Source organism: Actinomadura bangladeshensis (assembly GCF_004348335.1).
Classification (GTDB): domain Bacteria; phylum Actinomycetota; class Actinomycetes; order Streptosporangiales; family Streptosporangiaceae; genus Spirillospora; species Spirillospora bangladeshensis.
Genome location: NZ_SMJW01000024.1, coordinates 1 through 47,184, shown reverse-complemented (window position 1 = coordinate 47,184; position 47,184 = coordinate 1). Strand labels below are relative to the sequence as shown.

At 72.3% G+C, this 47,184-nt stretch carries 37 protein-coding genes and 1 pseudogene; 17 read left to right on the top strand and 21 right to left on the bottom strand.

Annotated features, from left to right (window positions below):
* The first annotated feature begins 138 nt into the window (after positions 1 to 138).
* Positions 139 to 987, top strand: a complete 849-nt coding sequence (locus E1284_RS07535) for a serine/threonine-protein kinase (protein WP_165965162.1) — start codon at positions 139 to 141, stop codon at positions 985 to 987.
* Positions 988 to 1,047: 60 nt separating this feature from the next.
* On the opposite strand, the gene E1284_RS07530 is transcribed toward E1284_RS07535, so the two are convergent.
* Positions 1,048 to 1,605: an OmpA family protein gene (locus tag E1284_RS07530; RefSeq protein WP_131938269.1), complete on the bottom strand. Its 558-nt coding sequence runs from the start codon at positions 1,603 to 1,605 to the stop codon at positions 1,048 to 1,050.
* Between the two features lie 5 nt (positions 1,606 to 1,610).
* The gene (locus E1284_RS07525; protein WP_131938268.1) at positions 1,611 to 2,147 is read right to left on the bottom strand and encodes a hypothetical protein; all 537 of its coding nucleotides are present in this window, start codon (positions 2,145 to 2,147) and stop codon (positions 1,611 to 1,613) included.
* Positions 2,148 to 2,277: 130 nt separating this feature from the next.
* Between E1284_RS07525 and E1284_RS07520 the strand changes: the two genes are divergently transcribed.
* From E1284_RS07520 to E1284_RS07495, 6 genes are all read left to right on the top strand, one after another.
* The gene (locus E1284_RS07520; protein WP_131938267.1) at positions 2,278 to 2,892 is read left to right on the top strand and encodes a helix-turn-helix domain-containing protein; all 615 of its coding nucleotides are present in this window, start codon (positions 2,278 to 2,280) and stop codon (positions 2,890 to 2,892) included.
* Positions 2,893 to 3,248: 356 nt separating this feature from the next.
* Positions 3,249 to 4,079 carry a hypothetical protein gene (locus tag E1284_RS07515; protein WP_131938266.1) on the top strand — a complete coding sequence of 277 codons (831 nt, stop codon included), beginning with the start codon at positions 3,249 to 3,251 and terminating at the stop codon, positions 4,077 to 4,079.
* Positions 4,080 to 4,091: 12 nt separating this feature from the next.
* Positions 4,092 to 6,104, top strand: coding sequence for a fumarate reductase/succinate dehydrogenase flavoprotein subunit (locus E1284_RS07510; RefSeq protein ID WP_131938265.1), 2,013 nt, complete (start codon positions 4,092 to 4,094; stop codon positions 6,102 to 6,104).
* The gene (locus E1284_RS07505; protein WP_131938264.1) at positions 6,101 to 6,871 is read left to right on the top strand and encodes a succinate dehydrogenase/fumarate reductase iron-sulfur subunit; all 771 of its coding nucleotides are present in this window, start codon (positions 6,101 to 6,103) and stop codon (positions 6,869 to 6,871) included. Before E1284_RS07510 ends, E1284_RS07505 begins: the two co-directional genes overlap by 4 nt.
* Positions 6,872 to 7,198: 327 nt before the next feature.
* The gene (locus E1284_RS07500; RefSeq protein ID WP_131938263.1) at positions 7,199 to 7,885 is read left to right on the top strand and encodes a Crp/Fnr family transcriptional regulator; all 687 of its coding nucleotides are present in this window, start codon (positions 7,199 to 7,201) and stop codon (positions 7,883 to 7,885) included.
* 63 nt (positions 7,886 to 7,948) lie between these two features.
* Positions 7,949 to 8,923, top strand: a complete 975-nt coding sequence (locus tag E1284_RS07495) for a LysR family transcriptional regulator (protein WP_131938262.1) — start codon at positions 7,949 to 7,951, stop codon at positions 8,921 to 8,923.
* A gap of 72 nt (positions 8,924 to 8,995) precedes the next feature.
* Here E1284_RS07495 and E1284_RS07490 read toward each other — a convergent pair whose 3' ends face one another.
* From E1284_RS07490 to E1284_RS07470, 5 genes are all read right to left on the bottom strand, one after another.
* The gene (locus E1284_RS07490; RefSeq protein ID WP_131938261.1) at positions 8,996 to 9,739 is read right to left on the bottom strand and encodes an arginase family protein; all 744 of its coding nucleotides are present in this window, start codon (positions 9,737 to 9,739) and stop codon (positions 8,996 to 8,998) included.
* A 61-nt stretch (positions 9,740 to 9,800) separates the two neighbouring features.
* Positions 9,801 to 10,553, bottom strand: coding sequence for a succinate dehydrogenase/fumarate reductase iron-sulfur subunit (locus E1284_RS07485; RefSeq protein WP_131938260.1), 753 nt, complete (start codon positions 10,551 to 10,553; stop codon positions 9,801 to 9,803).
* A gap of 20 nt (positions 10,554 to 10,573) precedes the next feature.
* Complete coding sequence (locus E1284_RS07480; RefSeq protein WP_131938273.1) at positions 10,574 to 12,511, bottom strand: fumarate reductase/succinate dehydrogenase flavoprotein subunit; 1,938 nt, start codon at positions 12,509 to 12,511, stop codon at positions 10,574 to 10,576.
* Positions 12,512 to 12,513: 2 nt separating this feature from the next.
* Positions 12,514 to 13,203, bottom strand: coding sequence for a succinate dehydrogenase cytochrome b subunit (locus tag E1284_RS07475; RefSeq protein ID WP_131938259.1), 690 nt, complete (start codon positions 13,201 to 13,203; stop codon positions 12,514 to 12,516).
* Positions 13,204 to 13,404: 201 nt separating this feature from the next.
* Positions 13,405 to 14,667, bottom strand: a complete 1,263-nt coding sequence (locus E1284_RS07470) for a PP2C family protein-serine/threonine phosphatase (protein WP_243714321.1) — start codon at positions 14,665 to 14,667, stop codon at positions 13,405 to 13,407.
* Between the two features lie 301 nt (positions 14,668 to 14,968).
* On the opposite strand from E1284_RS07470, the gene E1284_RS07465 reads away from it, so the two are divergent.
* Entirely contained in the window at positions 14,969 to 16,720 is a 1,752-nt protein-coding gene (locus E1284_RS07465; RefSeq protein WP_131938257.1) for an ABC transporter transmembrane domain-containing protein, read from the top strand.
* A complete protein-coding gene (locus E1284_RS07460; protein ID WP_131938256.1) occupies positions 16,717 to 18,444 on the top strand; it encodes an ABC transporter ATP-binding protein in 1,728 nt (575 codons plus the stop codon). The genes E1284_RS07465 and E1284_RS07460 overlap by 4 nt, the downstream gene beginning before the upstream one ends.
* 12 nt (positions 18,445 to 18,456) lie before the next feature.
* Here the strand turns inward: E1284_RS07460 and E1284_RS07455 are convergent, their stop codons facing one another.
* Positions 18,457 to 20,538, bottom strand: coding sequence for a S9 family peptidase (locus tag E1284_RS07455; protein ID WP_131938255.1), 2,082 nt, complete (start codon positions 20,536 to 20,538; stop codon positions 18,457 to 18,459).
* A gap of 177 nt (positions 20,539 to 20,715) precedes the next feature.
* On the opposite strand from E1284_RS07455, the gene E1284_RS07450 reads away from it, so the two are divergent.
* From E1284_RS07450 to E1284_RS07440, 3 genes are all read left to right on the top strand, one after another.
* Positions 20,716 to 22,158, top strand: coding sequence for a serine/threonine-protein kinase (locus E1284_RS07450; RefSeq protein ID WP_131938254.1), 1,443 nt, complete (start codon positions 20,716 to 20,718; stop codon positions 22,156 to 22,158).
* A gap of 82 nt (positions 22,159 to 22,240) precedes the next feature.
* The gene (mshB, locus tag E1284_RS07445; RefSeq protein WP_131938253.1) at positions 22,241 to 23,146 is read left to right on the top strand and encodes an N-acetyl-1-D-myo-inositol-2-amino-2-deoxy-alpha-D-glucopyranoside deacetylase; all 906 of its coding nucleotides are present in this window, start codon (positions 22,241 to 22,243) and stop codon (positions 23,144 to 23,146) included.
* Positions 23,147 to 23,184: 38 nt separating this feature from the next.
* Positions 23,185 to 23,679, top strand: coding sequence for a DUF6113 family protein (locus E1284_RS07440; RefSeq protein ID WP_131938252.1), 495 nt, complete (start codon positions 23,185 to 23,187; stop codon positions 23,677 to 23,679).
* A 6-nt stretch (positions 23,680 to 23,685) separates the two neighbouring features.
* Here the strand turns inward: E1284_RS07440 and E1284_RS07435 are convergent, their stop codons facing one another.
* From E1284_RS07435 to rocD, 4 genes are all read right to left on the bottom strand, one after another.
* Entirely contained in the window at positions 23,686 to 25,302 is a 1,617-nt protein-coding gene (locus E1284_RS07435; protein ID WP_131938251.1) for a DHA2 family efflux MFS transporter permease subunit, read from the bottom strand.
* A complete protein-coding gene (locus E1284_RS07430) occupies positions 25,299 to 25,925 on the bottom strand; it encodes a PadR family transcriptional regulator (protein WP_131938250.1) in 627 nt (208 codons plus the stop codon). The genes E1284_RS07435 and E1284_RS07430 overlap by 4 nt, the downstream gene beginning before the upstream one ends.
* A 152-nt stretch (positions 25,926 to 26,077) precedes the next feature.
* Positions 26,078 to 27,046: an LCP family protein gene (locus E1284_RS07425; RefSeq protein WP_131938249.1), complete on the bottom strand. Its 969-nt coding sequence runs from the start codon at positions 27,044 to 27,046 to the stop codon at positions 26,078 to 26,080.
* Between the two features lie 140 nt (positions 27,047 to 27,186).
* A complete protein-coding gene (rocD, locus tag E1284_RS07420) occupies positions 27,187 to 28,353 on the bottom strand; it encodes an ornithine--oxo-acid transaminase (RefSeq protein ID WP_243714322.1) in 1,167 nt (388 codons plus the stop codon).
* Positions 28,354 to 28,559: 206 nt separating this feature from the next.
* On the opposite strand from rocD, the gene E1284_RS07415 reads away from it, so the two are divergent.
* The 4 genes from E1284_RS07415 to E1284_RS07400 all read left to right on the top strand — a co-directional run bounded on the left by E1284_RS07415 (position 28,560) and on the right by E1284_RS07400 (position 33,091).
* Positions 28,560 to 29,015 (top strand): Lrp/AsnC family transcriptional regulator, encoded by a 456-nt coding sequence (locus E1284_RS07415; RefSeq protein ID WP_131938247.1) that lies wholly within the window; start codon positions 28,560 to 28,562, stop codon positions 29,013 to 29,015.
* 27 nt (positions 29,016 to 29,042) lie between these two features.
* The gene (gene rraA / locus E1284_RS07410; protein WP_131938246.1) at positions 29,043 to 29,525 is read left to right on the top strand and encodes a ribonuclease E activity regulator RraA; all 483 of its coding nucleotides are present in this window, start codon (positions 29,043 to 29,045) and stop codon (positions 29,523 to 29,525) included.
* 122 nt (positions 29,526 to 29,647) lie between these two features.
* Positions 29,648 to 31,717, top strand: coding sequence for a M6 family metalloprotease domain-containing protein (locus tag E1284_RS07405; protein WP_243714320.1), 2,070 nt, complete (start codon positions 29,648 to 29,650; stop codon positions 31,715 to 31,717).
* 171 nt (positions 31,718 to 31,888) lie between these two features.
* Complete coding sequence (locus tag E1284_RS07400; protein ID WP_131938245.1) at positions 31,889 to 33,091, top strand: hypothetical protein; 1,203 nt, start codon at positions 31,889 to 31,891, stop codon at positions 33,089 to 33,091.
* 52 nt (positions 33,092 to 33,143) lie between these two features.
* On the opposite strand, the gene E1284_RS07395 is transcribed toward E1284_RS07400, so the two are convergent.
* From E1284_RS07395 to E1284_RS07370, 6 genes are all read right to left on the bottom strand, one after another.
* A complete protein-coding gene (locus tag E1284_RS07395) occupies positions 33,144 to 34,331 on the bottom strand; it encodes a Cmx/CmrA family chloramphenicol efflux MFS transporter (RefSeq protein ID WP_131938244.1) in 1,188 nt (395 codons plus the stop codon).
* A gap of 77 nt (positions 34,332 to 34,408) precedes the next feature.
* Positions 34,409 to 34,984: a TetR/AcrR family transcriptional regulator gene (locus E1284_RS07390; protein WP_131938243.1), complete on the bottom strand. Its 576-nt coding sequence runs from the start codon at positions 34,982 to 34,984 to the stop codon at positions 34,409 to 34,411.
* 42 nt (positions 34,985 to 35,026) lie between these two features.
* The gene (locus tag E1284_RS07385) at positions 35,027 to 40,042 is read right to left on the bottom strand and encodes a caspase, EACC1-associated type (protein WP_131938242.1); all 5,016 of its coding nucleotides are present in this window, start codon (positions 40,040 to 40,042) and stop codon (positions 35,027 to 35,029) included.
* Positions 40,032 to 41,003 (bottom strand): AAA family ATPase, encoded by a 972-nt coding sequence (locus E1284_RS07380; RefSeq protein ID WP_131938241.1) that lies wholly within the window; start codon positions 41,001 to 41,003, stop codon positions 40,032 to 40,034. The genes E1284_RS07385 and E1284_RS07380 overlap by 11 nt, the downstream gene beginning before the upstream one ends.
* Positions 41,004 to 42,689, bottom strand: a complete 1,686-nt coding sequence (locus E1284_RS07375; protein ID WP_165965161.1) for a VMAP-C domain-containing protein — start codon at positions 42,687 to 42,689, stop codon at positions 41,004 to 41,006.
* A gap of 8 nt (positions 42,690 to 42,697) precedes the next feature.
* Positions 42,698 to 43,048 (bottom strand): CU044_2847 family protein, encoded by a 351-nt coding sequence (locus E1284_RS07370; RefSeq protein WP_131938239.1) that lies wholly within the window; start codon positions 43,046 to 43,048, stop codon positions 42,698 to 42,700.
* Between the two features lie 71 nt (positions 43,049 to 43,119).
* On the opposite strand from E1284_RS07370, the gene E1284_RS07365 reads away from it, so the two are divergent.
* On the top strand, positions 43,120 to 43,464 hold the full coding sequence (locus E1284_RS07365) for an MmcQ/YjbR family DNA-binding protein (RefSeq protein WP_131938238.1): 345 nt from the start codon (positions 43,120 to 43,122) through the stop codon (positions 43,462 to 43,464).
* Here the strand turns inward: E1284_RS07365 and E1284_RS07360 are convergent.
* The 3 genes and pseudogenes from E1284_RS07360 to E1284_RS41280 all read right to left on the bottom strand — a co-directional run.
* Positions 43,461 to 44,216, bottom strand: a complete 756-nt coding sequence (locus E1284_RS07360) for a translation initiation factor IF-2 (RefSeq protein WP_131938237.1) — start codon at positions 44,214 to 44,216, stop codon at positions 43,461 to 43,463. The two genes, E1284_RS07365 and E1284_RS07360, sit on opposite strands and share 4 nt — an antisense overlap.
* A 49-nt stretch (positions 44,217 to 44,265) precedes the next feature.
* Positions 44,266 to 46,140, bottom strand: coding sequence for an endonuclease/exonuclease/phosphatase family protein (locus tag E1284_RS07355; RefSeq protein ID WP_243714319.1), 1,875 nt, complete (start codon positions 46,138 to 46,140; stop codon positions 44,266 to 44,268).
* 68 nt (positions 46,141 to 46,208) lie between these two features.
* Positions 46,209 to 47,184 (bottom strand): annotated as a pseudogene (locus E1284_RS41280) (hypothetical protein); the annotation flags it as partial.

The following is a 47,184-nucleotide window of genomic DNA, read 5'->3' as shown; positions in this document are numbered from 1 at the left end:
TGATCATTGTATGGAGGCGGGCGGGATGCGCGGGGAGCACGCGCCTCCCCTGTTGGATGCCCGGAGCGCCCGTTCTGTTGACAGAAGTCCGAGATCCGGGGCGGCCGGATCGGGTCGTCTTCCGTACGATCGGTGCCCGTGGACGCGGGGTGGGTGATCGGCGGTCGGTTCACCATGCTGGACCGGATCGGCATGGGAGGGACGAGCCGGGTCTGGCGTGCCCATGACCGCGCGGAGGGGCGGTACTGCGCGGCCAAGCTCGTCCGGCGGCGGGGTCCCACGTCGATGCTGCGGGTCGTGCGCGAACGGGCGCTGCGGCTGGCGCATCCGCACGTGGTCACGCCCTACGCGTGGTGCATGACGGACGACGACGTTCTCCTGGCGATGGACCTGGTGCGCGGTGGCTCGCTGGAGACCCTCCTCGGTGATTACGGAAGGCTCCCGCCCGCGTACGCGGCGGAGGTGCTCGATCAGCTGCTCGCCGCGTTGAGCCACATCCACGGCGCGGGGGTCGTCCACCGGGACGTGAAGCCGGCCAACCTGCTGCTGGAGCCGAGCCCGGTCGGGGCGCCGCACGTGCGGCTGGCCGACTTCGGGATCGCGCTGGGGGACGACGGGATGCGCTTCACCACGACCGGCTTCACCGTGGGCACGCCCGGATACCTGGCACCCGAGGTGCTCGACTGGAACCGCCCCGGACCGCGCCAGGACCTGTACGCGGCCGGCATGGTCGGCTGGCGGATGCTGACAGGCGCGGGCGACCCTGCGCCCCGGCAGCGCGTCGGACCCCCGCCCGCCGGGGTGCCGCCGGCGCTCTGGGCGGTCATCGCCCGGCTGTGCGCGGACGACCCCGCCCAGCGTCCCGGGAACGCCGACATGGCCCGCCATGCTCTGGCCGCATGCCGCCTGGAGCTGCGCTTCCCCGTCCGCACACTGGACGGCGAGCCCCTGCAGATCTTCGACCACCTCGGCCCCCCGCCCCGCTGACCGCGTTCGCCGTCAATCCCGAGGAGCCGTGCCGATCACCGGCGTGGGGGAGAGGCGGGGTCAGGGTTTGTCGTAGGTGATCTCTACGCGTCGGTTCTCGGCGCGGGCTTCGGGGTCGTCCTTGCCGTTCTTCTCCTCGGGGGTGAGGGGCTTGGTTTCGCCGTAGCCCCTGGCCTCAATACGCAGGGGTGTGCCCTGGAGGGCCTGGCGCAGTTCCGATTCGACCGCCTTGGCGCGCTGCTCGGACAGGGACAGGTTGTAGGCCTCGTCGCCGATGGAGTCGGAGTGCCCGGCGACCTGGACGGTGCCCTTGGCGTCGCGCAGGCGGGGAGCGAGGCCGGCGATCCGGCGGCGGGCCGCGGGGGTGAGGACGGCCTTGCCGAAGTCGAACAGGACGTCCGCCGAGAGGCGGACGGTGACCTGCTCGCCGTCGGTGTGCTCCTCCTCCAGGGCGACGACCGCCTTCGACAGGTCGATGCCGTGTACGGCTCTGCCCGTATCGATGGAGCGGACGCTCTTGGCCAGGTTCTCGTGCGGTACGCCCGGGTCGGCGCCGGCAGTGGCGGGGACGGTCAGGGCGAGCGCCAGGACCCCCGTGATGATCGCCGGTCGGCGCATGGGGCTCACCGCTCGACCGGGATGTCGCGGAACATGGGCCACGACCCGATCTGCACGTCGATGGACTTCACGCTCTCCGGTGGGGCGGCGAACGTGAAGTAGAAGGGTGTGGCCTGGTCGTTCGTCATCTTCGTGAAGATGTCGTCGGTCTCCAGCTCCCGGCCGCCGGAGTCCTGCACGACGAGGTAGCGCTTGAGGTTCACCGGGTCGATGAGCGAGGTGCCGAGGCCGCGCTCGCCGTTGAGGCCGTAGGCGTTGATACGGCGCGTGTCGGTGGCGGGGACGTGCGGGGTGAGCTGGACGGTCAGCGTCGCCAGTTCCCCCTTCGCCTTCAGGCCCATGATCGCGATGTCGACCGTGGCGCCCTTCGTCATCGGGCTGTCGAAGGTGCCCTTCACCACCGGCTTCGTCGCGTTGTCGTAGCTCGCCCGGCCGACCGAGGCCGCCGAGCCGCTGCCCGATGACCGGTCCCCGAGCATCGAGCAGCCGGACAGCCCGGCCGCGAGGAGCAGGGTCGCCGTGATGGCGGCCGCTAGGCGCATGGTCGGTCCTCCACGGTTCGTCGCATATGCAAACAGCGGTGTCCGTGGCAGCATGGCTCACGGAACCGCACCTCTGTGTGCGGACGTGAATCTATCGTTTGCATCTGTGAATCGTCAAGGGGGTGCAGAGGTGAGCGTCGCCGAGGACGCAGTCGCCCGGAACCGCGCGCTGCAGACCGAGTGGTACGGCGAGCCGCTCGGTGACCGCGTCCGCCCGCTGCTCGGCCGGCTCGGACTGTCGCAGTCCGGGCTCGCCGGCGTGCTGGGGCTGTCCGCGCCGATGCTGTCGCAGCTCATGTCCGGCCAGCGCGCCAAGATCAGCAACCCGGCCGTCCTGCACCGGCTGATGGCCGTCGAGGACCTCGTCGCCGATCCCGGGTTCGCCGCGCTGCCCGCCGCCGACGTCAAAGCGCGCCTGGAGGAGATCCGGGGCGAGACGGCGGCCACCACGTCCGGGCTCCGGATGGCCGAGTCCGGACACGGCGCCGCAGGGGACCGGACGGCCGAGGCCGGCGAGGGCGCGGCCGGGCGGACGGGGGAGCCCGCGCGCCTGGTGCAGGCGCTGCTGCGCGAGGTCGCGTCCGCCGCCGAGATCGACGCCGCCGCCGATCTCATCGCCGACCGCTTCCCCGAACTCGCCGAAGTCCTCCGCGTGTACGGGACCGGCAGGACGAGCGAGGCCGAGGCGCACTTCGCCCGGACCGTGCTCGGCAGGGTGCTCGGCGACCGCTCGGTCATTCCGTAGCGCGCTCGTCTCGATTCCGCTGCGCCATAACGAGTGGTTATGGACGGCGGACGCTGCGATGCGCCCGTGAGCGGGCTAAAGTCTGTGGTCAGACTCACATGCGGGTCTGGCTGTTATGTATGTCACAGCTCCCGGTGGGTGGCGTAGGGTCGCACCGCTGGAAGCGCACACGAGGCGTCACCGCCCGCATGCGTCAACGGCCGCTGCCGCCCGATCGCGGCCCCGGCCGGGAGGCATGGCCGGCGGCTCATGGCGCGAGCGCGCGCGATGATGCCGACGGCAGGGCGGCGGCGGCCGCATGGTGCGCGCGGACCGTGGTACGGGGACACGACGACCCGAGCTCAGGAGAGCGATCGATGAGCACTGTGGAGGCGCCGGCCAAGACGCGCGCCCAGATCAAGGAAAGAACCCTCCGCAAGGACAACTGGCGGCTGTATCCCGTCTCCATCTTCGTGTTCTTCACGATCTGGGTGGTGTACGCGACGGTCCGCGCCTTCTGGGGGGCCGCGTTCTACGTGCCGGAGTACCACTACCTGACGCCGTTCTACTCGCCGTGCCTGAACGAGATCTGCGACAGCGTCACGGTGAACGGGCACACGGGGACCGCGGCCGAGTTCGGGACGTTCCTGCCGGCGGGCACCCGCGGCTGGATCCCGTTCGCGGCGATCTCGCTGCCGTTCCTGCTGCTGTTCCGGCTGACCTGCTACTACTACCGCAAGGCGTACTACCGGTCGTTCTGGCTGTCGCCGTCCGCGTGCGCGGTCAAGGAGCCGCACGGCAAGTACACCGGCGAGCGGCGCTTCCCGCTGATCGGGCAGAACCTGCACCGCTACTTCTGGATGGCGGCGGTCGTCATCTCGCTCATCAACACCTACGACGCGATCCGCGCCTTCCACGGCAAGGACGGCGGCATCGGCGTCGGGCTCGGCACCATCATCCTGGTGGTGAACGTGGTCCTGCTGTGGATGTACACGCTGTCGTGCCACTCGTGCCGGCACATCGTCGGCGGGCGGCTGAAGAACTTCTCCAAGCACCCGTTCCGGTACCGGATGTGGGGCTGGGTGTCGCGCATCAACCAGCAGCACGGGACGTACGCGCTGATCACGCTCTGCTCACTGGTGGTGGCCGACGCCTATGTCGCGTTCGTCGCCGGCGGCGTCTTCAACGACCCTCGTATCTTCAACTGAGGCCAAGGAATCATGACTGAGATCGAGAGGCACTCGTACGACGTCGTGGTGATCGGCGCCGGCGGCGCCGGGCTGCGCGCGGCGATCGAGGCTCGCCTCCAGGGCAAGAAGACCGCGATCATCTCCAAGTCGCTGTTCGGCAAGGCCCACACGGTGATGGCCGAGGGCGGCGCCGCCGCCGCGATGGGCAACGTCAACGCCAGAGACAACTGGATGGTCCACTTCCGCGACACCATGCGCGGCGGCAAGTTCATGAACAGCTGGCGGATGGCGGAGCTGCACGCCAAGGAGGCCCCGGACCGCATCTGGGAGCTGGAGCTGTGGGGCGCGCTGTTCGACCGCACCAAGGACGGCAAGATCAGCCAGCGCAACTTCGGCGGGCACGAGTACCCGCGGCTGGCGCACGTCGGCGACCGGACCGGCCTGGAGCTGATCCGCACCGCCCAGCAGAAGATCGTCGCCCTCCAGCAGGAGGACCACGCCGAGCACGGCGACTACGAGGCCAACCTCAAGGTGTGGGCCGAGACGACGGTCACCCGGCTGCTGACGGACGCCGACGGCAAGATCTGCGGCGCGTTCGGCTACGTCCGCGAGACCGGCAGGTTCGTCGTGTTCGAGGCGCCCGCGGTGGTGCTGGCGACCGGCGGCATCGGCAAGGCGTTCAAGGTCACGTCCAACTCCTGGGAGTACACCGGGGACGGGCACGCGCTGGCGCTGCTCGCCGGCGGGACGCTGCTGAACATGGAGTTCGTGCAGTTCCACCCGACCGGGATGGTCTGGCCGCCGTCGGTCAAGGGCATCCTCGTGACCGAGTCGGTCCGCGGCGACCGCGGCGTCCTGCGGAACTCCGAGGGCAAGCGGTTCATGTTCGACTACATCCCCGAGGTCTTCAAGGACCAGTACGCCACCACCGAGGAGGAGGGCGACCGCTGGTACGACGACCCCGACAACAACAAGCGGCCCCCTGAGCTGCTGCCCCGCGACGAGGTGGCGCGCGCCATCAACTCCGAGGTCAAGGCGGGACGGGGATCGCCGCACGGCGGGGTGTTCCTCACCGTCGTCGACCGGATGCCGGGCGGCGCCGCCGAGATCGTCCGGCGGCTGCCGTCGATGTACCACCAGTTCAAGGAGCTGGCGGACGTCGACATCACCAAGGAGGCGATGGAGGTCGGCCCGACCTGCCACTACGTGATGGGCGGCGTGGAGGTCGACCCCGACACCGGCGCGGCGAAGGTCCCCGGCCTGTTCGCGGCGGGCGAGGTGTCCGGCGGCATGCACGGCTCCAACCGGCTCGGCGGCAACTCGCTGTCGGACCTGCTGGTGTTCGGGCGCCGGGCCGGGCTCGGCGCGTCCGAGTACGTGGACGCCCTGGCCGCGCGCCCCGCCGTCCCCGAGGCCGAGGTCGAGGCGGCCACGGCGGAGGCGCTCGCCCCGTTCGAGCGGGAGAGCGGCGAGAACCCGTACGAGGTCCACGCCGAACTGCAGCAGACGATGAACGCGCTGGTCGGCATCATCCGCAAGGAAGAGGAGCTGGAGCAGGCCGTCGAGGCGCTCGGCAAGCTCCGCGAGCGGGTCGCGAACGTCAGCGTCGAGCCGGTCGCGGTCCACGACGGGCGCGGCTACCACCCGGGCTGGCACCTCGCGCTGGACCTGCGGAACATGCTGCTGGTGTCGGAGGCGGTCGCGAAGGCGGCGCTGGAGCGGCAGGAGAGCCGCGGCGGCCACACCCGCGACGACTACCCGGCGATGTCGGCGGAGTGGCGGAAGGTCAACCTGGTCTGCAAGCTGGCCGGCGACCCCGCGTCCCCCCACGTCGAGCTGACCCGGCAGCCGCTCGTGCCGATGCGCGAGGACCTGCTCGAGCTGTTCGAGAACGACGAGCTGAAGAAGTACCTGACCGCCGACGAGCTGCCGAAGGGCCTGGCCGAGGAGGTCGAGACCGCGGCGGCGGAGGCCGCGGCCGGGTCCGGCGCGACCGCCGCCGGTGCCGCGGACGACGAGGACGACGAGGAGGGCGAGCGATGAGCTACGAGGCCAAGTTCAAGGTCTGGCGCGGGGACGACGGCTCCGGCGAGCTCACCGACTACACGGTCGAGGTGAACGAGGGCGAGGTCGTCCTCGACATCATCCACCGGCTGCAGGCCACGCAGGCGCCCGACCTCGCCGTCCGGTGGAACTGCAAGGCCGGCAAGTGCGGCTCGTGCTCGGCCGAGATCAACGGCATGCCGAAGCTGATGTGCATGACGCGGATGTCGACCTTCGACCCGGAGGAGACGATCACCGTCACCCCGATGCGGACCTTCCCGGTCATCCGCGACCTGGTGACGGACGTGTCGTACAACTACGAGAAGGCGCGGGAGATCCCGTCGTTCGACCCGGGCGACGCCAAGCCCGGCGAGCTGCGCATGCAGCAGGTGGACGTCGAGCGCTCGCAGGAGTTCCGCAAGTGCATCGAGTGCTACATGTGCCAGAACGTGTGCCACGTCATCCGTGACCACGACGAGAACAAGAAGGAGTACGCCGGCCCCCGCTTCCTGATGCGGATCGCGGAACTGGAGATGCACCCGGCGGACCAGGCCGACCGGCGCAACATCGCGCAGGACGACCACGGGCTCGGTTTCTGCAACATCACCAAGTGCTGCACCGAGGTCTGCCCCGAGCACATCAAGATCACCGACAACGCCCTGATCCCGATGAAGGAGCGGGTCGTGGGCCGCAGGTACGACCCGGTGGTGTGGCTCGGCAGCAAGCTCGGCATCGTGAAGAAGGGCCAGGACACCCCGTCGGCCTGACCTGTTCGGAGTCTCTCGCGAACGTCCCCCGCCGCCCCGCGCGACGGGGGGCGTTCGCGTTTCCGCCGTCCTCCGCTGCGGGAGCGGCGCTCTGGCAGGCGGCGCTCCCGAAACACGGCGGGCGGCGTGCCCCCGGACCGCCGCCCGCCGTCCCCGCCGTTCCCCGTGGACGCCGTGGTCGCCGGAAGGCCGTCCGGTCGCGCACGCCGGGACCCACCCTGACGCACGCCGGGCCGCGGCAGTAGGGATAAGTGCACACAACGCGTGATTGAACCGTGATTCCTTCCCGGGAGGCGGGCGGGCCCGGATCCCTTTAGCGTGGTGGGCATGAGCGCCCTCGAACCGGGCTCGTTCCTTGCCGATCTCACGCCGGCGGAACGCGAGGACCTGGAATCACGCGGCCGCGTCCGGGAGTTTGCGCGGGGGGACACGCTCTTCACCGAAGGGGAGGAGCCCGGCTGGGTCGCGGTGCTGCTGCACGGCCGGGTGAAGGCGTTCTCCTACCACGAGCAGGGCGGCGAGGCGCTGCTGGCGGTGCGCGGGGCGGGCGCGGTGCTCGGCGAGGTCGCCGCGATCGACGGGCTGCCCAGGTCGGCGTCGGTGCAGGCGCTCGAACCGGTGCGGGCGCTCGCGATCAGCGCGGACGAGTTCATGGCGTTCCTGCAGGCGCACGGCCGCGTCTCGATCATCATCATGCGGATGCTGTGCCAGCGCTGGCGCGACGCCGACCGCAAGCGCGTCGAGTTCGGCATGTTCGACGCCACCGGACGGGTCGCGCAGCGGCTCGTCGAGCTGGCCGAGCGGTTCGGGGTGCCGCACCGGACGGGCACGGGCGAGGAGAGCGTCCGCATCACGCTGAACCTGTCGCAGGAGGAGCTGGCCGGCTGGGTCGGCGCGTCCCGCGAGGCGGTCAGCAAGGCGCTGCGCACGCTGCGCCGGCACGGCTGGATCGAGACGGGCCGCCGCCGGCTGATCGTCCACGACCTGCAGGCACTCCGCCGCCACGCCCGCTAGCCCGGCCGCGCGCGGCGGCCCCGGGTCGTCCCGCGCGGAGGGGCGGGCCGTACTGTGTGCAGGATGCAGCTACAGCAGCTCGCCTACTTCGTGGCGGTCGCGGAGGTGCGCCACTTCACGCAGGCCGCGGAGATCCTGCGGGTGGCGCAGCCGTCGCTGTCCAAGCAGATCCGCGCGCTCGAGAACGAGCTGAACGTCTCCCTGTTCCGGCGCGCGCGCGGCAACATCACGCTGACGCCGGCGGGTGAGGCGCTGCTGCCCCTGGCCAAGCGCATCCTGGCCGACGTCGACACCGCCCGCCTCGAAGTGCAGGAACTCGCCGGGCTGAAGCGCGGGCGGGTGCGGCTCGGCGCCACGCCGTCGCTGTGCGCGGGCCTGCTGGCGGATGTCCTGCGCCGCTTCCACGACACCTACCCCGGCATCCAGCTCATCGTCGAAGAGGGAGGCTCGCGGGACCTCGTCCGCGAGCTGACGCGCGGCTCCCTGGACTTGGCCCTGGTCATCCTCCCGCTGCAGGGCGACCCGCCCCTGGACACGACCCCGATACTGCGCGAATACCTCGTGGTGGCGTCGCCGGTGGAGCAGCGGTCGCCGACGCGCCGCTCGTACCTGCGCATCGAGGACCTGCAAAACCGCCCCCTGGTGATGTTCCGTCCCGGCTACGACCTGCGCGAAGCGACCATCAGCGCCTGCCGGGCGGCCGGGTTCGAGCCCAGGTTCGCGGTGGAGGGCGGCGAGATGGACGCCGTGCTCCGCTTCGTCGAGGTGGGTCTCGGGATCGCGGTCGTCCCGAGCATGGTCCTCGCCGGACGCCCCGGCCTGCGCGGAACCCCGCTCGTCCTGGCCGACGACGAGGCGCGCCGAGGCCGTCACGGCCCGGGCCTCCTCCGCACCATCGCCCTCGCCCACCGCAAGGACGTCGAACTCACCCACGCCGCACGCGCCTTCCAGGAGACCCTGCAGGCCTTCCTCGCCGAGGCCGCCGAAGCCGGCACCCTCCCCCCGGGCGTCGAGCACCTCGTCGACCTCGACCTCTAGACAGTGCGACGACGCCGGGGGAGCCGCGCAGAGCGTCCTTGAGCGGGGCCGCATCCGCGGGGGGCGAGCGGGTCAGGCGGTCACGAGGTCGTGCAGGAGGCGGCTGCGGATGGCGGTGTCGTCGCCCTCGGGCAGGTGCCAGGGGCAGGCGATGTCCAGGGCGGCGACGCGGCCCGTCGCCATGATGCGGCGGACGGAGGCGAGCACCGAGTCGCGCGGCGGGCCGCCCGGCACCGGGAACTTCAGGCCGGGCAGGTCGCCGGAGTCGATCACGTCCACGTCGATGTGCAGGAGGAGCGGGCCGTCCGGCAGGTCCACGTCGTCCACCGGGCAGCGCCGCACGCGCGACGATGCGAGGAACTCGGCCTCGGCCGGGTCGAGGTCGCGGGCGTCGACGAGGACGGCGCGGTCCTCGGGCAGGGGGCGCAGGCCGAGGGGCTCGGCCAGCACCTCGGGGTCGGCGCCGAGGATCTGGCGCAGGGGCATGCCGCCGATGTAGCCGGAGGTGGAGCTCGCGAGGGTGTGGACGTCGCCGTGCGCGTCGAACCAGACGACGGACGCGTCCACCCCGGCGCGCTGCAGGCCCGCGAGGACGGCCTCCGAGGTCAGGCAGTCGCCGGAGACCACGGTCGGCCGCGTGCCCCCGGCGGCCTGGTCGGCGACCTCGGCGGAGACGAGCTCGAACAGGGTCGCGATCCGCCGCCACACGCCGCCGTCCGGCAGGTCGCGGGTGATCGGGATCAGCTCGTGGCCGGGCAGCGGGAAGGACGCGTCGGGCAGCCGCTCGTCCTGGTGGTACGGAACCAGTGTGATCATGCGTTCACACTAGAACGGCCCCGCCCGGTACTCCGGGCGGGGCCGAGATCGGGGGCGGCGGTCAGTGCTTCCTGCCGCCGGCGGTCGCCTTGAGGTAGTCGCTGTTCAGGCGGCCGATGAAGTCCAGCGGAATCTCCTTGGGGCAGGCGGCGGTGCACTCGCCGGTGTTGGTGCAGCCGCCGAAGCCCTCCGCGTCGTGCGTCTCCAGCATGGACACGACCCGGTCGTAGCGCTCCGGCTGGCCCTGCGGCATCAGCCCGAGGTGGCTGATCTTGGCGCCGAGGAACAGCGCGGCCGAGCCGTTCGGGCAGGCCGCGACGCAGGCGCCGCAGCCGATGCACTCGGCGGCCTCGAACGCGCGGTCGGCGTCCGGCTTCGGCACCGGGGTGGCGTGCGCCTCCGGGGCGGTGCCGGTCGGCGCCGTGATGTAGCCGCCGGCCTGGATGATCCGGTCGAACGCGGACCGGTCGACGACCAGGTCCTTCACCACCGGGAAGGCCTTGGCGCGCCACGGCTCGACGTCGATGACCTCGCCGTCCTTGAACTTGCGCATGTGGAGCTGGCACGTGGTGGTGGCGCGCTCCGGGCCGTGCGGAGTGCCGTTGATGACGAGGGAGCACATGCCGCAGATGCCCTCGCGGCAGTCGTGGTCGAACGCGACCGGCTCCTCGCCCCCGGCGATGAGCTTCTCGTTGAGGACGTCCAGCATCTCCAGGAACGAGGCGTCGGGGGAGATGTCGTCGAGCTGGTACTCGACCATCCTCCCCTTGTCCTCGGGGCCGCTCTGTCGCCAGACGCGCAGTGTGAGCTTCATGATTACCTGTCCGACCTCTGCTACTTGTACGACCGCTGCGTCGGCTTGACGTATTCGAAGTCCAGGGCCTCCTTGTGGAGGACGGGCTGCTCGCCCTCCCCGGCCCATTCCCAGGCGGCGACGTAGCCGAAGTTCTCGTCGTCGCGCTTGGCCTCGCCCTCCTCGTCCTGGCTCTCGGCCCGGAAGTGGCCGCCGCAGGACTCGGTGCGGTGCAGGGCGTCGATGACCATCAGCTCGGCGAGCTCGAAGAAGTCGGCGACGCGGCCGGCCTTCTCCAGCTGCTGGTTCAGCTCCTCGCCCTTGCCGGTCACCTTGACCCGCGTCCAGAACTCCGCGCGCAGCGCCGGGATGAGCTCCAGCGCCTTGCGCAGCCCCTGCTCGGTGCGCTCCATGCCGCAGTACTCCCACATGATGTGGCCGAGCTCGCGGTGGAAGGAGTCGACGGAGCGGTCCCCGTCGATCGACAGCAGCTTGTCGATCCGCGTCCGCACCCGCTCCTCGGCCTCGCTGATCGCCGTCTCGGCGACCGGGTCGAGCGCGTTGCGGGCGATGTAGTCGCCGATGGTGTTCGGCAGGACGAAGTAGCCGTCCGCGAGGCCCTGCATCAGCGCGGACGCGCCGAGCCGGTTCGCGCCGTGGTCGGAGAAGTTCGCCTCGCCGATCACGAACAGGCCGGGGACCGAGGACTCCAGGTCGTAGTCCACCCACAGGCCGCCCATCGTGTAGTGGACGGCGGGGTAGATGCGCATCGGCGTGTCGTACGGGTTCTCGCCGGTGATGCGCTCGTACATCTCGAAGAGGTTGCCGTACTTGGCCTCGACCTTGTCGCGGCCGAGCCGCCCGATCGCGTCCGCGAAGTCGAGGTAGACGCCGAGGCCGCCGGGGCCGACGCCGCGTCCCTCGTCGCAGACGTTCTTCGCCGCGCGGGACGCGATGTCGCGCGGGACGAGGTTGCCGAAGGACGGGTAGATGCGCTCCAGGTAGTAGTCGCGCTCGTCCTCGGGGATGTCGTACGGCCTGCGCGTGTCGCCGGCCTTCTTCGGCACCCACACCCGGCCGTCGTTGCGCAGCGACTCCGACATGAGCGTCAGCTTCGACTGGTGGTCGCCGCTGACCGGGATGCACGTCGGGTGGATCTGCGTGTAGCAGGGGTTGGCGAACAGGGCGCCGTGCCGGTGCGCGCGCCAGGACGCGGTGACGTTCGAGCCCATCGCGTTCGTGGACAGGAAGTACACGTTGCCGTAGCCGCCGGACGCGAGCACGACCGCGTCCGCCGTGTAGTGCTTGATCTCGCCGTTGATCAGGTTCCGGACGACGACGCCGCGCGCCCGGCCGTCCTCCATGATCAGGTCGAGCATCTCGTGCCGCGGGTACAGCTCGACGTTGCCGGCCTCGACCTGCCGCATCAGCGCCTGGTAGGCGCCGAGCAGCAACTGCTGGCCCGTCTGGCCGCGGGCGTAGAAGGTGCGGGAGACCTGGGTGCCGCCGAACGAGCGGTTGTCGAGCAGGCCGCCGTACTCGCGGGCGAACGGGACGCCCTGCGCGACGCACTGGTCGATGATGTTCCGGGAGATGTCGGCGAGCCGGTGGACGTTCGACTCGCGGGAGCGGAAGTCGCCGCCCTTCACCGTCTCGTAGAACAGCCGGTACACGCTGTCGCCGTCGTTGCGGTAGTTCTTCGCGGCGTTGATGCCGCCCTGCGCCGCGATCGAGTGGGCGCGGCGCGGCGAGTCCTGGAAGCAGAACTGGATGACGTGGTAGCCGGCCTCGCCGAGGGTCGCGCCGGCGGAGCCGCCGGCGAGCCCGGTGCCGATGATGATGATCTTCTTCTTGCGCTTGTTGGCCGGGTTGACCTGCTTGGCCTCGAACTTGCGCGTCGTCCAGCGGTCCTCGATGGGGCCCTTGGGCGCCTTGGTGTCGGCGATCGGCTCGCCGGACTTGTAGAAGCTGTCGGTCATGGTCAGCTCACCCATCCGAACGTGATGGAGACGGGGATCGCGATGAAGCCGAGCGTGATCAGCGCGGCGGTGGTCGCGGCGAGGGCCCGCAGGGCGTTGTGGCTGCGCGGGCTGCGCAGCCCGAGCGTCTGGAACGCGCTCCAGATGCCGTGGTTGAGGTGGACGCCGACGAGCAGGACGGCGACGACGTACCAGACGGTGATGTACCAGCGGGACGGGTCGAAGTCGGCGACCATCCGCTCGTAGGGGGTGGCGTCGGCGCCCTTGGGGTTCACGACGAAGAACGTGAGGTCCAGCAGGTGCCAGACGATGTAGACGGCGATGATGACGCCGCCGTACCGCATCGTGCGGGCGGCGTAGCCCTGCGCGTGCGACTTCTTCTTCGACTGGTACTTGACCGGGCGCGCCGCGGAGGCGCGGCGGGCGAGCGACACCGCCGACCACATGTGCAGGATCACCGAGACGCCGAGCACGACCTCCAGCAGGGTCAGGACGGTCCGGTGCGGTACCGCGGGCTCACCGATCGTGCGCAGCCAGTGGGCGTAGTGGTCGAACTCCTCCGCGCCGAGGAAGATCTTCAGGTTCCCGAGCATGTGCGTGATCAGGAACAGCACGAGGACGCCGCCGGTCACCGCCATGACGGCCTTCTTGCCGACGGTCGATCGGTAGATCGCAGGTATCGCTATAGCCACGACCTGCACGTTATGTCCGGATCTATGAATAGTTCCAAGTCATCAGCGCACTCGTGGCGATAGCCGCAGGCTATGAACGCATGCAGCGTGGGCGTTGTGGCCGTTCCGTGACGTTCCGCCTGGTGAGTGAGTTCACAGCGTGATCGGGAACCCGCCGATCACGTGATCCAGAAGACATTGACGCAGGTCAGGAGGCTGTGGTTAAGGCCCGGTGGTGACGGCGCTCTCAAGATCGTGCCCCGGCCGGCGGGACAGCAGCAGGACGGCGAGGTCGTCGGCCAGCACGTCGCCGTTGAGCCGCTCCACCTGGGTCACCATGTCGTCGATCAGCGCGCGTCCGGTGGCGCCCCGGCGGCGCGCCGCGCGGGCCAGGTCGACCAGGCCGTCGGTGCCGAGCCGGTCGGAGCCCTCGCCGACCTTCCCCTCGATCAGGCCGTCGGTGTAGAGCATCAGGCCCCAGGACTCGCCGAGGTCGATCTCGGTCGTCGGCCACTCGGCGCCCGGCAGCAGGCCGAGCGCGGGGCCGTGCGCGTACTCGGGCAGTGCCGCGACCTCGCCGTCCTCGCCGAGGGCGCCGCGGAACAGCAGCGGCGCGGGATGGCCGGCCAGGTGCATCCGGGCGGTCCGCCGGGACGGCGCGATCGTGATCATGCACAGCGTGGTGAAGATCTCCTCGCTGCGCCGCTCGTGCCCGAGCACGCTGTCGAGGGTGCCGAGCAGTTGCTCGCCGGTGTGCCCGGCGAGCACGAGCGTCCGCCACGCCATCCGCAGCTGGACGCCGAGCGCCGCCTCGTCCGGGCCGTGCCCGCACACGTCCCCGATCATCAGGTGGACGGCGCCGCCCTCGGTCTGCACGGTGTCGTAGAAGTCGCCGCCGAGCAGCGCGCGCCGCCGGCCGGGCCGGTAGCGGGTGTGGTGCTTCAGCGACGGGTCGTCGATCAGCGGGACGGGCAGCAGCCCGCGCTCCAGCCGGGCGTTCTCCCGGCCGAGGATGCGCGCCTCGACGAGCCGGCGCTCGGTCTCCTCCGACCGCTTGCGCTCGATGGCGTAGCGGACGGCGCGGGCCAGCAACGGCGCGTCGACCTCCTGCTTGACGAGGTAGTCCTCGGCGCCCGCGGCGACGGCCTGGACGCCGAGGTGCGCGTCGTCCAGCCCGGTCAGCACGACGACGGCGGCCGTCCCGGACAGGGCCAGCACCTGCCGCAGCCCGTCCAGCCGGTCGATGCCGGGGGTGGACAGGTCGACGATGATGCACTGGGTGCGCCGCGTCAACGACCGCCGGGCGGCGGCCAGGTCGGACGCGACGGCGATCTCGACGTCCATGCCGCTCTCGGCGAGCATCTTCTCGACCATGAGGACGTCGGAAGGGTCGGCGTCGATGAGGAGCAGGTCGGCCCTGTCCTCGGCCCCCGGCGTGAAGGGGCGGGTCTGATGGCTGGGCGTCTGATGGCTGAGCGTGCTCACAGGGCTTCCGGGAAGTCGGGCTGACGGCACGGGCAACGGCCGGTGGCACACCGCGTATTCCCGCGGCTGCGGGCGGGTGCGACGGACCGCGCCGGGGCAGCGGCATTGGCCTAGCCGCCAGGGTCCCGGCTCAAGGAGCGGGGGAAGCGTCGCTCCGTACGTCCCTGACCTTAGCGTGTCCTTACCTCACCGTGCACCCCCTGAGTGCGTCCTGATAGGCATTTCCGGCCAGTCCGGAACGGATCCGTGCAGGTGAAAAACCAGTCGAACTTCGGACGTTCCGCTGCATAACCTGCGTCAGGTGAAGCCGTTGCCGGAGAAAGATCCTGGCAGGCCCGACCACCGAACCCCCGCGCGCTACCTGCTCTGGCTGCTGCGCGCCCAGTGGCGCAGCATCAGCGCGGGCGCGTTCTTCGGCGTGGTCTGGATGCTCAGCCAGGCCCTCATGCCCGCCGCGATCGGCCGCGCCATCGGCGACGGCGTCGCGGCGCGGGACGAGCGCGCCCTGCTGGCGTGGTCCGGCGCCCTGCTCGGCCTCGGCGCCGTGCAGGCCGCCACCGGCGCCGTCCGGCACCGGTTCGCCGTGTTCAACTGGCTCGCCGCCGCCTACCGGACGGTCCAGATCGTCACCCGGCAGGCGACCCGGCTCGGCGGGACGCTCCCGAAGCGGCTCAGCGCGGGCGAGGTCGTGAGCATCGGCCTGTCCGACGTGTCGCACATCGGGGACGCCCTCGACATCATCTCGCGCGGGTCGGGCGCCGTCGTCGCGATCGTCGCCGTGGCCGGCATCCTGCTGGCCGCCTCGCCGCAGCTCGGCCTCATCGTGCTGGTCGGCGTGCCGCTGATCCTGGCGATCGCGGCGCCGCTGCTGCGCCCCTACCGCGACCGGGAGCTGGCGCACCGCGAGCTGGTCGGCGAGCTGAGCACGCACGCCACCGACCTGGTCGGCGGCCTGCGGGTGCTGCGCGGCATCGGCGGCGAGGCGCTGTTCTCCGGCCGCTACCGGGCCGAGTCGCAGCGGGTGCGCGCCGCCGGGGTGGCGACCGCGCGGGCCGAGACCCGGATGAACGGCGCCGAGGTGCTGCTGCCGGGGCTGCTGATCGCGCTGGTGACCTGGGTCGGCGCCCGGTTCGCCGCCGACCGGACGATCGGCGTCGGCGAGCTGGTCGCGTGCTACGGCTACGCGGTCTTCCTGATCGTCCCGCTGAAGACGCTCGGCGAGGCCGCAGGCAAGATCACCAAGGGCATGGTGGCGGCGGGCCGGGTGACCGCGCTGCTGGCGATCGACCCCGACCTGCCGGACGCCGGGACGGCCCGCCCGGCGGCGGACGCCGAGCTGGTGGACATCGCGTCCGGGCTGGTCGTGCGGCCGGGGCGGGTGACCGCGATCGCGGCGGCCGACCCGCGCGACGCGCAGGCCGTCGCCGACCGGCTCGGCCGGTACGCGGAGGGCGACGTCGATTTCGGCGGGCTCCCGCTGCGCGCGGTCGCGGACGTCCGGAAACGGATCCTCGTCGCCGTCAACGAGGACCGCCTCTTCTCCGGGCCGCTGGGCGAGTCCCTGGCACCGGACGGCGACGAGGCCGCGCTGCGGGCGGCGATCCATGCCGCCTGCGCCGAGGACATCGTCTCCTCAGTGGGACTGGACGCCCATGTCGCCGAGGCCGGACGCGAGTTCTCCGGCGGCCAGCAGCAGCGGCTCCGCCTGGCACGAGCGCTCGCCGCCGACCCGGACGTCCTCATCCTGGTAGACCCGACCAGCGCGGTGGACGCGCACACCGAGGCGCGCATCGCCGGCAGGCTCGGCCGAGCGCGCGCGGGCCGCACCACTGTGGTGTGCACGACCAGCCCGCTGATGCTCGCCCGCGCCCACCACGTCGCATTCGTCAAGGACGGACTGGTCGTCGCAGAGGGAACCCACCACGACCTTCTGGAAACCGAGCCTCGCTATGCGGCCACGGTCACCCGCGGTGAGGACCAGGGCGCGACGCCCGCTGAGAACGGCGTCCCGGAAGTCCGGGGAGAGGCCGTGGAGGGGCCGGTGAGGTCGTGAGCACCGAGATCCTGCCCGTCGCGGCGCCCGCGCAGGTGCGGGCGTACGCGCGGCGGCTCGTCCTGCGGCATCCCCGCGCACTGGCCGGGGTGCTGGCCCTGCACGCGCTGGCCGCCGTGGCGGGCCTGGTCACGCCCCGGCTGCTCGGCGCCCTCGTCGAGGACGTCCGCGACGGGCACGCCGCCATCGACACCGCCGGCCTCGCCATCGCCGGGTTCGTGATCGCGCAGGGCGTGCTGATCCGGTACGCCTACCTCGCGTCGGCGAAGCTCGGCGAGCGGGTGCTGGCCGAACTGCGCGAGGAGTTCGTCGACCGGGTGCTCGCGCTGCCGCTGTCCACGGTCGAGCGCGCCGGGACCGGCGACCTCGTCACCCGCGCGTCCCGCGACGTCGACACGCTGAGCACGTCCGTCCGGTACGCGATGCCGGAGACGCTCGTCGCGATCGTCGTCGGCGGGTTCACCCTCGGCGCGCTGCTGCTGAACGGCCCGCTCGTCGCGCTGCCCGCGCTCGTCGCCGTCCCGCTGCTGGTGGCGGTGATGCGCTGGTACCTGCCCCGCGCGCACGGCGGCTACCTGCGGGAGAACGAGGCGTGGTCGCGGATCGCCGAGGGGCTCACCGAGACCGTCCAGGGCTCGCGGACCGTCGAGGCGCTCGGCCTCGCCGAGCGCCGCCACGAGCGCGGCGACGCCGACATCGCGGCGTCCTACCGGGCCGAGCGCTACACGCTGCGGCTGCGGATGGTCCTGTTCCCCGTGGCCGAGCTGAGCTTCGTGCTGCCCGTGGTGTCGACGCTGCTCGTCGGCGGGCTGCTCTACATCCACGACATGGCGACGCTGGCGCAGGTGACTGCCGCGACCCTGTACGCGCAGCTGCTCATCGAGCCGGTCGACACGATGCTGTCCTGGCTGGACGAACTCCAGCTCGGCGGCGCGTCGCTGGCCCGGCTGCTCGGCGTCGGCAACGTCCCGCCCGACCGGGCCCCGGACGGCCGCCGGCCGTCGGGCGAGCGGCTCACGGCGCGCGGCGTCCGCTACTCCTACCGGCCGGGACGGGACGTCCTGCACGGCGTGGACCTCGATCTGCGGCCCGGTGAGCGCCTCGCGATGGTCGGGCCGAGCGGCGCGGGCAAGTCCACGCTCGGCCGCCTGCTCGCCGGGGTGGACGGCCCGCGCTCCGGCGCCGTCACCGTCGGCGGCGTCCCGCTGGTGGCGCTCCCGCTGGACGGGCTGCGCCGCGAGGTCGCCCTCGTCACGCAGGAGCACCACGTGTTCCGCGGCACGCTCCGCGAGAACCTGGTCATGGCGCGGGACGGCGCGTCCGACGAGGACGTCCGCCGGGTGCTCGCGGCCGTCGACTGGGACGGGCCCGGCCCCGACACGGTCGTCGGCTCCGGCGGCGCGACGCTGACGCCCGCGCAGGCGCAGCAGCTCGCGCTGGCCCGGCTCGTCCTCGCCGACCCGCACACGCTCGTGCTGGACGAGGCGACGTCGCTGCTCGACCCGCGCGCGGCGCGCCGCCTCGAACGCTCGCTCGCCGCCGTCCTGGACGGCCGGACCGTCGTGGCGATCGCGCACCGCCTCCACACCGCGCACGACGCCGACCGCGTGGCGGTGGTGGAGGACGGACGCATCACCGAACTGGGCACCCACGAGGAACTCCTCGCCGCCCAGGGCTCCTACGCGGCCCTGTGGACCTCCTGGCACGGCGCCCCGACCACCTGACCCGCTTCGGGGTCAGCTGGAGAGGGCGGCCTTGAGGTAGTCGACCTGGATGTGGAGGAGGTTCTCCGCCACTACCTCCTGCGGGGTCATGTGGGTCACCCCCGACAGGGGCAGGACGGTGTGCGGGCGGCCGGCGGCCAGCAGGGCCGACGACAGGCGGAGGGTGTGGGCGGCCACCACGTTGTCGTCCGCGAGCCCGTGGATGATCATCAGCGGGCGCTTCAGGCCGGCGGCCCGCTCGATCAGGGAGTTGGCCGCGTAGTTGTCCGGGTCCTCCTCGGGATGGCCCAGGTAGCGCTCGGTGTAGTGGGTGTCGTAGAGCCGCCAGTCGGTGACCGGGGCTCCCGCGATGCCCACGTGGAACACGTCCGGGCGCTCCAGGACGGCGAGGCCCGCGAGCCAGCCGCCGAACGACCAGCCGCGGATGCCGACGCGGTCGAGGTCGAACGCCGCCGGGTGCTTGCGCGCCGCCTCGATCAGCGCGGTGATCTGGTCGTCCAGGACGGGTCCGACGAAGTCGCCGTGCACGGCCCGCTCCCACGCCGGGCCGCGCGCGGGCGTGCCGCGCCCGTCGGCGATCACGACGGCGAAGCCCTGGTCGGCGAGCCACTGCGCCTCGCAGTACATGCGCTGGACGGCGAGGACGCGCTGGGCGTGCGGCCCGCCGTAGGGGTCCATGAGGACGGGCAGCCGGCCCTGGCCGGGCTCCCACCCGGTGGGCAGCAGCACGGCGGTGCGGATCTCGCGGTCGCCGGCGCGCAGCAGCTCGACCCGCGGCGTGATCACCGGCGTCTCGGCGAACGAGGCGACGGCATGCGTCCCGGCCGGCGTGCGCACCTCGGTCTCGGCGCCGGGCCGGTCCAGCCGCGCGCCCGTGACCACGGTGACGCCGCCGCAGCGGACGCCGCCGAAGACGCCCGGCCCCTCGGTCAGCCGGGTGATCTCCGCGCCGTCGCGGGAGTACAGGTGGACCTCGGTGGGCTCCTGCGAGGCGGTGAACAGGATCGACTCGCCCTCCACCCCGAGCACCGACCGGACCTGCAGGCCGGCCGGGGTGACCGGCTCGCCCGCGACGGTGATGCGCCGCGTGTCGGTGCCGCGGTCCTCGGTGGTCCAGACGAGGTCGCCGGAGTTCGTCCGGACGGGCAGGCCGGGGACGATGTCGGTCCACACCGGGTCGTGCTCGGTGTGCACGAGCGACGTCTCGCCGTTGGACGGGTCGATGCTCAGCACCCGCTGCGCCCGCTGGTCGCGGGGCTGGACGACGACGAGCAGGCCGTGCCGGTCCCAGCAGGCCGCGACGAAGTAGGGGAACATCCCGCGGTCCCAGGCGACGGTGGTGCGCCGGCCGTCCACCTTGAGCAGCACCAGCGACACCAGCGCGTTCGGCGTCCCGGCGGCCGGGTAGGCGATCTCGGACGGCGGGCGGTCCGGGTTCGCGGGGTCGGCGATGTGCCAGCGCTGCACCGGCGTCTCGTCCACGCGGGCGGCGAGCAGCGTCCCGCCGTCGGGTGACCACCAGTGGCCCCGCATCCGGTTCATCTCCTCGGCCGCGACGAACTCGGCGAGGCCGTAGGAGATCTGGTCGGACTCCGGCTGGACGAGGGCGCGGTCATCGGTGCCGTCGATCTCGATGAGCCGCAGCGTCCGGCCCGAGACATAGGCGATCCGCCGCCCGGCCGGGTCGGGGCGCGGGTCGAACACCGGCGCCTGCGCGGGCAGCTCGCGGACGAGCGCGGTGTCGAGGTCGACGACGTACAGGCGCCCGGCGAGGGTGAAGGCCGCCTGCTTCACCGCCCGGTCGGTCGCGTACCCGACGATGCCGCCCGCCTGCTCGCGGGCCCGCTCCCGCCGGGCCCGCTCCTCGGCGGGCAGGTCCTCCTCGCCGGGGACGTCCAGCGCGGCCGGGTCGGCGACGCAGCGCTCCTCGCCGGTCGCGGCGTCCAGCGTCCACAGGCAGGTGACCGGGTCGTCGCCGGCCCTCGTGCGCAGGAAGACGACGCGCGCCTCGTCCGGCGCGATCTGGAAGGCGCGCGGGACGCCGAGGCTGAACCGTCGGGTGCGGGCGCTCTGCCGCGGATAGCTGATGCTCATGGCACCCGAGTCTGCCAGGATGCCCGGGAAGTGCGGCGCACGGCGGCCTCCTGCCCTCTATGATCACGGGTCGTCGCGATGGGTGGCCGGGGAATGTCCCGTGCCCGGGTCCGCGCTCGCGTAAGCTCAAGTCTTCCCCAAGCACCTTTTTTCCTGTCGCGGGCTGAGGAGTGGTCAATGCCGGAGCTGCAGCCGGGAGATCCCCGGCGGCTTGGCTCGTACGAGATCGTCGAACGGCTCGGCGAGGGCGGCCAGGGCGTCGTCTACGCCGGCGTCGACGCCTCCGGGAACCGAGCCGCGATCAAGCTCCTGCGGGCCGACCTGGCCGGGGACACGATGGCGCGCACCCGGTTCGTCCGGGAGGCGCAGGCCGCCAAGCAGGTCGCGCGGTTCTGCACCGCGCAGGTCCTGGAGGCCGACGTCGCGGGCGACCAGCCCTACATCGCCAGCGAGTACGTGCCGGGCCCGTCGCTGTACAAGCAGGTCACCGAGGGCGGCCCGATCGGCGGGGCGGCGCTCGACCGGCTCGCGATCGGCACCGCGACCGCGCTGGTGGCGATCCACCAGGCCGGGATCGTGCACCGCGACTTCAAGCCGCACAACGTCATCATGGCGCCGGACGGGCCGCGGGTGATCGACTTCGGCATCGCGCGGGCCCTGGACACCGGGCAGACGAACGCGACGAAGGCGATCGGCACGCCGTCCTACATGGCGCCCGAGCAGGTCGCCGGCGCGACGCTCACCGAGGCCGTGGACGTGTGGGCGTGGGCGACCACGATGGTGTTCGCCGCGACCGGGCACCCGCCGTTCGGCGACGACACCGTGATGGCCGTGATCAACCGGGTGATGCACGAGCCGCCGAGGCTGGACGGCGTCCCGGCCGACCTGCACCGGCTGATCGGCGCGTGCCTGGCCAAGGAGCCGGAGCGGCGGCCGACCGCGCAGCAGATCATGATGACGCTGATCGGCAGCGGCCCGGGCGGCGCCGGGCAGACCCGCATGGACCCCTCGCAGGCCGACACGATGCTCGCCGAGGGCAGCACGCTCGCCGCGGGCGGGCTCGGCGCGGCCGGGATGATGGCGGGCTCGACCCACCCCGGCGGCCCCCCCGGCGGGACGCAGCGCGTCTCCCCGGCCGACTACACCGGGAACCTGCCGCCCGCGCGGCCCCCGTACGGCGCCGAGCGGGCCCGGTACGACGACTGGGAGCCCGAGCGCAAGTCCAAGATGCCGATCGTCGCGGCCGTCGCCGCGATCCTCGTGCTGGCGCTCGTCGTCGGCGTGTACGCGGCGACCCGCGGCGGGGACGACTCCCCGAACGCGCCGGTCTCGCCGTCGGTCACCGACTCCGGGACGGTGTCGGAGACCCCGACGAGCGAGGAGCCGGAGCAGCCGACGCCGACCCGCACCCGGACGCGGCAGACCACGCCGCCGCCGCAGCCGTCCCGGCCGACCAGCGAGGCGCCGACCAGCGAGACGCCCACGAGCGAGACGCCGACCAGCGAGGCGCCGACCAGCGAGACGCCGACCACCGGCGGCCCCGGAGCCGGCGGCGGCGATGACGGCGGCGGCACCGGAGCGGGCGGTGGCGGCGGCCCGGGGACCGGCGGAGGCGGCTGAGCCGGGCCGGCGGCGTCCGGCGGAATGCGCGGGGCAGGGCGGTCATCGCCGTCCCGCCGGGCCCTGAGTAGGCTCGTTGACTATGAAGGAGCCGCGGATCCTGTTCGTCCACGCCCATCCGGACGACGAGTCCATCGGGACCGGGGCGACCATGGCCAAGTACGCCGCCGAGGGCGCCCACGTCTGTCTCGTCACCTGCACGCTCGGCGAGGAGGGCGAGATCATCCCGGAGGAGCTGCGCCACCTCGCGTCCGACAAGGAGGACGCGCTCGGCGAGTACCGGATCGGGGAGCTCGCGGCGGCCTGCGCCGCGCTCGGCGTGCGCGACCACCGCTTCCTCGGCGGCGCCGGGCGGTGGCGCGACTCCGGCATGATGGGCGCCCCCACCAACGACGACCCGCGCTGCTTCTGGCAGGCGGACCTCGACACCGCCGCGGCCGACCTCGTCGCGGTGATCCGGGAGGTCCGGCCGCAGGTGATCGTCACCTACGACGAGCGCGGCAACTACGGGCACCCCGACCACATCCAGGCGCACCGCGTCGCGTGGCGGGCGTTCGAGCTGGCCGCCGACCCGGCCTTCGAGGACGGTGCCGAGCCGTGGCGGGCCGGGAAGTTCTACGCCTACGCGACCCCGCGCACCGTCCTCGCGCGGGCGATCGCGGTGATGCGGGAGGCGAAGCTGCCGTTCGCGCGCGTCGCGGGGCTGGACGAGCTGGGCTCCGGCGTCCCCGACGGCCAGGTCACCTCGGCCGTGGACGCCCGCGCGCACCTGCCCGCCAAGCTGGCCGCGCTGCGCGCCCACCGCACCCAGATCGTCGTCGCGCCCGACCAGGTCGGGCCGTTCTTCGCGCTGTCGAACAACCTCGGCCAGCAGGCGTTCGGCACCGAGTACTTCATCCTGCAGGCCGGTGAGCTGGGCCCGCTCGGCCCCGGCCGCCGCGAGCGCGACCTGTTCGCCGGTCTGCCGGAGGCGTCCGATCCGGCGTGACGTGGGGGGCCGCCCATCCCCCCGGTAGCCTGACTTCCGTGCATAAGGACGACGACGAGGCGCGGGTCGGCCTCGCCAAGGACGGCCTCCCGGCGGAGGGCGACGCCCCCGGTCTGACCAGGGCGGGCGAGGGCCCGCTGGACGCGTTCGTGTCCGGTGCCGCCTACGCCGCCCTCGGCCTGCTCGGCGGGGTGTTCGGCGTGGTCGGCTCGTTCGCCCAGGACTGGAGCGTCGGCCCCGTCCCGGTCGCGGCGATCGTCCTGGTGGCGCTGGTCTTCGCGATGGCCCGGCTGGCCGGGCTCGGGATGGGCGGGCGGCTCGGCGCGACGGTCCCCGCGGTGGTGTGGGGCGTCGTGGTCTTCGTCATGTCGATGCGCCGCGGCGAGGGGGACCTCGTCGTCCCCGGCACGACGGCCGGGTACCTGTTCATCATCGGCGGCATGCTCGCCGCCGTGGCGGGCGTCATGACGGTGCCGCCGGCCCGCCCGCCGGGAGACTGGCTCCTCGGCAGGGCGGGCCGTATCCGCGAGTAGTGCCGGTCAGGACGCCATCGGGGCGGGTTCCGCGTCGAGCCGGGCCGGGGCCGCGTTGCTCTTGTGGCCCTTCAGGGTGAGGCACGCGGCGGCGCTCAGCAGGATGACCGCGATCGGCAGCCACATCGTCGGCTTCATCGCGTGCACGAAGCCGTGCGAGAAGACCTGCCCGGCCAGCTCGTGGACGCGGTGCGCGACGTTCGGCGGGAGGCCCGGCGGGAGCTGCTGCTTCGCGCCGTCCTGGCCCGCGCCGACCTCCAGGCCGCTCTTGGCCGCGTCCGTGAAGCCCTGCACGAAGCCGGGGCGGATGTTCGCCGGGAGCGCGGCGGAGCGGGCCGCGGCCTCGTCCCGCAGCGCGGACGCGAGCTGGTTCTGCAGCACGGCGCCGACCGCCGCGCTGCCCAGCACCGACCCGACCTGCCGGATCGTGTTGTTGACGCCGGACGCGGCGCCGGCCAGGCGCGGCGGGACGTTGCGGGTCGCCTCGGTCGCCATCGGCGCGAACACGCCGCCGATGCCGAGCCCGGCCACGACGAGCGCCGGGATGAACGCCTTCCAGTCGGTCCCGACCTCGGCGACGAGGACGACCCAGACCATGCCGAGGCCGTAGAGGGTGAGCCCGGCCATCAGGATGAACTTGCCGCCGATCCGGTCGGACAGCCGTCCGGCGACGGGCGCGAGGAACATCGACACCACCGACGACGGCGCCATGACGAGGCCCGCCTTGAGGGCGCTGAAGCCCAGCACCGACTGCAGGTAGATCGTCATCGGCAGGAACATGCCGATCATGCCGACCGAGACGGCCGCGCCGACGAGGTTCAGGACGGTGAAGTTGCGGTCCTTGAACAGCGAGAACGGGACGAGCGGCTCACCGTCCTGCTTGGAGCGCTGCTGCACGACGAAGACGGCGAACAGCGCGAGCCCGGCGGCGATCAGACCCCAGATGCCCTCGTTCCAGTCGTACTTCTGGCCCTCGGTGAGCGCGAACGTGAGGCAGAACAGCGCGGCGGACGCCAGCAGCACCCCGACGACGTCGAACCGGTGCCGGACGGTCCGGGTGTGGCCGGGCAGGATCGGCACGGCCATCGCCAGCACCAGGATGCCGATCGGCAGGTTCACGAAGAAGATCCACCGCCAGTCGAGGCTGGTGACCAGCAGCCCGCCGACGGTCGGGCCGGCGATCGTGGACACCCCGGCCACCGCGCCCCACACGCCGAGCGCGGCGCCGCGCCGCTCCGCCGGGAACACCCCGATGATGATCGACATCGTCTGCGGCATCAGCAGCGCGGCGCCGAGCCCCTGCACCCCGCGGGCGATGATCAGCTGCGTCGGGTCCTGCGCGACGCCGCACGCCAGGCTCGACAGCGTGAACAGCGCCACCCCGGCGATGAACAGGTTCTTCTTGCCCCACAGGTCGCCCAGCCGGCCGGCGGTGATCAGCAGCACCGCCAGCACCAGGATGTAGGCGTTGACGACCCACAGCACCTCGTCCAGCGAGGCGTCCAGCTTCTCGGTCATGCTCGGGATCGCGATGTTCACGATCGTCAGGTCGAGCAGCGTCATGAAGAATCCCAGGGAGAGCGTGAGCAGGATCGCCCAGGGATTTCCGCGCCATTTGCTCATGAGTCCCCCTTGTCGTCATGGCGTGGTCGTGGCCGCGAGTGGCAGCGGATCTGCACCTCGTCGTCCTTCCAGGTGAGCCGGCCGGACTCCAGGTCGTCGACCACGCCCCGCACGAACTCCAGCTCGGCGCGCAACCGCGCGATCAGCCATTCCTGGTCGAGGAGCTTGTAGCGGTCGAGGCCCTGCTTGCGCAGCGAGTCGTGCGCCGTCTGGTGGCCGGCGAGCGCGGCCTCCAGCGCGACCGTGCGGCCGCGCAGCAGCCGGGCGACCTCGTCCTCCGGCAGGAGGTTGACGAATGCGAGCCCGGTGCCGAACAGCGGGAACTCCGCGGCGGGGTGGCGCAGCAGCTCGGCGAGCCGCATCTGCGCGGCGTCCCGCCCGGCGGCGGTCACGGCGTAGATGGTGCGCTCGGGCCGGCGGCCCTCCCGGCTCGTCTCCAGCGGTTCGATCAGCCCGGCGGCGGCGAGCCGCTCCACCGAGTGGTACAGCGACCCGTGCGTGATCTTGACGGCCTGGTCGTAGGCGTGGTCGCGGATGCGCTGCTGCATCTCGTAGGGATGCATGGGCCGGTCGCACAGCATCCGCAGCACGGTCAGCGCGAGCGGTGTGAGTGGTCGGGACATGGTGGCGTGCCTATGGTCGGCGTCGATTAGTCCACTCAGACTAATCCACGCGGACCGAGCACGTCACCCTTTATGGGGCTTCGAGCGGAGCTCGTCCTTTGAATGGTGGTGGGTGGGGGTGGAGGACGGTATGTCCCCGCAGGTCAGGAGGACTATCGGACGGCGTCCACCGAGTTGGCCGCGCCGTTGCGGGTCACGTAGTCGCCCACCCGGTCCTCCCGGACGGCGGTGAAGAGCGCCCGCACGCCATCATCGTCCAGGAGTACGACACTCTGCCCGTCGCGCTCGGCCGGCCGCGCGACCGGGGTGGTCAGGTACTCCATCAGCGACGTCTTCAGCAGCCGGTGCGCGAGCCCGCGCAGCGTGCCGGCGGTCACCGAGTCGTCCACGCTCACCGAGCGGGTCACCGCCCGGATGAACCGGTCGATCTTGAGCGGGTTGCGGGTGTCGAGGGCCTTGGCCGCGAGCGCGTGCAGGAACGCCTGCTGCCGCTTGATCCGGTCCAGGTCGCCGGCCGGCAGGTTCCAGCGCTGCCGGACGAAGTCGAGCGCCTCCGTGCCGTCCAGGTGCTGGTGCCCGGCCTTCCAGTGCCGGTCGTGCATCGGGTCGAAGGTGTCCTCGGTGATGGTGACGTCGACGCCGCCGAGCGCGTCCGTCATCTTCACGAACCCGCCGAAGTCGAGGCTGGCGTAGTGGTCGATCCGGACGTGCGTGAGCCCCTCCACCGTGCGGACCAGCAGCGACGGCCCGCCGTACGCGAAGGCCGCGTTGATCTTCGTGGTGCCGTGCCCGGGGACGGGCACCCAGCCGTCCCGCGGGATGGAGATCAGCGACACCCGGTCGCCGCGCCCCGACAGGTGCACCAGCATGATCGTGTCGGCCCGCGCGCCCATCGACGGGATGTCGGCGCGCCGGTCGGACCCGATCAGCAGCCAGTTCTCCCCGCGCCCGGAGGCCGACGGCCGCCCGGCCCCGGTGGGCAGCGCCCCCGCGACCCGCTGGACCTCCCCGTTGTACGCGCGTTGCAGCAGGTAGAGTCCGCCCGCGAGCAGCACCAGCACGCCCAACGCCAGCCCTCCGCAGCCGATGACGACCCGGCGCCGACTCCTGTTCCGCAGCATGCCGCCCACACTGCCGCCGCGGCCGTTGCGAGCCGCCGCGCCGCGCGCCCGCCGACCGAGTCTTTGACCCCTCGCGGGTTCGTGTTAACGAGCGAAACACCGCCGGGCGCCATTGACCGGCGGTGTCTCTGACTCGGGGGTCAGCCCTTCAGGGCGATCTCGAGCTGGTCCAGGGCCCAGTCGAGGTCCTCGCGCTCGATGATCAGCGGGGGCGCCAGGCGGAGGGTGGTCTCGTGGGTCTCCTTGGCCAGGACGCCGAGGTCCATGAGGCGCTCGCTGACCGGGCGGGCCTTGCCGTGCAGTTCGACGCCGGCCCACAGGCCGCGGCCGCGGACCTCGCGGACGAGGTCGCTCGGCAGGTGGCCGAGGCGCTCGTGCATGTGCGCGCCGAGGGTGCGGGAGCGCTCCTGGAACTCGCCGGTCCTGAGCATCGCGATGACCTCGCGGCCGATGGCGCAGGCGAGCGGGTTGCCGCCGAACGTCGAGCCGTGCTGGCCCGGCTTGAAGACCCCGAGGACGTCGCGGTCGGCGACGACGGCGGAGACCGGCATGATGCCGCCGCCGAGGGCCTTGCCGAGGACGTAGACGTCGGGGACGACGCCCTCGTGCTCGACGGCGAACGTGGTGCCGGTACGGCCGAGGCCCGACTGGATCTCGTCCGCGATCATCAGCGAGCCGCCCGCGGTGCACAGGTCGCGGACCGCGCGCAGGAACCCGCTCGGCGGGACGTTCACGCCGGCCTCGCCCTGGATCGGCTCGATCAGCACGCCGACCGTGGAGCCGTCCATCGCGGCCTTGAGCGCCTCGGCGTCCCCGTACGGGACGGTCCGGAAGCCGGGCGTGTAGGGGCCGTAGGAGTCGCGGGCGTCCGGATCGGTGGAGAAGCTGATGATCGTGGTGGTGCGGCCGTGGAAGTTGCCCTCGAACGTGATGATGTTCGCCTGGTCGGCCGGGACGCCCTTGACCTCGTAGCCCCACTTGCGGGCGGTCTTCAGGGCGGTCTCGACGGCCTCGGCGCCGCTGTTCATCGGCAGGACCATGTCCTTGCCGCACAGCTCGGCCAGCTCGGCGGCGAACGGGCCGAACTGGTCGTGGTCGAAGGCGCGGCTGACGAGCGTGACGCGGTCGAGCTGGCGCTTGGCGGCCTCGGTGAGGCGGGGGTTGCGGTGGCCGAAGTTGACGGCCGAGTAGGCGGCCAGCATGTCGAGGTAGCGGCGGCCGTCCACGCCGGTCAGCCACACGCCGTCCGCTTCGGCGACCACGATCGGGAGGGGATGGTAGTTGTGCGCGCTGTGGTCCTCGGACATCGCTCGCAGCTGGTCGGTTTGCGTCACGACGCTCCTTCGCGGCTCGGCCCGGCCGGTCGGGCCGGGCATGGCTGGGACACCGGACGCGCGTCCGGTGCCGAGGGGAGAGGGCCGGCCGGGTCGGGTGGCCGCCGGTCCGCTTCCCAGCGTATGTTCGGAAATGACCGTCGACCAATGACGAAAACCGACTTCGGGGGTGTTATTTGTTGCGTCTTGACGAGCTCGACCGTCGAATCGTTGCGCGGCTCCTGGAGGACGGCCGCGCCTCGTACGCGCAGATCGGCGACAAGGTCGGGCTCTCGGCCCCGGCGGTGAAGCGGCGGGTCGACCGGCTGCGCTCGGACGGCGTGATCAATGGCTTCGCCGCGGTGGTCGATCCGGCCGCGCTCGGCTGGACCACCGAGGCGTTCATCGAGATCTTCTGCACGGGCGCGACGTCCCCGGAGGAGATCTACTCCAGCGTCCGCGGCCACCCGGAGGTCGTCGCGGCGTACACGATCAGCGGCGACGCGAGCGCGCTCGTGCACGTGCGGGCCCGCGACATCCAGCATCTGGAGCAGGCCCTCGAACGGCTGCGCCGCGAGGACAACATCACCGCGACGAAGACCTCGATCGTCCTGTCGCGGCTGATCGGCCGTCCCACCGACGCGCCTTCCGGCTGACGGGTTACCGTTCAGTAGGCTGCGGTCATGGACTTCGCGACCGCTGACCTCATCGACGACTTCGGGGACGAGCTGCGCAGCTGCGAGACGCAGTTCCGCCAGTACGGCGCGCGGGCGAGGTTCGCCGGCCCGGTCTCGACCGTGCGCTGCCACCGCGACAACGGCCTGGTGAAGAAGCTCCTGAACTCCCCGGGCGAGGGCCGCGTGCTGGTCGTGGACGGCGCCGGGTCGCTGGCGTCCGCGCTGATGGGCGACATGATCGCCGCGGCGGCGGTGGCGAACGGCTGGTCCGGCGTGGTGATCAACGGCGCGGTCCGGGACGTGGCGGCGATCGGCGAGCTCGACCTCGGCGCGAAGGCGCTCGGCTCGAACCCGCGCAAGAGCGCCAAGGACGGCGCCGGCGAGGTGGACGTCCCGGTGTCGTTCGGCGGCGTGGAGTTCCGTCCGGGCGACTGGCTCTACAGCGACGAGGACGGCATCGTCGTCGCCGCGCGCCGACTCCCGCTGTGACCTGGGCGCCCCGCGCGACCTGCCAGGACATTCGACGCAAGATCGGCTAAGTCGGCCCTAGCGGGACGGAACGGGCTGTTCTTACCTACCTCTCAGCAACCCACCGGAGAGGTAGGGGAGACATGCGCGCGAAGAACATGCTGCTGGTGCCCGCGGCGGCGCTGGGACTGGTCGCGGGGCTCGCGACCGCCGTCCCGGCCGCCGCGCAGCCGAGACCGCCGATCCCGGAGCCGACCGCGAACCCGTGGCAGATGCGGCACTGGCCGCAGACCCAGCCGTGGCAGCGCGAACAGCCGTCCGCCCGCACGTTCGCGGCCGGTGCGCCGCGTCCGATCGACCCGCAGAACTACGAGCTTCCCGACACGATGACGTGGGACGACTACCGGTCCATCCCCGGCACGTCCTGGGCCGACCCGGCCCGGAAGGGATCGGTGCGGAACTTCAACGTCGCCGTGGTCCTGGTCGACTACCCGAACCAGCCGTTCGAGGTGACGCAGCCGAAGAACTCGTCCGTCTTCGGCAACCCGGTCGGGGTCGGGGACGTCCCGCGCGGCGAGGTCGCCGAGTTCTACCGGGACTTCCTCAACACGCCGCAGAAGCTGAACCACGGCCACACCCTCCACGAGTACTGGATGGAGGACTCCGGCGGCCGGTACGGGGTCGACCTGACCGGGTTCGGCGCCTACACGATGCCCGCCAAGGACCACGAGTACGGCGTGGACGGCATGCAGGGCGGCACCGGATGCCCGACCGGCGACACCTGCGGCCGCGACCTGAGAGCGGACGCCCGTGCCGCCTGGGTCTCCGACGTCGGTGAGGAGACGGCGGCCGAGTACGACTTCGTCTTCTTCCTCAGCGCCGGGCAGGACGAGAGCTCCACCTGGCAGGAGTTCGGCGAGATGAAGTTCGGCACCCCGGAGAACGTCCCGGACGAATGGGGTCCCGGCGACCCGAACCTGCCGAACTGGGTGAAGACCCGCTACATCCCGTGGACGTCGTGGCAGGCGGGCTCCACGATCTGGCCGAACGCCATCTTCGGCGTCTCCTCCACCCAGGCGGAGAGCTCCGGCATGTCGGTGTACGCCCACGAGTTCAGCCACATCCTGGGCATCGGCGACAACTACAACAACCCGTACAGCGACCCGCCGCGCCGCGCCTACAGCGGCCCCTGGGACATGCTCAGCCGCGGCACGTTCAACGGGCCGGGCGGCCCGCACAGCCGCTGGACGATCCCGGCGACGGGCGGCGGGTCCATGGGCGCGCAGCACATGCTCCGCAACAAGATGAAGCTGGGCATGGTGGACCCGGACAAGGTGCTCCAGCTCGACCGGGACGCCCTCGCCTCGTCCGGCATGGTGGTCGCGAAGGTGACGGCCCGTTCTGTGGAGCCCGGCAAGAACGGGCTGGCGGGCATCAACCTCCGACTCGGCGATGGCGGCGACAAGAGCCCCGCCTGCGATACCCGGACCGACCCGCTCTGCGACGGCGGCGGTTACGACAACTACACCATCGAGGTCGTCGACCGGATGGGCACCGACTCGTTCACACCCGACTCCGGCGTCCTGCTGGCGAAGACCAAGAACCAGGACCGCGCGCCGTTCATCTGGGTCAAGGACGCCAACCCGCAGGACATCGACAAGGTCGACTTCGTCCTCCCGGACGGGACGCCGAAGAAGATGACGATCGGCGACTACCGCCAGCTCTCGGACGCCCTGTACCACGCGGGCGCGAATTCCGGCAGCGAGTACGAGTACGTCGACGAGGCGAACCGGCTGCACTTCTACGTCCTCGACCTGAAGCGCGACCGGCACGGCGTCCTGTCCTACACGGTCGCGATCAGCTCACTGGACGGCGCCGGGCCGCAGCGGCGCGGCGTGCGGTTGGCCTCGGGCCCCGCGCGCCCGACCGGCTCCGGCTGGACCAAGTGCACGATGACGCTCCGCAACACGGGCCGGGGCGGCGACGGGTACCACGCCTCCGACGTCTTCCGCCTGAAGGCCGCCGTGTCCGGTGAGGGCTGGACGACGTGGCTGCCGAACGAGCTGGCGACCGCTCCCGCGGGGGGCCGCACCCAGGTCGAGGTCTGGGCGAAGGCCGCGCCGGGCGCGTCCCGCCATGCGCGGCTGCGGCTGACGGGGACCTCGGAGAGCGACCCGTCGAAGTCCGGCTCCGGAACCTGCCGGCTGCGCTGATCCGTTCCCCGGGACGGCCCTCCCCGCGGGGGCCGTCCCGCCGGCGTCCGGCACCGCCCGTGGGTGCACATTGCGCACGTCATGGCGAACGAAAGTCAAAATGCCTTTCCCGAGGTCATGTCGGAGTCGTCCGTAGCGTCGGCCCGAGGTACGTTGCGAACCGTGATGATCATGCAGCGTACAGTGATGGGAGCCGGGCGATCGGGTGCCGCCGTCCTCGCGGCCGGCGCCGCGCTCGTGGCCGTCCCCGGCGCCGCCCACGCGGCGCCCGCGGCGGCGGTGACCGCGAAGGCCCCCGCGGACCTGAACCCTGACGATTTCGTCCTCCGCCGCGGCGCCGACCTGAGCGGGCCGGTCGCGATCCTCGACGCCAGGCTGCGCCGGAGCGGCGTCGACGCGCTGATCCGCTCGTCCGGCGGGCGCAGGCTCGGCCGCGGGTGCGGCGGGTCCGCCGGCGTCCCCGCCCACTCGCTCGTGTACTGCTTCGACCGGGCCGACTCCACCACCCGGAACTGGGTCCCGCAGGGCGTCACGACCGTCTCGGACGCGGTCGGCGGCGAACGGTGGGCGGGCGGCGGCCGGCCGATCCTCGTGTCCTGGCACGACAGCGGCAAGGTCAGGCTCACGTTCGTCGACCCGGACCGGCGCACCTACCGGCACGTCCTGCTCGTCGAGCCGACGCGGAGCGGCTACACCGACATCGGCATCCACGCCGGCGGCATCGCCTGGTACGGCGACACGCTCTACATCGCCGACACCCGCCACGGGATCCGCGAGTTCGACATGCGCCACATCTACGACCTGGCCAAGAGCAAGGCGGGCTCGACCGCCCACTCCGGCCGGGTCGGCCTCCACCGCGGCAAGTACTACGGACACGGCTTCCGCTACGTGATGCCGCAGACGGGCAGCTGGCACTGGGCGAACGGCAGGGTCGGCGCGAAGTGCCGGGGCACCGGCCCGATCCGCATGTCGTGGATGTCCATCGACCGCACCACCTGGCCGCACTCGCTCGTCGCCGGCGAGTACTGCCGCCCGAAGTGGCCGCGGGGCCGCGTGGTGACCTGGCGGCTCGGCGCCCTGGCCGGCGGCGGCCACGCCCGTCCCAGCTGGGGCGCCGTCCTCCCGGCCGACAGGATCCAGGGCGCCGTCCGGACGCACGGCCGCTGGTGGTTCACCCAGAGCCACGGCAGCAAGCGCGGCTCCCTCCTCACCACCTACCCCACCTCGCGCGGCTGGGCGAAGGTGAAGCGCCGGACGATCTCCTACGGCCCTGAGGACCTCTCCTGCTACCGAGGCCGGCACCGCATCTGGACGGTCGCCGAGCACGCGGGCCGGCGCGCCCTGTGGTCGTTCCCCGCGTCCACGTGCTCCTGACGTCCACCACCGTGAAGGGCCGGCGCGGAACACTCCGTCCCGGCCCTCCACATCAGACCCCGACCGCCGTCTCGCACCGCTCCCGTGCCGTCCGGGACGGCCGCCGTCCGACCTGCCCGAGGGCGACGGCGGCGAGCGCGGCGATGCCGAGGCCCGCTCCGATCCAGGCGGTGGACGCGTAGCCCTTCCCCGCGTCGATCGCCAGTCCGCCGAGCCATGGGCCGGCGGTGATGCCGATGTTGAACGCGACCACGTTCCCGGCCGCGACCAGCGTCGCCGCGCCGTCCACCATCCCGAACGCGCGGCTGTTCAGCGCCGGGTTCGTGCCGAACCCGGCGAGCCCCAGCAGGAACACCAGGGCCGCCACCGGGATGGGCGACTCCGCCGTCAGCGCGAGCAGCACGGACACGGCCGTCAGACCCGCGAAGCCCGCATACAGGGTGGGGACGGCCCACCGGTCCGCGGTCCGCCCGCCGGCGGTGATCCCGATGAGCGCGCCGACGCCGTAGAGCGCGAGCACCGCGGGCACCCACCGCTCCGCGATCCCGGTCGTCTCCGTCAGCAGCGCCCCGAGGTAGCCGAACGTGACCAGGAGCCCGCTCGTCGCCAGCGCCGTCGTCCCGTAGAGCCCCCACAGGCGGGGGACGGCCACCGCGCGCAGTTCGTCCCGGACGCGGGGCGCCTCGCCGCCCGCCGCCCCCGCCGGGATCGTCGCGGCGACGCCGGCCATCGCGACGGCCGACATCGCCGCCACCGTCCAGAACGCGGCCCGCCAGCCGAGGTGCTGCCCGACCACCGTCCCGGCGGGCAGGCCGACGATCGCCGCGACCGTGAGCCCGCCCGCGACGATCCCCATCGCCTTCCCGCGCGCGGTCCGCGGCACGAGGCTCACCGCCGTCGCGGCGGCCACCGCCCAGAACCCCGCGTAGACGAACGCGCCCACGATCCGCATCGCGAACAGCGTCCAGTAGCCGGGCGTGAGGGCGCTGACCGCGTGGGTCAGCACGAAGACCGCGAGGAAGGCCAGCAGCGCGCGCCGGTGCGGCCACCGGAGCGTCAGGACCGCGAGGACGGGCGCACCGACGAGCATCCCGATCGCGAACGCGGAGATGAGCAGGCCCGCGTCCGGCACGGACACCCTCAGGTCGGCGGCCATCTCCGGCAGCAGTCCCGCGAGCATGAGCTCGGAGGTCCCCTGCGCGAAGATCGCCATCCCGAGCACCCACACGGCCAGTGGCATCGGCCTTCCCCCTTCATATTGGATTGATCAGTTCAAAACCGGCGCACAAGTAAGGGGCGGCACCGGGCCGCCCCTGGTCAGACCGAGAGCATGGCGGTGTCGGCGATGCTCTGGAGCGTCGCGCGGTCGGCGCCGCCGCGGGCGGCGACCTGGATGCCGCCGACCGTCGCGATCACGAAGTGCGCCAGCGCCTCCGCGTCCTTGCGCGCGTCGATCTCGCCCGCGCGCATCCCGTCTTCGATGGCGGCCTTCAGCACGGCGAACCGCTGCCGCCGGTGCCGTTCGAGCCGCTCGGCGATGTCGGCGTCGTGCGGGCCGAACTCGACCGTCGAGTTCACCACCAGGCATCCGGCGGGATCGTCCTCGCCCGGCGCGACGGCCCACTCCAGGACGGTCCGCAGCCGCTCGCGCACGGACCTCCCGCCGTCCTCCATCAACTGGACGAGCCGGGCGTTCCTGTCGTCCATGTAGTGCGTCAGCGCCTTGACGAACAGGTCGCGCTTGCTGGCGAACGTGTTGTAGATGCTGCTGCGCCCGAGCCCGGTCGCCTCGCACAGCTCCTGCGTGGAGGTCGCCTCATACCCGTCCGCCCAGAACGCCCGCATGGCGGCCTCGACCGCCCGCCCTTCCTCGAACTTCCTGGGCCTCCCCATCCCCCCACGCTAACACGTTATGGACCACCTGATCCAATACGGTCAGTGCGCCGCGGCGACCTGGATGAGGCGGCTGTCGTGGTTCCTGATGAGCACCCCCCGTCCCGGCACGCGTTCGCCGGGGGCGGGGCCGCCCATCCGGAGGGTCGCCCACGCATGCGGCCCCCATCGATCGAGCAGCGGATCGGCCATGTCCCCGGGAGTCGGGTCCGTGCGGGCGACGACAAGGTGCAGGCGGCCTCCGCCGATGTGCTGTTCGAGGCGGAGGAACGCCATCGGATCGAAAAGGTGGTGATCGTCGATGATCAGGTACACGTCATCGCCGGGTGCCGTCTCCAGTTGCCCGACCAGCCGGTCGATCAGGGTCCTGATCTGCGCCGACGTGGCGGCATAGGTCGCGGACGCAACGGTGGGCGGCCCCGGGTGGTGCACGTCCGTGTCGTTCAGTTCGCCGGACGGGTCGACGACGTACAGTTCCTCGCCCCTGGCCTTGAGCGCGTCGAAGATGAGGCGCAGCAGACCGGTCCTGCCGGAGTTCCGATCGCCGATCACCATGAGGTGCGGCAGCTCACCGAAATCCAGGACGACCGGAGCGCCGGTCCCGTCCTCGACACCGATCGCGAGGCGTTCGGGCCAGGCCGTGGTGAGCCGGCTTCGCGGTAGGCGCCGGGGCAGTTCCGGGAGGGCGGCGCCCCACTCGGGCGGCGCGAGGACGTGGATGCGGTCGGCGATCGCGGGAGGCAGCAGCGCGAGAAGCACGCGCAACCGCGACGCCTCCCCGCACATGATGATCACCGGGTGGTTCTGGCGCCCTGCCATCCTCCGGGAGATCTCTTCCAGGGCCGCGATGCCCATCGGCCCACCGGACGAAGTGGTCATTTCATCCGCGTCTGGGATGAGCAGTATCCCGGCCTCCGCGGATCCGCCGGCTCGGGTCTGGCCGACCAGCGTCCTCCAGGACATCGAGAAGACGTCGCCGTGCGGCAGTTTGCCGAGATCCGCGAGCAAGGTGCCGTACAGCCGCGCGACCGCCTCCATCTCGGGTCGGTACCGGCCGAAGAAGGCCAGATGGTGGTTACCGAGACCGTCGCCTCTGGACGAGTTCGCCTCGTCCGCGAGCCGCTCCCAGACCGCCGTGCCGACCCCCGCGCGGGACGGCTCGGGAGTCGCCGCCGGGTGGGCGCGGTTGCGGAACAGGCGGATGGCGGTCCCCTCCCGGCGGGAGGAGAGTGACACGGACGGAGGATCCGTGGTGAAGAGCCGGTCTGCGATCGTCTTGTGCACCGTCTTTATGTCGAGGTCGGCGGCCTCGCCGGCGATCCCTTCCCGGAGCAGGTGGATCAGCTCACCGGTGAAGGGGCTGAAGACCCCGTCCGGCGCCACGTGCTCGGCGGCGCTGCCGGACGTCGAGGACATCACGAACGTGCCGCTCCCCGGAGACGGGCTCAACAGCCGGGTCTTCCTCGCGTCGGGACCGCTGGAGCAGCAGTCGAAGATCATCACCTTGTGGCGCGGGCGGTCGGCGTCGCCGACCACCTGCTGCAAGCGGCGGTAGGAGAGCATGGTGGTCTCGTCACCCGGCACGGAGCCGGGGAGGGCCAGGAAGAGTTCGCCGTCCTCGCCGGGCAGGCCGTGCCCTGAGTAGTAGATCAGCAGCGCGTCCTCCGCCTCATGTGCCGCCTGCTCGACGACGTCCATGACGACGTTCGGGTGCTGTGGCTGCTCCAGGACGACGCAGTTGCGGGCCGGCAGCCCCCACACCGACGGATCGCACAGGAGGTTCTTCAGCCCGACCAGGTTGTCCCGGACGGCGGGCAGCTCCGGCAGCGAGCCGTAGTCGGACACGCCGATCAGCACGGCACGGGACCGCGCCGGGTCGGCCGGGCCGGTCGCCGCGTCGCGGCGGGTCGCGATGCGCCGCCACTCCTCGTGCGTCCGCTGGACGAAGCTCTCCACCGCGGCTGCCGGAGGCTGCTCCGCGACGGTGAACCGGTGCGGGGAGCCGCCGCCGGCCAGGAGGTAGGCCGTGCGCTCGTCGGAGAAGGGCAGCCCGGCCCGTCCGACGACCCGCTGGAGTTCGGCGGGTGGAAGAGGGCTCGCGGCGATGCGCCAGCCGAGGAGGGGGAGGAAGCGGTCCCAGATCGTCGTGTTCTCCATGCCGGTCGACGTGAGCAGGATCTGGACGCCGAGAGCCCTGCCCCGCTGCGCCATCGAGAGCAGCGTTTCCCCGATCTCGGGCCTGCTGGACGGGAACGTCAGCGACACGTCGGCCACGACGAGCAGGCGGGGCGGCGTTTCCGAGGCCGGCGCGGCGGCGCGGGCGTTCAGTTCGCGCAGCAGGAAGTCGACGAACCGCTGAAGCCTGCCCGGCCGTCCGAGCAGTTCTTCCTCGGAAAAGCGGACGTGCGGCAGTGGGAGCGGTTCGCCGAGCGGATGTTCGCCGAGGCCCGCGAAGGCGAAGTTCAATGTCGCGGGGGAGTGGCCGGCGGCCAGCGCGAGCGTGATGCCCCGGACGATGCGCCGCCGCGCCTCGGGATCACCGACGATCAACCCGTGCGGGATTCCCGACGCGGAGTCGAGGGGGTAGAGCGTCAGGACGTTGCTGTCGGCGTCATAACCGATCGCGGGATTGCGCGGTTCGGAGGCGGGCACTGCCCACGTCTCGTGGAACATGTCATGGGGTCCGCCGCCATTGAGCCCGAGAACGTCGGACGCGGGTACGGGGCTGCCGGGTTCGGATCCTGGCGGCCAGGCGAGTCGCCCAGCCCGGGGTCCGCCCCGGCGCATCAGTTCGACAATGGAGTTGCTGAGGTAGGGCGAAACGTGCGCGGGCTGGAAGGCGGGATGCGTTCGCCTAGCCAGGACATGGAGGAACGCGAGCTCACCGCTCTGCCCACTAGGCCCTATATTCCAGCCGGCCAAACTCGTGAGATAACGCGGTGGGGGAAGGTCGTCCGGAATGCAGACGATGAATTTGATGCCCTGGGCCGCTCCTGTCTCATACAGCTGAGCGAGGGGATCTGACGAGTCGGGTTGCGCGTCCAACGAGGCGCGGGCCCTGTCGACAATCACTATGAGAGCCGGCAGTGGATCGAGTGCTCGACCATCGGCGATGGCGGCCTGATATTCGTTCCACGTGGCCACCCCAGCGGAATGAAGGATTGCCTTCCGGCGTCCCTGTTCAAATTCGAGGACCCGCGTAAAATCGCTGATCAGCGGCGTATCTTTGGGCATGTCATGAATGTCGGCGACGAAATGAGGAAGCTCTCTCAGATCGCCGAGAGATCTTCCCCTTACGGAGAAGGCGATGAAGGCGAAATTGACGACATTCGGTGAATGGCTCAAAGCTAGGCTCGCCACGATCACCCGTATCAGCTGTCTGCGAGTTGCCCTGGAGGCCCGTATCAGGCCGTGTGGAAGGTCGGGATGGCTGTTGAGGATGTCCAGCGCCACCGCCCCCGCGCCATCCGCGCCGATCACTGTGGGGCATGGAGGACGGTCCCAGCCGTCGCCGATGAGTTCGTCCACCGGCCGGCCCAGCAACTCCAGGAGATCGGGAGCCCCGGCGGGATCCCGGGACGGGGCCGGCGTGAGGAGGGTGCGGGTTCGCGGGGTGACCAGGGCGAAGTGGTCGGTGTCGGCGGTGAGGCGTACGGGGCCGCCGTCGCGGGGGAGCAGGGCGCGGAAGGTCTCGGCGGCCGTGCCGGCGCGGCGTTCGATCTCGGCGGAGACGGCTTCGAGGACGTGCCGGGTGTGCAGCGCCTCGGGGCGCGGGAGGGTGTCGAGGAGGGCCTCGCGTGCGCCCGGCACGAACTCGTAGTGGACGTCGCCGGCCGGGCGGAGCAGGCCGCTGAGCAGGACTTCGGCGAGCTGCCCCGGCCCTGAGCCGCCGAGGATCCGGTGCTGGATGAGCCGCATCACCGGCAGGGACGGCACGGAGACGGCGACGTGCGCGGCGAGTTCGGCGGCGTCCGGGGAGGCCGTGGCCAGGAAGCGGCGGACGCGCTCGGCGATCGGCAGTTCGCGTTCGCGGTGCACCGGCGCCGGGCCGGAAGGGCGGGCCGCCAGGGTCGCGACGGCGGCGGGCTGCGGGCCGGAGCCGGAGATCAGGCGGGCCCACGCCGCGAACCAGCGCGGTGCCACCTCCAGGACGGGGACGGGCACGCCGGGCGGCGCGGCGCCGTCGAACGGGGTGAAGCGCAGGCCGGTGTTCGGGGCGCCGGGGCGGGGGAGGACGGCGAGGCCGGGTGCGGCCGGTGCGGCGGTGCGGCGCCAGAGGTGTTCGGGGAGGGGCTGCAGGACCGCGGTCGGTCCGGACTGCGCCCAGTGGCGGACGGCGCGCGGCGCATGCCCGTTCCACCAGTGCGGGCCGGAGCAGTCGCTCAGGACGAGGACGGCGTGCCGGCCCGACGCGTCCACGAGGGTGCGCGGGTCCTGCGGCGGGGCGCCGGGTGTCGAGGTGATGCGGCCTGTTTCGTCCAGGTAGCTGACGTGCACGTCCTGGAACGCGCCCTGCCGGATCAGCGTTTCCGTCAGTTCGCGGGCAAGGGGACGCCACAGGCGCATGCTCGGCCCGGTGTCCACGACGAGGCCGAGGGTGAGCCACCGTTCGGGCGACGGGACGAGGACGGGCGTCCACAGACGGGTGTCGGCGATGCGTGCGGCGGTCGCCTCCTCGTCCAGTTCGCGGCGGTGCCGGGACGGGACGCGGCGCTTGAGCGGCCGGAGCGCCCGCTGCACGCCCAGGGCGTCCGCCAGCATCGGGGCCGTCGGGACGAGCACCTCCGCCGCCTCGCCGACCGGTTCCGCGCCGGGCGCGGCACGCGGATGGAGACCGCTGCGCCGCTCCGGCGCGGGCGGCGCGCTCGGGACGGGCGTGGGCGGCGGCGGACGCTCCGGGGCATCGGAGGAGGGCGGCGGCGGAGCCTGCGGGGCAGGTGAGGAGCGCTCATCCGCGGGCGTGATGTGGCAGGCGAGCCACAGCATCTCGCTCAGCTCGCGGGCGTCCGGCGCCGGCCCGACCGCCGACAGCGCCTCCCGCAGCCGGTCAATCGTCATCGGCCGGGCCGGTCAGGTAGGGCATGATGCGGTCGGCCAGGGCGCGGCGGTCCTCGGTGTCGGCGTGGCGGCACAGGTAGACGGCGTTGAGGAGCTGGTCGGTCGCCAGAGTGCCCGACGACGACCGCTCGAAGAAGCGGCGGACGAGGTCGTCGCTCTGGTCGGCCAGCGGCCCCAGGTGCTCCCGCACGATCGCCGCCAGCTCGGCCTGTCCCGAAGGCTGCCGCAGTTCCACGGTGACGCATCGGCGCAGGAACGCGGGCGGGAACTCGCGCTCGCCGTTGCTGGTCATCACGACCAGGGGAAAGGCGTTGCAGCGGACGGTCCCGGCCGTGACGGTCACCCGGGAGCCCGGCCCGTCGGCGGTCATGACCTCGGCCGTCGGGTCGGCGCGCCGGGTCAGTTCCGGCAGTTCGTACTCGCCCTTCTCGAAGATGGTGAGCAGGTCGTTGGGCAGGTCGATGTCGCTCTTGTCTATCTCGTCCACGAGCAGCACCCGGGGCCGCCCATAGGGGAGGAGCGCCGTTCCGAGCGGGCCGAGGCGGATGTAGCGGCCGATGTCCTCGTCGGCCGGCGCGTTGTCCCGTCCCGCCGAGTACAGCCGGGTCAGCGGGTCGTACTGATAGAGGCCGTCGCGCAGTGTGGTCCGGCTGGTGATGGGCCAGTGCAGGACGGGCCCGAGACCCAGTTCGTGGGCCACCGCGTAAGCCAGCGTGGATTTCCCAGTACCGGGCGGGCCTGTCACCAGCAGCGGCCGGCGGAGATACAACGCGGCATTGACCTGCTGCACGGCATCGTCCGACGGCCGGTACGTTGTCGCCTGATGCTCGTTCCCGGACGAACCGTCCGGGGACGGCAGCACGGGCTCGCCGTCGAACGCGCGCCAGGGCGGCGGTGGAGGCAGCCGGTCGATGCCGTCGTGCGGGCGACGGCTCCCGGTGTAGAGCAGCCAGTCGGGCACCTATACCTCCATGGCGAGCGGGGGATCGGGAAGCCGGGACGGGTCGTCCCACAGCAGCGTGAGGTCGCGTCCGCAGTGCGGCTCGTCCTTGGGGGCGAGGAGCGCGGCCTTGCGCAGGGCGAGCGCCACCTGGGGCAGGTCGATCGGGTGCTCGTCGCAGATCGCGGCGGTCAACTCGTCCAGGACGCGGTGCCCGCGGCAGTCGCCATGGGACGGCGCGTCGCACGGCGTGCGCGTCCACAGCATGACCGGAATGCCGTTGTTCAGCGCGGCCGTCAGCCAGCCCCTGACCGGACGCGACCCGTAGACGAGCACGCAGAAGTCGACGTTCGCCTCCAGCCACTCCTCGAACTCGCGGGCCTTGCGCGGCGCGTCGCAGGCGATGGGGCGCGGGTCGCTGCGGCCGCGCTCGGTCAGCAGCCGCCAGCGGTGGTGGGCCAGGCCGCGCCGGATCGAGTCGGGCCGCAACCGGTCCACGTCCCGCACGACCACCGGATACCGGCGCATCGGGATCCTTTTGCGCGGGTCGAGGTACCACTGCTCGAACGGCTTGCCGAGCCAGCCCTCCGGCACCGCGAACTCGATCATCCAGTCGCGGTCGAACAGCGCGGGCGCCAGCGCCGCCACGCCCGCCTCGACCGCCGCCCGCACGCCGCGCTCCGGCACCCGCTCGGTGGGCAGGGAGGCGCCCGCGGCGCCGTCGACCCAGGTGTGCACGGTCACGTCGAAGGCATTGCCGAACGTGACCCGCTCCAGCCGGACGATCACCGACGCGGGCCCCGGCCGCACCGCCGGGGCCGCGGCCGGAGCCGGGGCCGTGCCGCGCAGATGCCGGGCCGACCAGGTGGTGAGCCGCCCGCGCGCCGGATCCGGCAGGTGCGGGCCGAGCGCCGCGACATAGCGGACGAGCCGCTCCTCCGCCCACCCTTCCGCGACGTACCGCACCGACCCCCACGCGGACCGGAACCCGCCGGGCACCCGCCGTCCGGTGATCCGTTCGAGGTCGGCGGCGAGCGGATCGGTGAAGCGGACGCCGCGCAGCAATTCCCGCAGCTCGCGGCGCGCGTCCGGGGTGAGCCAGCGCAGCGGCAGCAGGTCGTCCAGTTCCTCCCAGTAGGTACGGATGTGCGGGAGGGGGAGCATCCACCCGAGGTCGGCGCGGTCGCCGTAGCGGAGTTCGGCGTTCGTCACCATGCCGATGACCTCGCCGGTGTCCGCGTCGTACACCGCCGACCCGCTGTAGCCCTCCTCCAGCCAGTCGCCCGGCCCGGTCTTCAGCTCCCACCATTCGCGCCGCATGCCCCGGTGCGGGGACGTCGTCACGGTCGCGTGCCGCTCGTTCTGGTCCGCCCGCCGGGGGAAGCCGCAGACGGCGAACGTCCGTGCGGCGACCGTGTGCTCGTGGAGGTCGCCGGGGTCGGCGAGCCGTGCGGGCTCGTAGGGGACGGGCCGGGCCAGTTCGAGGACGGCGACGTCGCCGGGGTCGCCTTCGCGCTCCCAGTCACCGCACCGGATGACCTTGGCGGGCAGGTCTTCGGCCAGGCCCGGGAATCCGATGCGCGCCTCCTCCAGCCCCCGGACGGTGTGGGCGCAGGTCAGCAGCCGGTTCGCGGTGATGAGGAACGCCGCGCCGAGCTTGCCGCCGGACGGGTGGCCGACCCAGGCGCGCCACTGCCAGTCGTCCACGACCCCCGCTACGCCCCCTCCGCGGCTCCGGTCCCGGCCGCCGCGCCCGGCCGCCCCCACGTCATCTTGACCTTGAGGTGCCCCTCGACGGAAGTCTTCGCGATGACGGCACCGGCCGCCGCGTTGAGCTTGACGCCGAACTCCAGCTCGACCGCGTCGGGGTTCAGGTCGCCGCCGCGCAGCGCCGCGAGTGCCGACTGGGCCGCCTCCCGGACGTTGTCGAAGGCGTCCTCGAACTTGCCCGCGGCCTCGCGGAAGATCTCCCCGGTGCGGGACACCGAATCGAATCCGGGTTCCCGGTCGTCGCTCTCCACGACGATGGTGCCGTGCTCGGTCTGCCAGCGGACCAGTTCGTTCACGCGGGCAAATCTATCAAGATCATGCGATGGGGCATGGTTTGCTCGAGGGAGGGCGGCCAGAGGAGGACACGATGATCACTGTCGAGCAGGTGCGGGCGCTCGCGAGGACGCTGCCGCGCACGTCGGAGCACCTCATCAGGGACCAGGTGAAGTTCCGCGTCGGGTCCATCGTCTATGTCGCCTTCTCGCGGGACGAGACCGTGATGGGCTTCGCGTTCCCGAAGGAGGAGCGCGAGGCGCTGGTGGCCTCCGAGCCGGAGAAATTCCATCTTCCCCGTGAATCCGATATGCGCTTCAACTGGGTCCACGCGTGGACGTCCGCGCTCGACGAACCCGAAATGCGGGAACTGGTCATCGAGGCGTGGCGGATGGTCGTTCCGAAGAAGGTCGCCGCCGCCCGTCTCGGCGGCCTTTAGTGCGGCGGTGGCATCGGGTGGACGGCGTTGCCGGCGCTGCATCCGCCCTCGCCGAGCATGCGCTGGATCCGGGGCGGTGACCACACGCTGGTGCGTCCCGGCGCGACGCGGGCGAGGACGCAGTCGAGCGCGTCCGACAGGTACGGCCTGACCTTCAGCACCAGGCCGACGGTGTCCCCTTCGGTCATGAACTCGCGGGTGATCGCCGGGTCGAGACGCAGCGACGCGACCGCGGCCCGGACCTTCGCCTCGTCCGCACTGCCCCCGGCCGGGACGCGCGGCAGCGCCTTCCGCAGCTTCTTCTCCGGGATTTCGGGAGTCTTCGGCCACGGCCCGAAATCCATGGGCTCCCCCGGCGGGCAGTCCACCAGGCGGGTCGCGTAGTCGCGCCATTCGGTCGTCGTCGAGAACCGCATCTGGAAGCAGCGCTGCACGGTCACGGTCGCGCCGGGGAACGGCCCGGGTTCCGGGCCCGTCCCCGAGACACGGACGACGAGGGCGACACCCGTCCCGGCGGTCGAGGTGCCCCGCACGCGCATGACCTCGACGCCGTCGATGTCCGTCGCCCGGCGCGCCAGGTCCCGCGCCGGCCACACCCGGGCGGTGTAGATCTTGTCGCCGGCGCTGTCGGCGGCCTTCCGCGCGTTCGCGGTGGCCGGGTCCTCGGTCGAGTTGCTCTTCGCCGAGGAGGGGACGTGGCCGCAGCCGACGGCCAGCAGGGCGGGGAGCAGGAGGATCGCGAGTCGGCGCATGCGTCCATGATCTTGGACGGTGCCGACCGCCCGATATCCGCTCATGTACTCATTTGGCGGTGAGTGTCACGGCGATCGCGGGGTGGTCGGAGTAGGAGACGTCCTCGTTCGTCGCGTCGTGCCCCGCGAGGCCGGGCGTGACCAGGATGTGGTCGATCGGCGCCGACCCCGTCACCGGCGTCGCGAACGGACGGGACGACGCCAGCGCGTCGGTCAGCCCCGCCCCCATCAGCGTGTGCCACGGCCGGGTGCCCGGCTCCAGGTTGAGGTCCCCGGCGAGGACGACCTGGCGGCCGTCCTTCCCGGCGTCACGGACGAGGCCGGCGAGCTGCTCGGCCTGCCCGAGGTCCGACCAGTCCGGGGGCGGCTGCGTGTGGGTGGCGATCACCGTGAGGTCGCGGCCCTGCCAGCGCAGCCCGACCGAGAGGGCCTGCGCGCCGGTCGGCCCGCCCTTCACCAGCGGCGTGTTCCGGACGGACGTGACCGGCAGATCGGTGAGCAGCGCGTCGCCCCACACTTCGTCCCCGGCCGGTGCCCAGATCGCGCGCATCCCGAGCCGCTCGGCGAGCAGCCGCAGTGAGTCGCGGCCCCCGTTCAGCAGCCACGCCCGGTCGACCTCGCCGAGGACGACCACGTGCGGGCGCATGGCCCGCAGGACATCGGCCTGCTGAGTGACGGTCATCGTCCCGTCCAGGCCGTAGCCCATCCGCACGTTGTAGGCGGCGACGCGCAGGCCGTCGTCGACCGGCCGCCGACCCGGCCCGGTGTCGCGCCACAGCGGGACGGCCGCGACCGCCAGCACGGCGACGGCCGCCGCGCCCGCGGCCCAGACCTCCAGGCCGTTCTCGCGCCGCGGTGCCGGGGCGCGGACGACCAGCAGGGCGACTCCGAACGCCGTCACGACCGGCACCCAGCGGTTCGGCGTGCCGAGGTCGTACGCGGAGTAGTAGGCGAACATCAGCACGACGAACAGCAGCCAGCCGCCCGCCATCGCCGTCCCGCGCCTGCCGGGCCGGTCGGGGCCGGGGACGGACGCGGCCCACCCGAGGCAACCCGCGAGCGCGAACTGCCCGAGCACCTGGGCGCCGACCGTCCAGCCGGGGGAGACGCCGTGGACGCCGTCCACCGTGGCCCGCCCGGCGGCGAACCCGACCGCCGACAGGACGAGCCCGGCCGCCGGGACGAGGGGATGCCGCGTCCAGAACCGGGGACGGGCCGCGACCGTCACCGACAGGACGGCCGCGCCCGCCACGACCGCCGCCGCGACGCCCCCGGACCATCCCGCGCTGGCCTGCGCGTGCGCCGCGTTGCCCGTGTAGATGCCCCACAGAAGGAACGCGGGCCCCGCGGCCAGCCAGATCCGGGGCGCGCCCGGCGCTTCCGGCTCGGCGGGTGCTTCCAGGCCGCCGTCCGAAGGCCGCCGGGTCAGCGCGAAGACGAACAGTGCCAGGTAGACGGCGAGCAGCAGCCAGGGCACGACGCCCGCCCGCCACACCAGGTCGATGCCCTCGATCGCCGCGTGCAGCGCCGCCGCCACCGCGAGCCCGCCCGCGAAGCCCGTCATCACCGGCGCCGCGTCCCGGACGGTCATCGCGGTCGCGGTCAGCCACACCAGCCCGCCGAGCAGCCCCGCGCTGGCCGCGTAGAGCTGGGCGTCACCGCCGTCCGTGCCCTGCAGCACCAGCCGGGCGGCGACCAGCAGGCCCCCGCCCCCGGCGACGAGCCACGACCCCGGGACGAACCGGGCCAACGGGACGGTCAGGAACGCGGCCACGAACCACACCAGCGCGTACGCGCCCATGACCTCGGCCGGCGTCTCTCCCGCCTTGCCGACCAGCGTGATCAGCGACGGCAGGAAGACGAGCACCACGTCCGCCAGCACGACGACGCCCAGCAGGACGTCCCACCGGATACGCGACATCATCTGCGCCCTCCCGCCCAAGAATGTGAGGAAGTCTCACGTATGGCGGGTGGGGATGCAAGAGGCGCGGATCAGGCGTCGGCCGGCTGCACCGCCCGCTCCGCCTCTCCGGCCGGTTCCGGCGCCGGCCCGGGAGCGGCCTCCGGGGCCCGGCGGCCCCAGGCCATCGCGGCGGCGAAGCAGGCGAACGGCAGCGCGGGCAGCATGTAGCGGTAGTCGAAATCGACCGTGATCGGCGGGATGGCCAGCAGAGCGACCCCGGACGTCCAGAAGAGCGCGGTCCGCGCGCGCGCCCGCCGCCGCACGATCCCGGCCGCGCCGATGAGCAGAACGACCCCGAGCACCGTCCCGGGCACGCTCACCCGCTCCTGGTAGCCGCGCATCACACCGGCGTAGGGGTCGACGATGTGCGTGCGTCCGGTGCCGTGCGAGTACTCGTACACGACCGTCCGCCGGTCACCGCCGCCCAGCACCGGCAGGTCGGGCTTGCGCGCGGTCGGCTTCGTCGGGAAGTGGTACCTGGCCTCCGTCCCGACCGTCGGATACTGCGACCGGTGCCAGGAGAACGTCCGGACGAAGAAGTCGTACGAGACGACCCGCGCGTAGTCGAGCGGCTGGTTCCGGATCGCCCACAGCGCGAACCGCTGCGCCCGCGCGTTGGTCTCCGGGTCGAACGCCCGCCCGTTGGACCACCCGGTCGGCGAATTGGCCTCCCAGATCTGGTGGGACGACGCGGGCCGGTTCTCCTTCGCCCCGTACGGGCACAGGCTCGCCAGGTCGGGGGGCGGCGTGTGCGCGTCGCAGTCGGCGAACGCGGCCGTCCGTCCCCACAGGAAGATGCCGTCCACCCCGGTCATCCCGAAACGGCCGTGCTCCTGCTGAAACCAGGTGGCGTACGCGCCCACCGGCAGCAGGAACGTCACCGCGAGCGCCACGTACGCGGGCCACCTCGTCCGGCGCACCAGCAGGTACAGGACGACGATCAGGAACAGTGGCACGCCGACCGTCCGGGTGACGGCCGCGATGCCGAGCAGCGCGCCCACCACC

Coding starts and splice junctions, on each gene's coding strand:
- E1284_RS07530 (WP_131938269.1), bottom strand. CDS start 1,605: ATGCGCCGACCGGCGATCATCACGGGGGTCCTGGCGCTCGCCCTGACC.
- E1284_RS07525 (WP_131938268.1), bottom strand. CDS start 2,147: ATGCGCCTAGCGGCCGCCATCACGGCGACCCTGCTCCTCGCGGCCGGG.
- E1284_RS07515 (WP_131938266.1), top strand. CDS start 3,249: ATGAGCACTGTGGAGGCGCCGGCCAAGACGCGCGCCCAGATCAAGGAA.
- E1284_RS07510 (WP_131938265.1), top strand. CDS start 4,092: ATGACTGAGATCGAGAGGCACTCGTACGACGTCGTGGTGATCGGCGCC.
- E1284_RS07505 (WP_131938264.1), top strand. CDS start 6,101: ATGAGCTACGAGGCCAAGTTCAAGGTCTGGCGCGGGGACGACGGCTCC.
- E1284_RS07500 (WP_131938263.1), top strand. CDS start 7,199: ATGAGCGCCCTCGAACCGGGCTCGTTCCTTGCCGATCTCACGCCGGCG.
- E1284_RS07495 (WP_131938262.1), top strand. CDS start 7,949: ATGCAGCTACAGCAGCTCGCCTACTTCGTGGCGGTCGCGGAGGTGCGC.
- E1284_RS07490 (WP_131938261.1), bottom strand. CDS start 9,739: ATGATCACACTGGTTCCGTACCACCAGGACGAGCGGCTGCCCGACGCG.
- E1284_RS07485 (WP_131938260.1), bottom strand. CDS start 10,553: ATGAAGCTCACACTGCGCGTCTGGCGACAGAGCGGCCCCGAGGACAAG.
- E1284_RS07480 (WP_131938273.1), bottom strand. CDS start 12,511: ATGACCGACAGCTTCTACAAGTCCGGCGAGCCGATCGCCGACACCAAG.
- E1284_RS07455 (WP_131938255.1), bottom strand. CDS start 20,538: ATGAGCATCAGCTATCCGCGGCAGAGCGCCCGCACCCGACGGTTCAGC.
- E1284_RS07450 (WP_131938254.1), top strand. CDS start 20,716: ATGCCGGAGCTGCAGCCGGGAGATCCCCGGCGGCTTGGCTCGTACGAG.
- mshB (WP_131938253.1), top strand. CDS start 22,241: ATGAAGGAGCCGCGGATCCTGTTCGTCCACGCCCATCCGGACGACGAG.
- E1284_RS07435 (WP_131938251.1), bottom strand. CDS start 25,302: ATGAGCAAATGGCGCGGAAATCCCTGGGCGATCCTGCTCACGCTCTCC.
- E1284_RS07430 (WP_131938250.1), bottom strand. CDS start 25,925: ATGTCCCGACCACTCACACCGCTCGCGCTGACCGTGCTGCGGATGCTG.
- E1284_RS07425 (WP_131938249.1), bottom strand. CDS start 27,046: ATGCTGCGGAACAGGAGTCGGCGCCGGGTCGTCATCGGCTGCGGAGGG.
- rocD (WP_243714322.1), bottom strand. CDS start 28,353: ATGTCCGAGGACCACAGCGCGCACAACTACCATCCCCTCCCGATCGTG.
- rraA (WP_131938246.1), top strand. CDS start 29,043: ATGGACTTCGCGACCGCTGACCTCATCGACGACTTCGGGGACGAGCTG.
- E1284_RS07405 (WP_243714320.1), top strand. CDS start 29,648: ATGCGCGCGAAGAACATGCTGCTGGTGCCCGCGGCGGCGCTGGGACTG.
- E1284_RS07400 (WP_131938245.1), top strand. CDS start 31,889: ATGCAGCGTACAGTGATGGGAGCCGGGCGATCGGGTGCCGCCGTCCTC.
- E1284_RS07395 (WP_131938244.1), bottom strand. CDS start 34,331: ATGCCACTGGCCGTGTGGGTGCTCGGGATGGCGATCTTCGCGCAGGGG.
- E1284_RS07390 (WP_131938243.1), bottom strand. CDS start 34,984: ATGGGGAGGCCCAGGAAGTTCGAGGAAGGGCGGGCGGTCGAGGCCGCC.
- E1284_RS07385 (WP_131938242.1), bottom strand. CDS start 40,042: ATGACGATTGACCGGCTGCGGGAGGCGCTGTCGGCGGTCGGGCCGGCG.
- E1284_RS07365 (WP_131938238.1), top strand. CDS start 43,120: ATGATCACTGTCGAGCAGGTGCGGGCGCTCGCGAGGACGCTGCCGCGC.
- E1284_RS07360 (WP_131938237.1), bottom strand. CDS start 44,216: ATGCGCCGACTCGCGATCCTCCTGCTCCCCGCCCTGCTGGCCGTCGGC.
- E1284_RS07355 (WP_243714319.1), bottom strand. CDS start 46,140: ATGATGTCGCGTATCCGGTGGGACGTCCTGCTGGGCGTCGTCGTGCTG.